Annotated in this window: 43 protein-coding genes and 1 CRISPR repeat array (1 of these 44 running past the window's edge); of the genes, 22 read left to right on the top strand and 21 right to left on the bottom strand. The window is 53.0% G+C overall.

The genetic code is table 11. The features are described 5' to 3' along the window. The 3 genes from HMPREF9141_RS06430 to miaB all read right to left on the bottom strand — a co-directional run. Positions 1-1,633, bottom strand: the 5' portion of a protein-coding gene (locus HMPREF9141_RS06430) for an LTA synthase family protein (RefSeq protein ID WP_007367801.1). It extends 377 nt beyond the left edge of the window; the window shows 1,633 of its 2,010 coding nt (coding positions 1-1,633); the start codon lies at positions 1,631-1,633; the stop codon falls past the left edge of the window. Positions 1,634-1,656: 23 nt separating this feature from the next. Further along, a complete protein-coding gene (locus tag HMPREF9141_RS06425) occupies positions 1,657-3,516 on the bottom strand; it encodes an ABC transporter ATP-binding protein (RefSeq protein WP_007367800.1) in 1,860 nt (619 codons plus the stop codon). 89 nt (positions 3,517-3,605) lie between these two features. Beyond that, positions 3,606-4,934, bottom strand: coding sequence for a tRNA (N6-isopentenyl adenosine(37)-C2)-methylthiotransferase MiaB (gene miaB / locus HMPREF9141_RS06420; protein WP_007367798.1), 1,329 nt, complete (start codon positions 4,932-4,934; stop codon positions 3,606-3,608). Positions 4,935-5,261: 327 nt separating this feature from the next. Between miaB and HMPREF9141_RS06410 the strand changes: the two genes are divergently transcribed. The 3 genes from HMPREF9141_RS06410 (at position 5,262) to HMPREF9141_RS06400 (ending at position 7,768) form a co-directional block, all read left to right on the top strand. Then, positions 5,262-6,506, top strand: a complete 1,245-nt coding sequence (locus HMPREF9141_RS06410; protein ID WP_007367797.1) for a peptidase U32 family protein — start codon at positions 5,262-5,264, stop codon at positions 6,504-6,506. Between the two features lie 123 nt (positions 6,507-6,629). After that, on the top strand, positions 6,630-7,046 hold the full coding sequence (locus HMPREF9141_RS06405) for a SufE family protein (protein WP_007367796.1): 417 nt from the start codon (positions 6,630-6,632) through the stop codon (positions 7,044-7,046). A 146-nt stretch (positions 7,047-7,192) separates the two neighbouring features. After that, complete coding sequence (locus HMPREF9141_RS06400; RefSeq protein WP_007367795.1) at positions 7,193-7,768, top strand: RNA methyltransferase; 576 nt, start codon at positions 7,193-7,195, stop codon at positions 7,766-7,768. Between the two features lie 415 nt (positions 7,769-8,183). Here the strand turns inward: HMPREF9141_RS06400 and HMPREF9141_RS06395 are convergent, their stop codons facing one another. The 4 genes from HMPREF9141_RS06395 to HMPREF9141_RS06380 all read right to left on the bottom strand — a co-directional run bounded on the left by HMPREF9141_RS06395 (position 8,184) and on the right by HMPREF9141_RS06380 (position 14,660). Further along, entirely contained in the window at positions 8,184-9,191 is a 1,008-nt protein-coding gene (locus HMPREF9141_RS06395; protein ID WP_007367793.1) for a C1 family peptidase, read from the bottom strand. A gap of 119 nt (positions 9,192-9,310) precedes the next feature. Beyond that, positions 9,311-10,126, bottom strand: a complete 816-nt coding sequence (locus HMPREF9141_RS06390; protein WP_007367792.1) for a hypothetical protein — start codon at positions 10,124-10,126, stop codon at positions 9,311-9,313. 127 nt (positions 10,127-10,253) lie between these two features. Continuing rightward, positions 10,254-12,725, bottom strand: coding sequence for a glycoside hydrolase family 2 TIM barrel-domain containing protein (locus tag HMPREF9141_RS06385; RefSeq protein ID WP_007367791.1), 2,472 nt, complete (start codon positions 12,723-12,725; stop codon positions 10,254-10,256). A 267-nt stretch (positions 12,726-12,992) separates the two neighbouring features. Further along, positions 12,993-14,660, bottom strand: a complete 1,668-nt coding sequence (locus tag HMPREF9141_RS06380; RefSeq protein ID WP_174256065.1) for a nucleoside kinase — start codon at positions 14,658-14,660, stop codon at positions 12,993-12,995. A 112-nt stretch (positions 14,661-14,772) separates the two neighbouring features. On the opposite strand from HMPREF9141_RS06380, the gene HMPREF9141_RS06375 reads away from it, so the two are divergent. The 13 genes from HMPREF9141_RS06375 (at position 14,773) to HMPREF9141_RS06315 (ending at position 27,761) form a co-directional block, all read left to right on the top strand. Further along, positions 14,773-16,482, top strand: coding sequence for a Na/Pi cotransporter family protein (locus tag HMPREF9141_RS06375; protein ID WP_007367787.1), 1,710 nt, complete (start codon positions 14,773-14,775; stop codon positions 16,480-16,482). Between the two features lie 308 nt (positions 16,483-16,790). Then, positions 16,791-18,152, top strand: coding sequence for a DUF6242 domain-containing protein (locus HMPREF9141_RS06370; protein WP_007367785.1), 1,362 nt, complete (start codon positions 16,791-16,793; stop codon positions 18,150-18,152). Positions 18,153-18,163: 11 nt separating this feature from the next. Next, positions 18,164-18,856 carry a type IX secretion system protein PorG gene (porG, locus tag HMPREF9141_RS06365; protein ID WP_040554930.1) on the top strand — a complete coding sequence of 231 codons (693 nt, stop codon included), beginning with the start codon at positions 18,164-18,166 and terminating at the stop codon, positions 18,854-18,856. Between the two features lie 6 nt (positions 18,857-18,862). Next, entirely contained in the window at positions 18,863-19,615 is a 753-nt protein-coding gene (locus HMPREF9141_RS06360) for an isoprenyl transferase (protein ID WP_007367783.1), read from the top strand. Positions 19,616-19,627: 12 nt separating this feature from the next. Next, positions 19,628-22,243 (top strand): BamA/OMP85 family outer membrane protein, encoded by a 2,616-nt coding sequence (locus tag HMPREF9141_RS06355; protein WP_007367782.1) that lies wholly within the window; start codon positions 19,628-19,630, stop codon positions 22,241-22,243. Between the two features lie 93 nt (positions 22,244-22,336). Continuing rightward, positions 22,337-22,885: an OmpH/Skp family outer membrane protein gene (locus HMPREF9141_RS06350; RefSeq protein WP_007367781.1), complete on the top strand. Its 549-nt coding sequence runs from the start codon at positions 22,337-22,339 to the stop codon at positions 22,883-22,885. Between the two features lie 126 nt (positions 22,886-23,011). Further along, positions 23,012-23,515, top strand: coding sequence for an OmpH/Skp family outer membrane protein (locus HMPREF9141_RS06345; RefSeq protein WP_004353940.1), 504 nt, complete (start codon positions 23,012-23,014; stop codon positions 23,513-23,515). A 217-nt stretch (positions 23,516-23,732) separates the two neighbouring features. Further along, positions 23,733-24,248: an OmpH family outer membrane protein gene (locus HMPREF9141_RS06340; protein ID WP_040554929.1), complete on the top strand. Its 516-nt coding sequence runs from the start codon at positions 23,733-23,735 to the stop codon at positions 24,246-24,248. A gap of 14 nt (positions 24,249-24,262) precedes the next feature. Continuing rightward, the gene (gene murI, locus HMPREF9141_RS06335) at positions 24,263-25,102 is read left to right on the top strand and encodes a glutamate racemase (protein ID WP_007367779.1); all 840 of its coding nucleotides are present in this window, start codon (positions 24,263-24,265) and stop codon (positions 25,100-25,102) included. A 60-nt stretch (positions 25,103-25,162) separates the two neighbouring features. Next, entirely contained in the window at positions 25,163-26,629 is a 1,467-nt protein-coding gene (locus HMPREF9141_RS06330; protein WP_007367778.1) for a hypothetical protein, read from the top strand. Positions 26,630-26,689: 60 nt separating this feature from the next. Continuing rightward, positions 26,690-27,169, top strand: coding sequence for a cytidine deaminase (gene cdd / locus HMPREF9141_RS06325; RefSeq protein WP_007367777.1), 480 nt, complete (start codon positions 26,690-26,692; stop codon positions 27,167-27,169). A gap of 45 nt (positions 27,170-27,214) precedes the next feature. Continuing rightward, positions 27,215-27,448 (top strand): hypothetical protein, encoded by a 234-nt coding sequence (locus tag HMPREF9141_RS13690; protein ID WP_007367776.1) that lies wholly within the window; start codon positions 27,215-27,217, stop codon positions 27,446-27,448. A 106-nt stretch (positions 27,449-27,554) separates the two neighbouring features. Further along, complete coding sequence (locus tag HMPREF9141_RS06315; RefSeq protein WP_040554616.1) at positions 27,555-27,761, top strand: DUF4250 domain-containing protein; 207 nt, start codon at positions 27,555-27,557, stop codon at positions 27,759-27,761. A 151-nt stretch (positions 27,762-27,912) separates the two neighbouring features. Here the strand turns inward: HMPREF9141_RS06315 and HMPREF9141_RS06310 are convergent, their stop codons facing one another. Continuing rightward, a complete protein-coding gene (locus tag HMPREF9141_RS06310; protein WP_257009579.1) occupies positions 27,913-28,365 on the bottom strand; it encodes a hypothetical protein in 453 nt (150 codons plus the stop codon). A 501-nt stretch (positions 28,366-28,866) separates the two neighbouring features. Between HMPREF9141_RS06310 and HMPREF9141_RS06305 the strand changes: the two genes are divergently transcribed. From HMPREF9141_RS06305 to HMPREF9141_RS06285, 6 genes are all read left to right on the top strand, one after another. Then, a complete protein-coding gene (locus tag HMPREF9141_RS06305) occupies positions 28,867-31,389 on the top strand; it encodes a ribonucleoside-diphosphate reductase subunit alpha (RefSeq protein ID WP_007367773.1) in 2,523 nt (840 codons plus the stop codon). Further along, complete coding sequence (locus HMPREF9141_RS13855) at positions 31,368-31,496, top strand: hypothetical protein (protein WP_257009578.1); 129 nt, start codon at positions 31,368-31,370, stop codon at positions 31,494-31,496. Before HMPREF9141_RS06305 ends, HMPREF9141_RS13855 begins: the two co-directional genes overlap by 22 nt. Before the next feature lie 12 nt (positions 31,497-31,508). Beyond that, the gene (locus HMPREF9141_RS06300; RefSeq protein ID WP_007367772.1) at positions 31,509-32,555 is read left to right on the top strand and encodes a ribonucleotide-diphosphate reductase subunit beta; all 1,047 of its coding nucleotides are present in this window, start codon (positions 31,509-31,511) and stop codon (positions 32,553-32,555) included. 458 nt (positions 32,556-33,013) lie between these two features. Continuing rightward, positions 33,014-33,823, top strand: coding sequence for a DUF3108 domain-containing protein (locus HMPREF9141_RS06295; protein ID WP_007367771.1), 810 nt, complete (start codon positions 33,014-33,016; stop codon positions 33,821-33,823). Between the two features lie 612 nt (positions 33,824-34,435). Next, a complete protein-coding gene (locus tag HMPREF9141_RS06290) occupies positions 34,436-36,916 on the top strand; it encodes an outer membrane beta-barrel family protein (RefSeq protein WP_007367770.1) in 2,481 nt (826 codons plus the stop codon). Positions 36,917-37,066: 150 nt separating this feature from the next. Beyond that, entirely contained in the window at positions 37,067-38,203 is a 1,137-nt protein-coding gene (locus HMPREF9141_RS06285; protein ID WP_007367769.1) for an AAA family ATPase, read from the top strand. Between the two features lie 148 nt (positions 38,204-38,351). Then, a CRISPR array of direct repeats spans positions 38,352-40,625; the repeat unit is 47 nt; unit sequence GTTGTGATTTGCTTGAAAATTCCTACCTTTGTGGTAGCAACAACAAC. A gap of 684 nt (positions 40,626-41,309) precedes the next feature. Here HMPREF9141_RS06285 and cas2 read toward each other — a convergent pair. The 13 genes from cas2 to HMPREF9141_RS06230 form a co-directional block, all read right to left on the bottom strand. Then, positions 41,310-41,651: a CRISPR-associated endonuclease Cas2 gene (gene cas2 / locus HMPREF9141_RS06280; RefSeq protein ID WP_007367767.1), complete on the bottom strand. Its 342-nt coding sequence runs from the start codon at positions 41,649-41,651 to the stop codon at positions 41,310-41,312. Positions 41,652-41,657: 6 nt separating this feature from the next. After that, a complete protein-coding gene (gene cas1 / locus HMPREF9141_RS06275; RefSeq protein WP_007367766.1) occupies positions 41,658-42,590 on the bottom strand; it encodes a type II CRISPR-associated endonuclease Cas1 in 933 nt (310 codons plus the stop codon). A gap of 15 nt (positions 42,591-42,605) precedes the next feature. Further along, positions 42,606-44,213, bottom strand: a complete 1,608-nt coding sequence (locus HMPREF9141_RS06270) for a hypothetical protein (protein ID WP_007367765.1) — start codon at positions 44,211-44,213, stop codon at positions 42,606-42,608. Then, on the bottom strand, positions 44,207-44,545 hold the full coding sequence (locus HMPREF9141_RS13575) for a hypothetical protein (RefSeq protein WP_169309944.1): 339 nt from the start codon (positions 44,543-44,545) through the stop codon (positions 44,207-44,209). Before HMPREF9141_RS13575 ends, HMPREF9141_RS06270 begins: the two co-directional genes overlap by 7 nt. A gap of 657 nt (positions 44,546-45,202) precedes the next feature. Beyond that, complete coding sequence (gene pnp / locus HMPREF9141_RS06260) at positions 45,203-47,458, bottom strand: polyribonucleotide nucleotidyltransferase (RefSeq protein ID WP_007367761.1); 2,256 nt, start codon at positions 47,456-47,458, stop codon at positions 45,203-45,205. Positions 47,459-47,828: 370 nt separating this feature from the next. Further along, the gene (locus HMPREF9141_RS06255) at positions 47,829-49,412 is read right to left on the bottom strand and encodes a S41 family peptidase (protein WP_007367760.1); all 1,584 of its coding nucleotides are present in this window, start codon (positions 49,410-49,412) and stop codon (positions 47,829-47,831) included. Positions 49,413-49,580: 168 nt separating this feature from the next. Continuing rightward, entirely contained in the window at positions 49,581-49,754 is a 174-nt protein-coding gene (locus HMPREF9141_RS14005; protein WP_370991954.1) for a GxxExxY protein, read from the bottom strand. 37 nt (positions 49,755-49,791) lie between these two features. After that, positions 49,792-49,968 (bottom strand): GxxExxY protein, encoded by a 177-nt coding sequence (locus HMPREF9141_RS14000; protein ID WP_007367759.1) that lies wholly within the window; start codon positions 49,966-49,968, stop codon positions 49,792-49,794. Between the two features lie 216 nt (positions 49,969-50,184). After that, a complete protein-coding gene (locus HMPREF9141_RS06245) occupies positions 50,185-52,146 on the bottom strand; it encodes a DNA topoisomerase IV subunit B (protein ID WP_007367758.1) in 1,962 nt (653 codons plus the stop codon). A 284-nt stretch (positions 52,147-52,430) separates the two neighbouring features. Beyond that, on the bottom strand, positions 52,431-53,582 hold the full coding sequence (locus HMPREF9141_RS06240) for a hypothetical protein (RefSeq protein WP_007367756.1): 1,152 nt from the start codon (positions 53,580-53,582) through the stop codon (positions 52,431-52,433). 445 nt (positions 53,583-54,027) lie between these two features. Next, positions 54,028-54,294: a hypothetical protein gene (locus HMPREF9141_RS12920; protein ID WP_007367754.1), complete on the bottom strand. Its 267-nt coding sequence runs from the start codon at positions 54,292-54,294 to the stop codon at positions 54,028-54,030. A 177-nt stretch (positions 54,295-54,471) separates the two neighbouring features. After that, entirely contained in the window at positions 54,472-56,007 is a 1,536-nt protein-coding gene (locus tag HMPREF9141_RS06235; protein WP_007367753.1) for an endonuclease, read from the bottom strand. A 176-nt stretch (positions 56,008-56,183) separates the two neighbouring features. Beyond that, positions 56,184-57,626 (bottom strand): THUMP-like domain-containing protein, encoded by a 1,443-nt coding sequence (locus HMPREF9141_RS06230; RefSeq protein WP_040554926.1) that lies wholly within the window; start codon positions 57,624-57,626, stop codon positions 56,184-56,186. Positions 57,627-57,671: the final 45 nt, after the last annotated feature.

Genomic DNA, 57,671 nt, shown 5'->3' with positions numbered 1-57,671 from the left:
TTTCTCCGGATGGATCATATATAATAATAGGTGAGCAGAAACCGCCGATGTCGGTCATATACTGCTCATGGTCGCTCTGGTTGGTGTGGTCGCTCGTGAGTACGAAGATGGTGTTCTTGAACCAGGGCTGCTTGCTGGCAGAGGCAAAGAACCTGCCGATCGCCATGTCTGTATAGCGGATGCACTTCTGGATAGGGAGGTGTTCCTCCTTGAAGACATCTTTGTATTTCTCCGGTACGACAAAGGGGTCGTGGCTGGAGACGGTGAAGAGAGCGGTCATGAACGGCTGCTTCATCTCGCCCATTTTCGTACAGTAGTATTGCAGGAACGGCTCGTCCCAGATGCCCCAGTTGCCGTCGAAGTCCTTGTCGCCGCCGAAGCGGGGGTCTTCGTCATAGTCCTGCCGGCCGTAATACTTCTGGAAGCCGATTTTGTTGGCAAAGGCGAGGAACCCCATCGAACCGCGGTTGGCACCATGAAAGAAGGCCGTCTCGTAGCCCCACCTGCTGAGCAGACCCGGCAGACCGGTATAGTCGTTCATCGAAGCCGGCGTGAGGATGAAGGGCTCGCCGAAGCGTGGTATGCTGCAGAGGATGGACGGCATGCCGTCAATGCTTTTCCGTCCGTTGCAGTACGAGAAGCGATAGACGAGGCTTTTGTCGATGAGCCGGTCTACATTCGGTGTGTATCCCTTGTATTTGCCGCCGAAGAAGTCACGGTTGAAGCCGCCGATGTATTCTCGTCCGAAGCTCTCGACAATCAGGATCACGATGTTCTTCTTGTTCGGAAGGCGTACTCCGGAAGCAGGGTTCGGAGCCTTGTACTGCATCCAGTGGACAGGATCGTAGACTTCACGTGCGGCCGCCAGAGAGGGGAAGTAATCGGGAACGGAAAAGTCCGACTTGCCTATCGTGCGGATAAGGGCAAAGGGGGTGTTGAGCACCAGGGCGCAGTCTGTCGGCCGTTCCACGTACTGGTTGGCGTTGCTGATGGTGATCGGGCGTACTCCCGACTGCAGGCCGCCCCGGCAACCGGCTACGGTGGCGACAGCGGCAATGGCAAGGCACACAAACAACTGAACCGCATAGGCCGACCGCTGGCGCAGGCTTTTATAGCTGCTGTGGTCAGTATGCGGCATGACATATAACTTACTGGCAAGCCATAGAACGAAGATGAAAATCAGGATGAGGTACCAGTGGGTGACAGCATTGTGAAACAGGATGCCAACGATGTTGTTTTCGTTGTCGAACTCACGGAACACGCTGGTCGTGGTGCGGCGCAGTGTGAAAGGGAAATACACCGAATCGGCAAGGTTGATGGCGAGTGACAGGCCATTGACAACCATGAACACCCATTTGCAGACCCTGTGATAGACCGGGTTTTCCTTTCTCCAAAGCGGGAAAAGCATCAGGACGATGTAGAGAATGTGGGTGTAGAAGATGGCTGTCGTATCGAAAAGAAGGCTTCCGCGCACCCACATCCAGAGCGAAGAAGCCGACAGTCCGTCAACGAAGTAACTGTAGTTGACAACGAAATAAACCAGTCGTGCCACAAAGAAGATACAGTAAGCCAGCAGCAGGTTAAGCACCAATGCTATCGGCGAGCCGTATGTGGACTTCAATAAACGTTTCATTTGCAATCTTCCTGTTCCTTGTCTTATATTTCCTGCATATCGTGCAGTTTCTTGTAATAGCCGTCCAGTGCCATCAGTTCGTCGTGTGTCCCGCGCTCCACGATCTCGCCTTCCTGCATCACGCATATCTCGTCTGCATTCTTGATGGTGGACAGGCGGTGAGCCACGGCGATGGTGGTCCGGGTCTTCATGAGCTTGTAGAGTGCATCCTGCACAAGCCGTTCGCTCTCGGTATCGAGGGCCGACGTGGCTTCGTCCAGGATGAGAATAGGCGGATTCTTGAGAATGGCACGGGCGATGCTGACACGCTGGCGCTGTCCGCCGGAGAGGCGTCCGCCACGGTCGCCGATGTTGGTGTCGTATCCTTTCTCGCTGTGAAGGATAAATTCGTGGGCGTTGGCAATCTTCGCCGCTTCGACGATGGCCTCGTCTGTGGCATTGACACCGAAGGAGATGTTGTTCTTGAAGCTGTCGTTGAAGAGGATGGCCTCCTGGTTCACGTTGCCGATGAGCTGGCGCAGGTCGTGTACACCCAGGTCCTTGATGTTGATGCCGTCGATGAGTATTTCGCCTTTCTGCACATCATAGTAACGCGGGATAAGGTCGACCAGCGTCGACTTCCCGCTGCCGCTCTGCCCGACCAGGGCGACCGTCTTGCCCTTTGGAATGACGAGGTTGATGTCCTTCAGTACCCATTGAAGCACCGGATTGCCGTCACTGTCCTTTCCGTCGGCATAGGCGAAGCTGACGTGGCGGAACTCGATCTCATGCTGGAACGACTTGATGTGTATGGGGTTTTCGGGATCCTGTATCGCCACTTCCGCCTTGAGTATCTTGTCCACACGCTCCATGGAAGCGAGTCCCTTGGGGATGTTGTAGCCCGCACGGGAGAACTCCTTGAGCGGATTGAGGATGCTGTACAGGATGACAAGATAGTAGATGAAGGTCGGCCCGCTGATGATCGGATACTCTCCCAGGACGAGCGTACCGCCGAACCAGAGCACGACGACGATCATCACCGTTCCGAGGAACTCGCTCATCGGATGTGCCAGCTGCTGGCGGATGTTCACCCGCATGATGTCGTTGCGGTACTGCGAGTTGACCTTGTCAAAACGTTCGTTCATCAGTTCTTCCGCACAGAACGCCTTGATGACCCTCAGTCCTCCCAGGGTCTCTTCCACCTGGCTCATCGTGTCGCTCCACAGTGCCTGCGCCGTGATGCTGTTCTGCTTCAGCTTCCTGCCGACGAATCCCATGAACCAGCCGAAGACGGGTACGAAGATGAGGGTGAAGAGCGTCAGCTGCCAGGAGATGATCAGCAGGGTGGTGAAGTAAATGACGATGAGGACGGGGTTCTTGAAGAGCATGTCGATGGAAGACATGATGGAACCGTCGATCTCCTGTACGTCACCGCTCATGCGGGCGATGATGTCTCCCTTTCTCTCCTCGCTGAAGAATCCCAGTGAAAGGGACGTGATCTTCTCGTAGAGCTGGTTGCGGATGTCGCGGACCACGCCGGTCCGGATGGGGATGATGGAGGCCGATGACAGGAAGTAGGCTCCTGTCTTCAGGAATGTCATGAAGGCAAGCAGCAGTCCGATGCCCAGCAGCACCGTTGTCGGCCCCCAGCTTGTAATGTATATCTGCGTGTAATAGTCGGCATTGTTCGACAGCACCTCTTTGAAGGACCCCTCGCTCCATGCCATGACGCGTGTCGCACCGGTTCCGGCATCCACCTTGAAGAGAATCTGCAGAAGCGGTATGAGCGTTGCAAAGGAGAAGATGTTGAGCAATGCCGACAATATATTGAAGACGATTGACAGTGCAAGGTACTTCTTGTAAGGCGGTACGAACCTACGCAATACGTGTAAAAATTCCCTCATAGGTACTTGAATTAGCCTGTGCAAAAGTAGTTATTAAAAGTAAAACCGCAAAATAGTTCCGTGCTTTTATCCTTATATATAAGCAATGTTTACACTTCTTCACCAAAAAGCGTGGCACTGGTAGACCCTGTGATGCGTACCCGGACCGTCTCGCCGATGTGATGGCTGCCGCGGGCAATGACCACCGCCTTGTTCTGCGGCGTACGTCCCATGAGCTGTTCACGGCTCCGTTTGCCGAAGCGTTCGATGAGAATGTCAAACTCCCTGCCCTCGTCCTTCCTGTTCTGCTCGGCCGAGATCTCCGTCTGGAGGCGTATCAGCTCGTTCAGACGGCGTATCTTCTCTTCCTCGGGCACATTGTCGGGCAGGTGCCTGGCAGCGTATGTCCCCGGCCGCTCGGAGTATTTGAACATGAAGGCAGAGTCGAATCCCACCTCACGCATCAGCGAGAGTGTCTGCTGGAAGTCTTCTTCCGTCTCGTTGTGATAGCCGATGAAGATGTCGGTCGTCAGGCCACAGTCCGGGACAAGGCGGCGGATGGCGGCCACCTTCGCCAGATAATCTTCGCGGGTGTACTTGCGGTTCATCAGCTTCAGAACGTTGTTGCTGCCGCTCTGCGCCGGGAAATGGATATGGTGGCAGAGGTTCGGCTCGGCAGCGACGGCCTCGACGATGTCCTCCGTCATGTCTTCCGGATTCGACGTAGTGAACCGCACACGCATATCGGGCACGCTCTGCGCCACCTTGCGGAGCAGTTCGGCGAACGACGTCCCATTCTCCGGCCGTCTGCCGTTCGGCAGCAGACCGTAGGAGTTGACATTCTGTCCCAGCAGCGTAACCTCCTTGAAGCCCTTGTCGTGCAGGTCGTGTACCTCCTTCAGGATGCTTTCCACATCGCGCGAACGTTCACGGCCACGGGTGAAGGGCACAATGCAATAATGGCAGAAGTTGTTGCAGCCGCGCATGATGCTCACGAAGCCGGACACCCTGTTGCCGCCGATGCGCTGCGGTACGACATCACGGTAGGTCTCGGTGGTCGACAGCTCGATGTCCATCGCATTCATGCCGTTCTCGCACTGTGCGATCATGTCGGGCAGGTTGAGGTAGGAGTCAGGGCCGCATACCAGGTTGGCATGGTGGTTCTGGATAAGGTCGTCCCGCACACGCTCTGCCATGCACCCCAGCACGCCCAGGATCAGCCCGCGCCCTTTCTTCTGCTCGGCATGCAGGGCTTCCAGCCGGTGGTAGATCTTGTTCTCCGCATTCTCGCGTACAGAACAGGTATTGAGGAAGATGGCATCAGCCTCCTCCTCATTTTCGCATACGTCGTAGCCGGCCATCTTCATGACGGAGGCCACGACCTCGGAGTCTGCCACGTTCATCTGGCAGCCGTAGGTCTCAATATATAGTTTCTTCATTCTTGTGTTATCTTGCAAATGACCGGCGCAAAGGTACGGAAAATATTGCAGACCGCCGAAGAACCGCCTGACTATTCGACCGTTGGCACGAGGACCGCACACGCCGGAGGGATCTGCATGGGCACCGGCACACCGGCGGAGGCGGCAGGACAGGGACACGCCCTGCCGCCATCATCCCTACTTCAAGAGCCCCTTGGAGGACTTGTATGCAGCCCTCTTCCCGACAGCCGCCCGATCAAAAAGAAGCCGCCGGGCAGGACATTCATCCCCACTGCCTGCGTGCTTTGTCGGATATTTTAAGTAACTTTGCAGCCTTATAACAAGACAATGAACAAGAACAGAAACGAATTCGAGATAATGGCACCCGTCGGCTCCCGCGAGTCGCTGGCAGCCGCCATCCATGCCGGAGCCGACTCCGTGTACTTCGGCATCGGGAAGCTGAATATGCGTTCCCACTCTGCCAACCACTTCACCGTCGACGACCTCAAGGAGATTGCCGGGACGTGCAAGGCACAGGGCATCAAGACCTATCTGACGGTGAATACCGTCATCTACGGCGAAGATATCGAGACGATGCACGGCATCATCGATGCCGCCAAGGCCGCCGGCATCACCGCCGTCATCGCCAGCGACGTGGCGGTGATGATGTATTGCCGGCAGGCGGGCGTAGAGGTACACCTCTCCACGCAGCTGAACATCTCGAACATCGATGCCCTGAAGTTCTATGCACAGTTTGCAGACGTCGCCGTCCTGGCGCGCGAACTGAACATGGAGCAGGTAAAGGAGATACACGGACAGATCCTGGCACGGAACATCTGCGGGCCGATGGGGCAGCCCGTCCGCATCGAGATGTTCTGCCACGGCGCACTCTGCATGGCCATATCGGGCAAGTGTTACATGAGCCTGCACGATGCCAACCGCTCTGCCAACCGGGGCGAATGCGTGCAGATCTGCCGCCGCAGCTACACCGTGACCGACAACGAGACCGGCAACCAGCTGGAGATTGACAACAAGTACATCATGAGCCCGAAAGACCTGAAGACCGTCCGGTTCATCGACCGGATGATGGATGCCGGCGTACGGGTATTCAAGATCGAAGGACGGGCCCGCGGACCGGAATACGTCCATACCGTCGTCACCTGCTACCGTGAAGCCATCGAGAGCGTGCTCGACGGAACGTTCACAGAAGCGAAGAAAGACCAGTGGGACGAACGGCTCTCCACCGTCTTCAACCGCGGTTTCTGGGACGGATACTATCAAGGAAAGAAGATGGGCGAATGGACCCGGGAATACGGCAACAAAGCCACGGAGAAGAAGGTGCTCATCGGTAAAGTGATGAAGTATTTCTCCCGTCTGGGCGTTGCCGAGATCGCCGTAGAGGCCAACACCTTCGCCAAGGGCGACAAACTCCTCGTCACCGGCAACACCACGGGAGCCATGTTCCTCCATGCCGACGAAATCCGTTACGATCTCAAGCCGGTCGAGGTGGCCGAACAGGGATGGCGGGTGTCGATTCCCGTACCTGACAAAGTGCGGCCGAACGACAAACTGTTCAAGCTGATCAGAAACTGAGAAGGGGAGAGACCCGAGGGAAACGGAGTGAAGACAAACGCATCCCTGGGAACCATCCAGGGGTATCCCGCCATGGGGTCTGGCTTCTCCCTCCTCCCCGGCTCCTTATAAAATAGAAGAACAATGACAATAAACGAAGCACAAGACGCGGTAATCGAAGAGTTTGAAGACTTCACCGACTGGATGGACAAATACCAGATGCTCATCGACTTGGGAAACGAACTGCAACCGCTGGACGAAAAGTACAAGAACGAGCAGAACCTCATTGACGGATGTCAGAGCCGTGTATGGCTGCAATGCGACAACATAGACGGAAAGCTTGCCTTTACAGCCGACTCCGACGCACTGATCACCAAGGGCATCATCGCCCTGCTGATCCGTGTCCTGAACCATCACACACCGCAGGAGATTCTCGATACCGACCTGTATTTCATCGACAGGATCGGACTGCGCCAGCATCTATCACCGACACGCAGCAACGGCCTGCTCTCCATGGTGAAGAGAATCAAGGCATATGCACTGGTCTTCAACATGAAGTAAGCAGAGACAGTCCCTGTCTTCCGCCGCACCCTGTCCCTCTCCTGCACGGGAGAGGAAGGCGGGTCTGCACTTGTCAGATACTACCCTTTTCAACTCATCCCTCCTGTATCCTCTCCTTTCCCGGAGTGCCGGAGGCAACTTCTTTTATGCGGAAACTACGTACCATTGAGATGAACAGGCTCTCCATTGAGGAATTCAAGGAAGCCGACAAGCTGCCACTCACCGTCGTCCTCGACGATGTGCGGTCATTGTATAACGTGGGAAGCGTCTTCCGGTCGGCGGATGCTTTCCGTGTAGAGGCGATCTATCTGTGCGGCATCACCGCCACGCCGCCCAATGCCGAGATACACAAGACGGCACTCGGCGGCGAGGATTCCGTCGCCTGGCGGTATTTCGCACATACGGAGGAGGCCGTCGAAGAGCTGCACCGCCGGGGGGTGTTTGTCTATAGCGTAGAACAGGTGGAAGGTTCTACGAAGCTACAGGACCTCACCCCCCGCCTCCCGGCTGTCTCCCGAGAAGAGGGAGAGAACAGCCCCGCCGGCGACCGTCACTATGCGCTCATCCTGGGCAACGAGGTGAAAGGAGTGAAGCAGACCGTCGTGGACATGAGCGACGGCTGTCTGGAGATACCGCAGTTCGGCACTAAACATTCGCTCAATGTCAGTGTCACGGCAGGCATCGTCATCTGGGAGTTCGCACGCCGGCTGCTGCTGAGGTGAGCATCTGCCGGTCCGACCGGCTCCGCTTGCCGGCTGTCTTGCCGGTTCTTCTGCATACGGCCGCACAGCCGGCTGAGAGAAATCCTTTCAAAGCCATTGCCGGACATGACGGAGGAGGAACCGACAAAAGTGCTGCCTTCAAACTTCAAAACAACAGATGAGGGTGTGTCAAAATGCAGATGAATAACTTGACGACTTTCAAACTATAAGCAGGTTTTTCCTACAACAAAGAAAAGACCATTTCTTTACTCAAAATCGAGTACAGAAATGGTCATTTTCAATGAATTGTTTCAAACTGTAAGATTATCAAAATGGTAATTGCATTTTGACACACCCTCATTTTTCAATGTGAAAGACGGCAAATACCGGGATGCTTTCCGTACGGCCTGTTTACTGAAAGGACAAAGGGCGGTCTTCAGAAACTGCCGTTTTTCAGCACTACGGCAATGGTCTTCATCCGCACGTAAGGTTCGCTCAGGAACATGAATCCCCGGTAACGGCCGCCGGTTCCCCAGCTGTTCTTGCAGAGGAAGAAACGCCGTCCATGCCGGTCGTGCGCCAGCCCGACGATCTCCATGCAGTGGTCATCCGTCGTCCGGTGTGCCTCGAAGTCAGCCTGCCGGCGCGTCGCCGTCACCTTCCTGTCTTCGTCCTGCAACACGGCGAACCCCTGTTCAGACCGGAACCCCGGCTCCGACACGTCTCCTTCCCAGCAGACAGGATGGCCGGAACGGAGGCTTCGCACGATACAGTGCATCAGCGTGTCGAGCGGAACATTGAGGAAAGTGTCATGGAAATGGTTGTCGGGGACTTCCAAGGGGAACCGCCGGCCGTATGGATGATGCGTGAAGCTGGTCAGTGCCGTGTACTCGTCGTCGGTGCAGACACTGTGGGCAAACTCCAGCGGGGTGTAGACCGCACCCAGCCAGAAGACCTGCCGGGGCAATGTCCCCATGCTCTCATCCAGCAGCCTGTCAGCATCTCCGCCCCGGACGATCTTCCGGCAGAGGACATCATAGTCCACGTCCGGCCTACGGTGATAGGCATCGTAATGCTGCAGGCCGTAGGTCTGGATAAGGTCGATAAGCATCGTACTCATGCCGCACAGGCTGACAGGCGGCTCGTTCCGCACCATCCTCCCGGGCAGCAGCCGCCGGCGTTCCGCCTGTTCGCGCAGATACATCCGGGCGACATAGTCGGGGCTGAGGTTCACGGAATCGCCCTGCATGATATGTTCGGTCTCTATTGTCGCAAGCATGGCATAGACCCAGCAGAGCGGACTTGTCCCCTGATCCTTCACAGGCGTTACGGGAAGGCGAAGGTCAACGGTGAACCTCTCTTCCGGGACGTCCCCTTGTCCATGCCGTCTTCCGCAGCCTGCCAACAGCAGAAGAAACAAGAATAATACAATGTCTTTCTTCATCTATCCATCTCGTTCGGACATTTCTCTGTTCCATGTCCCTGTTCAACTTCACTCACGATGCCCCCCTCGACTCCTGACCGCACCTTCCGGCGCATCCGGCACACCTCCCGGCAGCTCCCTCAATACTCCACCATCTTCGCCCATCCCGCAGCCACCTCCTTGTCCAGCGGCGGTACAGAAGCCGGGACGGAGAAGGTCCATACGCGGTTCTTCTCCTTCCTGATGCGCTTGAGTTCTGTCTCGGTTATCGTCATGCTGTCCGACACATAGAACTCACTCCACACGTCGATGCGGTCGTCATCGTCCTCGCCCCGGTAGTGGGCGAAGAACGTCTGCCGTTTCAGAGCGGAAAGGAGCACGTTGCCGGAAACATAGCTCTCGCTCTCACAGGCCTGTGTCATACGTGCCACGATACCATACATCCGCAGCTGTCCCATGTCGATTTCGTGCCCGGGCTGCCCTGTAAGGTTGTCTATCTCGACGGTCGTCACGGTCTCGGTCTTCCCGTTCAGTTTCCGTTTCCCGCGGGTTATCTTCCCGCACTTGTCCGCCCACCGGTACACATCCCCGTTGTTGCGGGTGGAGTACTCCTCACCGCTGATGCTTTCGAGGAGGGTCTGCCGTTCCAGACCTGGCAGCGAGATCCGGATGAAGGTATCGTCACCGTTCGCCTCCGGAGCTTTCCGCCGCCGTTCACCGAGGATCTTCCTGTCCACGAAGACCGCCCCTCTCTTCTCGCCCGCATCCTCCGCCGTAGAGTCGGGTACAGGGACATAGAACTCCATCATCCCGTCCACAAAGTAGCTGAGCAGGGAGTTCGTAGCCTGATATACCCGGTAATAGCCTTTCAGCCGGGTATAACGCCGTTCCTGTGCATGCAGCGGAAGGACAAGAACAGCCGACAGAAGCAATGAAAAAAGTCTTGTTTGTCGCATAATACCTCCTGATTTCTCCGGGCAAGCGCCCCGCTCCGTCCGGCATCATGATGGCCGGCACGGAAGCGTGCCGCCCCGTAGATCCGTCTCCGGCATTCCACCGTCATAGGCGGATCCATTCTTTTCCCTACGGCCGGTCACCGGCATCGCCGACGGTTATCTGCCTGCTGACCGTACGGGCTCCGTTCTGCACGGTCAGTGTGATGCCGCCTGTCCCGGCCGTCCTTTCCACGATGACAACGAGCTTCCCGTGAAAGAGTCTCATGTGCGGTTCCGTGAACGGTTCCAGCGAGGTCGGGTCGCCATTGCAGGCAGCCTTGAACCGGCCGGCGCCGGACACGGTGAAGAAGAGCTCGTCATCAGCATCCGGTACGGGGATTCCCTTCCCGTCGAGCATCGTCACCGTAATGTAGGCGAGGTCGCCTCCGGGGAAGCCCTCCGCCGCATTGTCACAGGTGAGGAGCAGCTGCTCCGCCTTCCCGGCGGTATAGACCGCCGTCGAACCGACCTTGTGACCCTGTCCGTCGTATGCCACGACCTTCAGTTCGCCCGGCTCATAGACCACGTCGTCCCACATCAGCCGGTAGCGGCCGGCACGCTGCCGGGCCTCGTCCGGTGTGGTGGCGTGTCCGGCAGCGGCGGCACCCTGCACAGCCTTCCCCGCCTTGCGGCGGCGTCCCTGCGACCTGCCGTTGACGAACAGCTCGGCTTCAGGGTAGCTGGTATAGCAGAAGACAGGCACCGTCTGCCCCTCACGTCCGTTCCACGTCCAGTGCGGCAGGAGGTGCAGCGTCGGTTCCTTCGTGTTCCATACCGACCGGTAGAGGTAATAACGGTCCTTGGGCAGGCCGGCCAGATCGCAGGCACCGAAGTAACTGCTGCGGCTGGGCCAGTACTCATCATACGGCGTCGGTTCGCCGAGATAGTCCTCTCCCGTCCATACGAACTGCCCGATGGTATAGGGCAGGTCCTCCATGGCGATGAAGTCCTCCTCCGGCAGGTTGCTCCACGGACACCATTGCGTGTCGTAGCTTGACACCTGCCCGTCGCTGTCGGCCTCGGCCACTCCCCATCGGACCGGCAGCTTGTACACCCCGCGGCTCGATACCGTCGAGGCCGTCTCCGAACCCAGGAGGAATCCCCCGGGCAGCTGTGCGATGTTCGGGTTGTATTTGTAAACGTGGTAGTTGAAGCCCGGCACATCCATCACCTGGGCAAAACCCGACTTCAAGGCATCCTCCGCCCTGTCCATCCCCTGGGTGACGGGGCGCGACGGATCCAGGCGGTGGCAGATGTCCTGCAGCCGACCGGCGATCCGCCGGCCTTCCTCGCTCCACTGCTCGGGAATCTCGTTGCCGATGCTCCACATGACGATGCAGGGGTGGTTGCGGTGGTGCCTCACGAGGTTCTCGATGTCCTTGTCGGCCCATTCTTTGAAGAAGCGCGCATAGCCGTTCCTGCACTTGGGATAGATCCACATGTCGAAGCTCTCCGCCATGACCATCATCCCCAGCGAGTCGCAGAGCTGCATCAGGAGTTCCGAAGGCATATTGTGTGCCGTGCGGATGGCATCAGCCCCCATGTTCTTCATGCGCTTTATCCGGCGTATCAGGGCCGTCTTGTTTTCTGCCGCACCGAGCGGTCCGAGGTCGTGATGGAGGCAGACCCCCTTGATCTTCCGCGTCACGCCATTCAGCTGGAAGCCCTTTTCACGGGAGACGGAAACCGTGCGGACTGCCGTCTTCGTCGTATAAAGAGCCGTCAGCACATCGCCGTCAACAGCGTAGATCGTGAACGGAATGAGGACGGGATGCTCCGGTGTCCATGCAGTGTACCTTCCCTTCTTCCAGTTCAGCTCGCCATGCGCCATGCCTGTCTGGGGATTCACGGTAAGAGGAATCTTTTCAAAACGTCCAGAGACAGTGCTGACAGCGACCGCCACCAGCTTCTGTCTCCCGTCCCATCCGTCGACCTTTGCATCAACGGAAAGCGTGGCACCGCCGGCATCCAGCTGGGTCGTACGCAGATAGACATTCCACGGGTCAATACGCAGCTCGGAGGTAAGGACGAGTTTCACCGGGCGGTAAAGTCCTGCCCCGGGATACCAGCGTGAACTTTCCTCACGGTTGTTGAGGTGGACGACGATGTTGTTTTCACCCTTCCGCAGATATTTCGTCGCATCAACGCGGAAGGCGTTATAGCCATACGCCCAGCGTCCTGCCTCCTTTCCGTTGATATAGACGACAGGTTCCGACATAGCACCGTCAAAACAGAGATAGGCATGGGAGAAGTCCTTACGGTCGCCGAACGTCAGCCGGAAGCTGTACCATCCCTCGCCGATCCAGGGCAGCGCACCGCTGCGTCCCGACTTCTCCGTAGCCTGCTTCTCGCCGTTCTGGGCTATGGCTACACGCTGCAGATCCCATTTCTTGTCGAAAGGGCCGCTGATGGCCCAGTCGTGGGGGATGTCCACGGCCTGCCAGTGGAGACTGTCACGTGAGAAGTTCCAGGTCTTCAGATTGATGACACGCACCTGTGCGAGACCGGATACGACATGGAAGACGATGAAAGATAAGGTAAAGAGTATTCTTGTTTTCATTGTAAGATAATGTGATGCTTTGCTGTTTTCTTTTTTACCGGCCGTCTGTCCCGGTACTCGCAGCCGCCGGACATTCTCTCCCCGGCCGGTGGGAATCCTGTTCCCAACCGGTTGGGAATCGTATTCCCAACGCTTGGGAATCCTGTTCCCGACGGCCGGGAACCGTGTTCCCGTACGGTTTCATGTTCCGGGTCGTGCGGTTCCATGCCGGGGGTCGGCTGCCTTCCGTCTTGTCTTCAAACCCGGGCGGCGGCAGAAAACGTGTCTCTAATACTTGAACGAGCTGCCTCCGAGGAACTCTCTCAGCAGCGAGGTAGGCGGAAGGGCACGGAAGGGAAGGGGAGAGAAATACCGGAGGAACTTGCGCAGCCGGTAGGCTTCGGCATACTCCTCGCAGTTTTCGGGCACCTGTTCCAGCACCTCCTCGGCCTGCGGCTTGATGACGGCCAGCTCGAAGAGCATGGCGGTATTGAACATTACATCGGCCTGTTCCTGATAGGGGAATATCCATTTGTTCTCGCCGGCACGCACACTGGGCCACCTGTGGATGGTCTCCTGTGCCGAACAGCCACGGTATTTGTAGTCGCGTACGATGCGCCGCAGGAGGCGGTTGTCGGTTGTCGGGATATAATTATGGTCGTCCAGGAGGATGGTGGTGAGGGCGGAGGCATAGATCTTGAACTTCTTTTCGTCGGGAATCTGTGCTGTCAGCAGGGGATTGAGGCCGTGGATGCCCTCCACGACGAGCACGTTGTTCTCATCCAGATGCAGCTTCTTCCCGCTCTTCTCGCTCATTCCTGTCTGGAAGTTATACTTCGGCAGTTCCACCTCCTCGCCCCGGAAAAGGGCGTTGAACTGCTCGTTGATGAGCGGGATGTTCAGTGCATGGATACTCTCGTAGTCGAGTTCTCCGTTCTCGTCCTTCGGTGTGTCTTCCCGGTGTACGAAGTAGTCGTCCAGCGAAATCTGCACGGGCTTCACGCCGCTGGCGAGCAGCTGCACGGAAAGCCGCTTGCAGAAGGTCGTCTTGCCGCTGGAGGAAGGTCCGGCGATGAGGACGACCCTGATCTCTTTCCTGGAGGCAATCGTGTCGGCGATCTGCGATATTTTCTTCTCCTGCAACGCCTCGCTGACGTTGATGAGATCGGTGGAAAATCCCTTCTTCACGGCTTCGTTGAAGTCGCCCACGGTCTTGATGCCGAGGATGCCCTGCCAGCGGTGATGTTCCTTGAACACCTCGAACATCTTGTCCTGGCGTATCAGTTCGCCCAGCCGGGAGGGATCCTGTGCGGAAGGGATGCGCAGGAGGACACCGTCGAAGTAGGGTTCCAGCCCGAAGAGGTGGATCTGTCCGGTGTCAGTGAGCATCGAACCGTAGTAATAGTCCTTGTAGTCGTCGAGCACGTAATAGACCGAATAGAGCGTGCCGCTGCTGCGCAGGAGCTTTGCCTTCTGCCCGTCGCCGAGACGGTTGAACATTTCGACGGCTTCTTCCGTCGTGGTCTCAAAACGCTGTATGGGCAGGCGGGCATCGATGATTTCCTGCATACGGGTGCGGATGCGGCGTACGTCGTCGGGCGTAACGGCGTGTCCGAGCTTCAGATTGCAGTAGTAGCCGTTCGAGACAGGGATGTCGATCACCACGCTGCTGCCCGGATAGAGGTCGTGTACGGCCTTGCACAGCACGAGAAACAGCGAACGGGTGTAAGTGCGGATGCCCGAGGGCGCGTGCAGGTCGAGGTATTCCACATCCTTGTTGTGATAGACACGGTAGTGCAGTCCCTCCACCTTGTTATTTACCTTGGCGCTCACGGGACCGAAAGTCATCTGGAGATTATTTTCCCTGTAAATGTCAGAAAGTGTACTCCCGATTGGGACTTTCAGACTTTTTTTGTTATTTTTGCAGCGGATTTGCAGTACTTGTTTCATAATCATGACATGATGGTTCGATTGTCGGTGGACAAAGGCCCGTTTCCTAAACGGAGGGTAAAATTAGCCAAAGTTTTGCAGATTTCCAAGGAACAGACGTCACAAATTAAAAAATTATATGTCGATTTGGATTTTCTTTAAGCTCATTGGTGCCTTGGCACTGCTGATGTTCGGTATGAAAGCCATGAGCGAAAGCCTGCAGAAAATGGCAGGTCCGCAGCTGCGCCACGTCCTGGGTGCAATGACCACTAACCGCTTTACAGGTATCCTTACGGGAACATTCATCACGGCTGCCGTGCAGTCGTCGACGGCGACGACGGTGATGACCGTCAGCTTCGTGAATGCCGGCCTGCTGACACTGGTGCAGGCCATCTCGGTCATCATGGGTGCCAACATCGGTACGACCCTCACGGCATGGATCATGTCGGCCGGCTTCTCGTTCAACATCACCGACTTCGTGTGGCCGGCCTTCTTCATCGGCATTGTCCTGATCTACTCCAAGAAGCGCAAGCTCATCGGCGACTTCCTCTTCGGCGTGTCGTTCATGTTCCTCGGACTGGGAACACTGCGCCAGGCGGGCATCGACATGGACCTGGCCCACAACCAGGCCGTGCTCGACTTCTTCAGCCAGTTCGACCCAAGGAGCTTCTTCACGACCATCGTGTTCCTGCTCATCGGCAGCGTACTGACGATGTGCGTGCAGAGTTCCGCCGCCATCATGGCCATCACGATGATCCTCTGTTCCACCGGCGTACTGCCGATTTACCAGGGCATCGCACTGGTGCTGGGCGAGAACATCGGTACGACCGTCACATCGAACCTCGCCGCACTGACCGCCAACACGCAGGCGCGGCGGGCGGCAATGGCGCACATGGTGTTCAACGTCTTCGGCGTCATCTGGGTGCTGTGCGTCTTCCATCCTTTCATCAACATGGTCTGCAGCTGGGTAGGCTACGATGTCGATATGCCGAAGACCGCCGCCGGCTTTGCCGCCAACGCCGCCAAGCTGAGCTTCGTGCTGGCTGCCTTCCATACGACGTTCAATGTCACGAACACGCTCGTCCTCGCCGGGCCGATCAAGTACCTGGAGAAGCTCGTCTGCAAGATCATCAAGCCGAAGGCCAACAAAGACGAGGACGAATTCCGTCTGCACTTCATACAGGCGGGCATCATGAAGACTCCGGAGCTGTCTGTGCTGGAGGCTTCCAAGGAGATCAAGTCCTTCGCAGAACGCATCCAGCGTATGTTCGGCATGGTGCGCGAGCTGCTCGGCGAGGCCGACACGGACAAGTTCAACAAGATCTTCACCCGCATAGAGAAGTACGAGGGCATCTCGGACAACATGGAGATTGAGATCGCGAAGTACCTCGACCAGGTCTCCAATGCCCATCTGAGCGACGAGACGAAGGACAAGGTACGCTCCATGCTCCGTGAGATCTCCGAACTGGAGAGCATCGGCGACGCCTGCTACAACATTGCCCGGACCGAGAGCCGGCGCATCCGCGGCAAGGAAGACTTCACCGAGGAGCAGTATGACCACATGCACCAGATGTTCGAACTGACGGACGATGCCCTGACGCAGATGAACCGGATCCTTGTCGGACACCGGCAGGACAACGACGTGAACCGCTCGTTCAACATCGAGAACGAAATCAACAACTACCGCAACCAGCTGCGCTCGCAGAACATCAACGACGTCAACGACCACAAGTACACATACGCCATCGGCACGATGTACATGGACATCATCCAGGAGTGTGAGAAGCTGGGCGACTACGTCGTCAACGTCGTCGAAGCCCGTATGGGAGTACGCCAGCAGGAAGCATGAGCAGGCGACCGCGATTCATCTAATGACACATCATGCAAGACAGAAGCCCTCGTCTTCCTTCAGGAGGACGGGGGCTTTCCGTATGTTCACGGACGGAACGGATGACACGATGGGTCCTTCAGGTCAGAAACACAATCCACATGGAATCAGACACGCAGGGAACGGACGGGGGACAGCCTTGCCCTCATTGGTAAACAAACCTAAAAAACACGGATAATTTCCATATTTTACATAATTAACCTCTTAAAAGACGCTGATTCTGAAGATTTCTGATTAAATTTGCAGCTAAATTCAATTGTTAGTATCTGATGCGTAATAAGATATATACCCTCGCAGCCCTGCTTACGGCTACGTTCGCAATGACTTCCTGCCTGAATGACAACGACGGGAACGAGCGTGCAAGTTACAAGGACACCGCCATTACCGGCTTCTCCCTCGGACAGCTGAAGCAGGTGCGCGACACGGTTACGAAAGCCGGGAAAGACAGTACGTACAAGGCGAAATACGATGCGGGAAAGGTGAAGTTCTACATCGACCAGATGCAGGGACTGATCTACAACCCCGACTCGCTGCCCTACGGGACGGATGCCGCTCACGTGCTGGCGAAGATCACGGCGAAGAACGCCGGAACGGTTGCCATCCAGTCTGTCAAGGACGCATCGCTCTCTTATTACAGAAGCAACGACTCCATCGATTTCACACAGCCGCGTACCTTCCGTGTCTATGCGAACGGCGGCTATGCGTACCGTGAATACAAGATCTCAGTCAATGTACATAAGCAGAGGGGCAACGTCTTCAGCTGGAAGACAATGCAGGACAACAGCGGCTTCGCCTCCTTCACGGCTATGAAGGCCGTCAGCACCGGCGACAGGATATTTGTGTTCGGTACGGACGGCACGCAGACCACGGGCTACGTCACGTCGAAAGCTGACGGAAACAGCTGGACAGGGCTGGGACGTTCCTTCACGGCCAGTGCCTACAAGAGCATCGCCGTACAGAACGGCAGCCTCTTCGTCATCGACAACGGAACGGTATACAGCTCGGCTGACGGCAACACATGGACAGCCGTTGCGACAGACAGCAGTCTGAAGCAGCTGGTGGCAGCATCGCCGGCAGAGCTGTTCGCACTGACAGCTGACGGCAGTCTTGCCGCTTCAAGGGACAAGGGCGTTACATGGAATGCCGAGACACTGGACAGCGACGCTTCGCTCCTCCCGGCCGGCAACGTCAGCTATACGGTATCGGACGCTTCCAACGGCGTGAACCGGGTGCTGCTTGTAGGCACGACCGCAGACGGGAAGAAGAACGTTTCCTGGACGAAACTGTCGTACCGGCAGGGGGCGAAATGGTCCTATGTCGAAAGCAATGCAGACAAATACCTGCTGCCGCTCTACGGCAACCTTACCGTCGTAGGCTACGACGATGCCGCTCTCGCCCTGGGCACAAAAACCGGCGGGAGCTTCGGACCAATGCTGCTCTCACGCGACGGAGGCATCACCTGGAAAAGTGACGAGAGCTTTTCCTATCCCAAGGAAGCGCAGCCGGCGGCGACCTTTACCGCCGCAGCCGACAATGACGGATACATCTGGATTGTCAGCAGTACGAAAGTATGGCGCGGAAGACTCAACAGGGTAGGCTGGAAGCTGAACCTGGACCGCATGACAGAATAAAGAAGAATATGATGAAACGTACTGTCACCGGTCTGCTCTTTCTCCTCGCTGCTGCGCCCATGTGGGCGCAGTCGGATCCGGAATACAGGATGGAGGCGGGTGCCGGCGTGGGCATGATGGGCTATCTGGGCGATTTCAACAGCTCGCTGACAAAGGACCTGCAGCCCATGGGGACTGTACTTGCCCGATACAACCTCAGTCCGTACATGGGACTGAAGATGAACGTTTCGTTCGGAAAGATGAAAGGGTCGTCGGCTGACGTAAAGACCTATTACCCCCGCTTTGCCTCTGCTCCTTATTCATTCAGCAATTCACTGGTCGATGTAGGCATCGCATACGAGTATAATTTCCTGCCCTACGGTACCGGCCGCGACTACCGGGGGGCACAGCGGCTGTCGCCCTATGCGACGATAGGACTGGGAGCCACCTATGTCAGCATAAAGAACGGCGACCGCAAGTCTGCCTTATCCGCCAGCCTCCCCATAGGCATAGGCGTGAAATACAAGATAGGCGACCGGACGAATGTCGGGCTGGAATGGGCCATGCACTTCTCGCTCAGCGACGAACTCGACGGGCAGAAAGACCCCTATGGAATCAAGAGCAGCGGACTGTTCAAGAACACCGACTGCTACTCAACGCTCCAGCTGACGCTCTCCTACAGCTTCATGGCAAAGTGCAGGACCTGTCATAACGAGGACGAGTAATAGAATATGGTAGAAGAATTGGACATGACACGAATACCCCGGCACATCGCCATCATCATGGACGGCAACGGCCGGTGGGCAACAGAACGCAACAAACCGCGCTCCTACGGACACCAGGCAGGAGTGGAGACCGTGCGCCGCATCACATCGGAATGCGTACGGCTGGGCGTGAAGTACCTCACACTCTACACCTTCTCCACGGAGAACTGGAACCGTCCGACGGATGAAATCGCCGCACTGATGGGCCTCGTGCTGACCTCCCTGGAAGACGAGATCTTCATGAAGAACAACGTACGCTTCCGTGTCATCGGCGACCGGGAAAGGCTACCGGAAGAAGTGCAGGAGAAACTTCGTGAGACCGAACAGCACACGGAGAAGAACGCCGCCATGACGATGGTCGTAGCCCTGAGCTACAGCGCACGATGGGAGATAACACAGGCGATGAAGGAGATTGTCACGGAACATCAGCAGGAGAATACCGTCCCGCTTCGTCCCGAAATGATAACCGAAGAGCTGCTGGACAGACATATGCAGACGAACTTCATGCCCGATCCCGACCTCCTGATCAGGACAGGCGGAGAGCTGCGTATCTCCAATTACCTGCTCTGGCAGATAGCCTATTCAGAACTTTACTTCTGTGATACTTACTGGCCCGACTTCAGCGAACACGACCTGCAGAAAGCCATCACGAGCTTCCAGAGCAGGCAGCGACGGTTCGGAAAGACAGAGAAACAAGTAGAAGAAAACGAAAACAAATAAGTTACGCGACAGATGACGAATATAAATAAGGTGTTGCTGCTCCTTGCCCTCTCCGGAATAACACTTGCGGCAGGCGCACAGGAGAAAATCGTAAACCCAGACATCACTTATTCCGGTACGCCTAAGACCTACAAACTCGCAGGACTGGCCGTTACCGGCATCGAGGGCTATGAGGATTATGTCCTCACAGGCATATCCGGGCTCAGCATCGGACAGGAGCTGGAGGTACCGGGGACGGCTGTCACGGATGCCGTGAAACGCTACTGGAAGCATGGACTCTTCTCCGACGTTTCCATCACGGCAGACTCCATCGTGGGCGACAACATCTATCTGAAGATACATCTTGCACCACGGCCACGCATCTCCACCATCAACTACAACGGACTGAAGAAGACGGAACGAGAGGACATGGAGAAGAAGCTTGGACTCCTGAAGGGCGGACAGATCACGCCTAACATGATCGACCGGGCCAGGGTTCTCGCCAAGAAGTACTTTGATGAGAAAGGCTACAAGAACGCCGAAATCAATATCCGTCAGCGTGACGATGTCGCTGCCAAGAACCAGGTAATCCTGGATATTGACGTAGACAAGAAGGAGAAACTGAAGGTTCGCAAGATAACCATTGACGGAGACAACCAGCTGGGCGACAAGAAAATCAAGGGTTCGCTGTTCACAAAGGGGGCATTCAGCAAGACGCATGAAGCCGGAAAGCTGTCCAGCTTTCTGAAGTCGAAGAAGTTCACTCCCGAACGCTGGGCGGAAGACAAGAAGAAGCTCATCACGAAATACAACGAATATGGTTTCCGTGATGCGACCATCCTGAAGGACAGCGTATGGAACGTTGACCCGAAGCATGTCGACATCTATATCAAAGTGGATGAGGGCAAGAAGTATTACATCCGAAACATCACCTGGGTGGGCAATACGGTCTATTCGACCGATTACCTGTCCCGCCTGCTCGACATGAAGAAAGGGGACGTGTACAACCAGACCTACATGAACAAACGCCTTTCGCAAGATGAGGACGCTGTGGGCAACGCCTACTGGAACAACGGTTACCTCTTCTATAATCTCCAGCCGACGGAGGTCAACATTGTCGGCGACTCCATCGACCTTGAGATGCGCATCTATGAAGGTCAGCAGGCACACATCAACCGTGTGAAAATCAACGGCAACGACCGTCTCTATGAGAATGTCGTCCGCCGTGAGCTGCGTACAAAGCCGGGCGATCTCTTCTCAAAGGAGGCCCTCCAGCGTTCGGCACGTGAGCTGGCTTCCATGGGGCACTTCGACCCAGAGGCAATCAATCCGGTACCGGAACCGAACTATGAGGACGGTACTGTTGACATCAACTATAACCTCAAGCAGAAGTCGAACGACCAGGTGGAGCTATCACTGGGCTGGGGTCAGACAGGTGTCATCGGCCGTGTCGGTCTGAAACTGACCAACTTCTCGATGGCCAACCTCTTCCGCAAGAACCGTGAGCACCGGGGTATAATGCCTATCGGAGACGGCGAGACCCTCTCGCTGGGCGCACAGACGAATGGTACTTACTATCAGTCGTACAATGCACAGTACTCCACCAACTGGCTCGGAGGCAAGCGTCCTATCCAGTTCAATGTGGGTGTGTCTTTCTCAAAGCAGACGGATGTGTCGAGCAACTATTACAACAGTGGTTACCTGAACAACTACAACAACTACCGTTATGGTTACGGTAACTATAATTACAACAGCTACGAGAATTATTATGACCCCGGCAAGTATGTGAAACTCCTGGGATTCTACGTGGGCTGGGGAAAGCGTCTGAACTGGCCTGACGACTACTTCACCTTGTCACTCCAGCTACAGTACCAGCGTTATATGCTGCGCAACTGGCGTTACTTCATTATGTCGAACGGTTCGGCGAACAACTTGAACCTCAACATCTCGCTCAACCGTACGTCAACCGACAACCAGCTCTTCCCGCGCCGCGGTTCGGACTTCACGGTATCGCTGACCATCACTCCGCCCTGGTCGAAATGGGACGGAAAGGACTATGCTCACCTGGCAACCGACCGCAACTCGCCTACTTACTCACAGGAGCAACAGGAGAAATACCGCTGGGTGGAGTACCACAAGTGGAAGTTCAAGGCACGTACCTTCACAGCGCTCACCAGCGGACAGAAGTGCTTTGTCCTCATGACGCGTGTCGAGCTAGGTCTGCTGGGCAGTTACAACAAGAACAAGAAGAGTCCGTTCGAGACCTATTATATGGGTGGAGACGGCATGAGCGGATACTCTACTGGTTACGCTGAGGAGACCATCGGTCTTCGTGGTTACGAGAACGGATCGCTCACTCCCTACGGTGCCGAGGGCTATGCCTACGACCGCCTCTCACTCGAACTCCGTTATCCGTTCCTTCTCGGCAACACCACCATCTATGGGCTTGGGTTTGTCGAGGCCGGAAATGCGTGGACAGAGACAAGCAAGTTCAATCCGTTCGACATGAAACGTTCAGCCGGGCTGGGTGTCCGCATCTTCCTGCCGATGGTGGGTCTGATGGGCATCGACTGGGCTTACGGCTTCGACAAGGTGTTCGGAACAAAGGGCGGCAGCCAGTTCCACTTTATCCTCGGACAGGAGTTCTGATTGGTTTGAGGTTTGAGGTTTGAGATTTGGACTTTGAAGGAGGAATGACAATAATTATGAACTTTGGATTTTAAAGTAAACATAAAAAGAAAAATGAACAAGAAGAAGATATTGAAGACCGTATTGAGGTTTGTTCTGCCTCTTTACCTTTTCACGCTTTTGCCTTTAACCGCTTCTGCACAGAAGTTTGCACTCATCGACATGGAGTATATCCTCAAGAATGTACCGGCTTACGAGCGCGCGAATGAACAGCTGAACCAGGTCAGCAAGAAATGGCAGGCGGAGGTTGAAGCACTCAACACAGAGGCATCCACAATGTACAAGAACTATCAGAACGAGGTTGTCTTCCTATCCCAGGACCAGAAGAAGAAACGGCAGGAAGCCATCATGGCCAAGGAAAAGCAGGCATCCGACCTCAAACGCAAGTACTTCGGTCCGGAAGGCGAGCTTTTCAAGAAGCGTACAAGCCTGATCACTCCCATCCAGGACGAGATTTACAATGCCGTCAAAGACATATCCGACCAGCGCGGCTACAGTCTTGTCATCGACCGTTCGAGCAATGCCACAGGAATCATCTACGGTTCGCCGAAAGTAGATATCAGCAATGAGGTGCTGCAGAAACTGGGCTATTCCTACCAGTAAAGGATGGGGAAGACAGCAAGACCGACAAAGACTAGAAAGATTAGCGAAAACTAGGAAAGCCAGAAAGGCCAGCCCTTTCAGATAACCAAGCAAAAGAACAACAAACAACTAAACAATAAAGAAGAAATGAAAAAGTTATTTTTGATGTTGATGCTCTGTGCGCCGATGACATTGTTCGCACAGAAGTTCGGTCACCTTGACTCACAGGCACTCCTCCAGTCGCTTCCGGAGGCTACAGCCGTCCAGAGCAAACTGGAAGCCAAAGGCAAGGAATACCAGAAGCAGTTGGAAGACATGCAGGCTGAACTGCAGCGTCAGGCACAGGCCTACGACAAGACAAAGAGCACGATGAATGCCACCAAACAGGCTGAGACAGAGAAGAACCTGCAGGATATGTACAACAAGATCCAGCAGACAGCACAGGACAACCAGAAGGCTTTCAACGAGGAGCAGCAGAAGCAGCTCGGTCCGGTTCTTGAGAAAGTACGCAATGCCATCGCAGCAGTTGCCAAGGCCGGAAACTATGTCTACATCATGGAGAAGGCCGCCGGCCAGCCTCTGTACATCAACGAGGCACTCAGCAAGGACGTTACCGCAGAGGTAAAGGCCCAGCTTGCCAAGATGAAGTAAAAACAGGTACGGGAGCCTTTGCCCCGTTGTCGCTCCTCGCGCGGACAGGCACTGTCCACGAGGAAAAGGGTGAGGTCACCGCACGGATTTCTATTCTTGCGATGACCTCATTTTTCGTATTCACATATTTTATGAATGGCAGAGACAGTAACCGTTCTGCTCGTGCCACGACTTCATTCCCCGTATTCAAACAACAGAAAAGACAATCGCACACATGATGAAAAAGCTGTTCTTCTCCATCGCCATGCTGCTGCTGCCGTTACTGGCAGCTGCCCAGCAGAGCACACCCGTCTTCAAGTTCGCTTACTTCAGCTACGAAAAGGTGCTCCATGCCATGGCCGACTATGCCGCGGCGACCCGCAGCCTGAATGAGCTGAAAGCGAAATATGATGCCGAGACCAAGCGTTCCGTAGACGATTTCAACAGCCGCTACGAGGACTTCCTCGACGTGCAGCGCAAGCTGGAACCGTCCATCCTCCGCAAACGGCAGGCCGAACTGGAAGAACTGATGGACCGCAACATCACGTTCCGGAAAGATTCAGAACGGCTGCTGAAAAAGGCTGAAGAAGACCTCTATGCACCTGTCCGCGGGAAACTCGACGCAACAGTCCGGGAAATGGGAAAGGAGAGCGGATATGCCTTCATCCTCAACGCAGATGACAACAGACTCCCCTTCGCCAGTCCTTCGATGGGAGAAGACATTACCGATGCACTGATCGCAGTACTGAAATAACACAAGACAGAAACATGACGAAGTATTCCCAACAGCCGGGACCCATCGGCGTGTTCGACTCGGGTTACGGCGGTCTTACCATCCTGCACGGCATCCGCCAGCTCCTCCCGGAGTACGACTACATCTATTTAGGCGACAATGCGCGTGCCCCCTACGGCTCCCGTTCGTTCGACATCGTCTACCAGTTCACACGGCAGGCGGTGATGAAACTCTTCGGACTGGGCTGCCAGCTGGTCATCCTGGGCTGTAACACGGCCTCGGCCAAGGCACTCCGTACCATACAGCAGAACGACCTCCCCGCCCTCGACCCGGACCGCAGAGTGTTGGGGGTGATCCGTCCGACGGCTGAAATCATCGGCAGGCTCACCCGTTCCCGGCATGTGGGACTGCTCGCAACAGAAGGCACCGTCAGGAGCAACAGCTACAATCTGGAAATCCGGAAGCTGTGGCCGGACATCAAGGTGACAGGCGTGCCGTGCCCGCTGTGGGTGCCCATCATCGAGAACAACGAGGCCGACAGTCCCGGCGCCGACTATTTCGTGAAGAAACGCATCGACCATATCATGCGCATCGACCCGCAGATAGACAGTCTGATCCTCGGCTGTACGCATTATCCCATCCTCATGCCGAAGATCCTGAAGCATGCGCCACATGGCGTGCGCATCATCCCACAGGGCGAATATGTCGCCGAAAGCCTGCGGGACTATCTACGCCGCCACCCTGACATGGATGCCCGCTGCACGAAACATTCGACGGCGAAATACCTCACGACCGAGAATCCGGAGAAGTTCAAGGAGACCGCACGCATCTTCCTGCACGAGGCAGTCGATGTGGGACACATCGACCTGGAGTAAGGCTGCAGAAAGCAATAAAAAAGGTGTCAGTCCGTTAGATAAGAACAAAAAAAATAAAGAATGAAGAAGTTTTCTATAGCATTGTTCCTTTCAGCCATGGCGTTGCTGGCAGCCTGCTCCGATGACGATACATTCACGACATCGAGGAGTAACCTGCTCTCATTCCAGACCGATACACTGCGGCTCGACACCACCTTCTCGAACGTCCCCACATCGACAAAGACCTTCTGGGCATACAACCGCTCGGGAGACGGACTGCGCCTGAACAGCGTCCGGCTCGAACAAGGCAACCAGACAGGCTTCCGGGTGAACGTGGACGGCGTAGAGCTGTCTGCTGCCAACGGTTATCAGGCCAGCGGACTGGAGGTGCGCGACAAAGACAGCATCCGTGTCTTCGTAGAGATGACGTCGCCCAGAAACAACGCTGCCACGCCGCAGCTGCTGACAGACAACCTTGCATTCACGCTCGAGAGCGGCGTACAGCAGAAAGTAAATCTCAGGATCTACAGCTGGGATGCAGAACTCGTAAAGGGACGGAAAATCACGTCGAACACCACGCTGACCGGTACCAGACCCATTGTCTTCCAGGACACATTGAAAGTGGAGGCAGGGGCTACGCTGACCATTCCGGCAGGCATGACGGTCTATTTCTCCAACAAGGCTGCAATCGATGTGTACGGTACACTGCACTGCGAAGGGACGGCCGACAAACCCGTGACACTCCGTGGCGACCGTCTGGACAAGCTGTTTCCCTATCTGCCGTACGACCGTGTGAGCGGTCAGTGGCACGGCATCCGCTTCCACAAGGACAGCTACGACAACAGCCTCACACATACGGACATCCATTCGGCCTACGACGGCATTCTCTGCGATACGGCGACGACGGAACGGACGAAGCTGACGCTTGCCAATTCCACCGTCCACAACTGTCAGGGCTACGGTCTGCAGGCGATAAACTGCAAGATCGAGGCTTACAACACGCAGTTCTCCAACACACTGAAAGACTGTGCGGCCTTCATCGGCGGCGATGTGACGCTGACACACTGCACGTTCGCCCAGTTCTATCCGTTCGACGGCAACCGCGGTGCGGCATTGAGCTTCGGCAATCACAGCAGCGGGAAAGACTATCCCCTGCAGGCCTTCAACGTCAGGAACTCCCTTGTAACGGGCTATTCAGACGATGTTCTCATGGGTGGCAACAAGGAGAAGGTGACGGCCAATTATCAGTTCGACCACTGTATCCTCCGCACTCCGAAGCCGGACAAGCCCGCACTGCTTGCCCATTTCACGGATGTACTATGGGAGAACAGCAAGGATCATCCTGACGGCGGAGACAGACAGTTCGTGCTGGCAGACGGCAACAAACAGCATTACGATTTCCACTTGAAGAAACCCGAAAAAGGAGAGAAATTCCCGGCAATCAACGCCGCTGCTCCCCTCCCCGACTCCCGTTTCACAACAGACCATGACGGCAGGCCACGCGACAACAAGCCCGACATCGGCTGCTACGAGCTGCTTGTCAATTAAGCTCATCACCGCCTACCCCCCGCCTATCACCGCCTACCCCCCACCCAAAAACAATCAAATATGAAGACAATAGACATCAGCATCAAGATCGGCTTCTGCCAGCCGGAAGAACTGCCGGCAGCCGACCAGCACCTTATCCAGACAGCCATCCATGCCACGGCCAACAGCTATTCTCCCTACAGCCGGTTCCGTGTGGGAGCTGCACTGCTCCTTGCCGATGGGACAGAAGTCATGGGTGCCAACCAGGAGAATGCCGCCTTCCCGTCAGGTCTCTGCGCCGAGCGTTCGGCCATCTTTGCAGCACAGTCCACCCGTCCCGACCAGCCCATCAACACGCTGGCCATTGCCGCCGCCAACGAATACGGACTGATGCGGGATCCGATCGTACCCTGCGGTGCCTGCCGGCAGGTCATTCTGGAGATTGAAGACCGATACAGACAGCCGGTCCGCATACTCCTCTACGGTACAGCAGGCGTATATGTCATCAGCACTGTCAAGGATCTTCTTCCGCTCCAGTTTGTCGGAGAATCGATGAAATAGCAGGTGCAGGACACAGGCAGACAGCCGGAAGTCTCAGGCTACGGAATGAAGACCGACAGCGGGAAGTTCCAAGCGAAAGACCGGGAACGGACAGCCGGAAGTTACAAGCTGCAGGAATCGATCCGATGGATGGAATGCAGGAATGTGTCTTTCCTATCTGCCGGGATTTCCGTTCCCAACCGGTTGGGATTCCTGTTCCCAACGGCCGGGATTCCTGTTCCCAACCGGTTGGGAATCCTGTTCCCGACGGCTGGGAATGTCTGTACCGACGACCGATGACAACGGAACAGATCACCCGACCCTCCCATCAAGGTACGCCAGCTGTAAAGACATCAGTTCATAACTCCATTAACTCCCTATAACTCTTTTAACTCCTAACAAAGATATGGACCATTTACCCAAAGACCCCGCAATCCTGCTGAGCAGCGTGAATATGCTGCTGCGCGACAGAGAATTCGATTCGTTGAAATCACTCTGCTACAATTTCAATGAAGATCCCGAACGCCTCAAGGATTATATGCTCAAGGCCGGATATGTGTACAGCGAAGAACAGCATCAGTTCCGACCTGTCGGCTTCGACAGGAAGCAATGAATTCCCATTGTCCTTGCCCGACCTCCCTTGAACGGCCTCGCAAAGACGCTGTCGGTCAGGCTGTACAAAGCCGTCCGAAACGAAAAGGAGAGCCTCCTTACAGTCCATGCGGCTGTCGGGAGGCTCTCCTTTTTACTATGTTTCACAAGCGTTATTTGCGCTTGTAAACGATGTTCTCGTCTGTAATCTTTTCTGTTCCGTTATGCGTATGCGTAATCGTCCCGCCCTTCAGGTCTACTCGGAAAGTCAGCGTGGTTGCAGGCTGCTGCTCTCCGTTGGCCGGAATATACATCATCAGCTTCGTACCGTCAAGGGCGTACTTGTAAGTGTTGGTTTCACTGTGCGTTTCGTCCTTACGACGGTGTCCGTCTGGCGTTACCTTCTTGAACGTGATTTTATATCCGCTTTCATTGACTACTTCTGTGTCTGAAACGAATTTCAACGATCCCCAGTGGGTGGTCGTGTTCGCATTTCCTTCCTGTATCCTCTCAAAAGACCACTCTGTATTCTTCAGCGGGTTGTCCTGAATTACCTGATCGTCATTATCCTTGCTGCAAGAAGAAAAACTTAACACCGTTGCCACGATGGCAACAAACAATTTCATACTTTTCATCATGTTCTGTACTATTGAGTTTGTAAATTCGGCTGCAAAAGTACATAAAAAGAACAATATTGGACTAATATAGAACATAAAATTTCTTTTTAATCATTAAATCAGTCGTTTTAGTCATATTCTTCATCGGTCGATAAAGTGATGAAAAAAACAGGATTGAATAATGATATTACCGCATTTGGACAATAAGAAAGACGGCATGGAAGTGGGCAATGTTTCCTATAGGAGCTTTCGTAAAAACAGTCTGTCAACGTGTCCGTTCATACGATGATTTCTCATCGATTATCCTCTTATATGGACAATAATTAAAAGTTGGAAACATATCAAAATATTCTATTATGGATAACTTTCTTCTCATATATTTTTCTTAACTTTGCTGAAAATTAATCCGTTAATTTTATTAAACAGCTTATAATGAGTTATTTATATCATAATATAAAAAGTGTGTAATCTCAGAAAATTGAATAAAAAGAAAACTATCATATTGGACAAATGGAAATAATCAAGCGCAATGGTGAAAAGGAAGCCTACAATAATAATAAGATTTCAATAGCCATTAAAAAGAGTTTCATCAGTACCGGAAAGGAGATTGCAGACAACGAGATAGCCGGAATGGTCGGTGAAGTAGAGCAGTTCATTACAGACAACCCTGGGCTGCGCACCGTCGAGGACATACAGAACCGTGTGGAGAAATGTCTCATGGAGCACGGGCATTACGATGAAGCGAAGAATTACATCCTCTTCCGCTATCAGCGCAACGAACAGCGGCAGGCCATCAACTACATTGCCTGGGCGGCAGACGACCGCCAGCTGGCTGATGTCCTGCACCGTGTGGCACGCGAATACCGTGAAAGGTCTTACAGCATGGTGACACTTCAGGAGAAGTTCGCCAGCTTCAGCAAGCCGGGGATGTCGCACAGAGACGCCATCGACGCGCTCATCAAGGCGGCGGTGGAACTGACGACACCCGAGGCTCCGGCATGGGAAATGATTTCCGCACGCATCCTTTCGTACCGATCGGAACAGAAAATCAGTCGGCTGGAAGAGGAACTGGGGCTCAAGACCTTCTATCAGAAAGTAAGATACATGACGGAAGAAGGGCTCTACGGCGATTACATCCTTCAGAACTACGGCGAAGAGGAAATCAACGAGGCGGCCGACTTCATGCAGCCTGACCGTAATGAACTCCTGAACTTCTCCGGGCTCGACCTGCTGCTGAAACGCTATGTCATCAAGAGCTATGCAGGCAAGGTGCTCGAACGTGTACAGGAGATGTTCCTCGGTATCGCACTGCATCTCGCCCTGCCGGAGAAGAAGGAAGACCGGCTTCTATGGGTACGGCGCATCTACGACCTGCTCAGCCGGCTGGAAGTGACCATGGCGACACCGACGCTCTCGAATGCCAGAAAACCGAACCATCAGCTCTCAAGCTGCTTCATAGACACTGTCCCCGACAGTCTGGACGGCATCTACCGTTCGCTGGACAACTTCTCGCAGGTGAGCAAGTTCGGCGGCGGCATGGGGATGTACTTCGGCAAGGTACGTGCCACGGGTGGCAATATCCGTGGTTTCAAAGGAGTAGCCGGCGGTGTCATCCGATGGATGAAACTCGTCAACGACACCGCTGTAGCGGTAGACCAGCTGGGAATGCGACAGGGTGCCGTGGCAGTTTACCTGGATGTATGGCACAAGGATCTGCCCGAGTTTCTGCAGCTCCGCACCAACAACGGCGACGACCGCATGAAGGCACACGACATTTTCCCGGCGATCTGCTATCCGGACCTGTTCTGGAAGATGGCCGAAGAAGACCTGAATCAGAACTGGACGCTCTTCTGTCCGAACGAAATCATGCGCATCAAGGGCTATTGCCTGGAGGACTGCTACGGCGAGGAGTGGGAACGCAGGTATCTTGACTGTGTCAACGACCAGCGAATCTCGCGCCGTGTCATCAGCATCAAGGACATCGTCCGCCTTGTCCTCCGCTCTGCCGTAGAGACTGGAACACCGTTCACATTCAACCGGGATACAGTGAACAGAGCCAACCCTAATGGTCATAAGGGAATGATCTACTGCTCCAATCTCTGCACGGAGATAGCCCAGAACATGGCTCCCATCGAAACAATATCCAAGGAGATAGAGACGGAAGACGGTGATACCGTTGTCGTCACGAAGACCCGTCCGGGCGAGTTCGTAGTCTGCAACCTGGCAAGTCTGTCGCTTGGCAGACTGCCATTGGAGGACGAGGAGCAGATGAAAGAGAAGGTGGCGACGGTTGTCCGTGCCCTTGACAACGTCATCAGCCTCAATTTCTATCCTGTTCCCTACGCCCGGATCACCAACCAGCGGTACCGCTCCATAGGCCTGGGCGTGAGCGGTTACCACCATGCACTGGCCAAACGGCGCATCAAGTGGGAGAGTGAGGAGCACCTGCAGTTCATGGACAAGGTCTTCGAGACCATCAACCGGGCGGCTATCCTCGCCAGTTCTGACCTTGCCAGAGAGAAAGGAAGCTATCAGTTCTTTGAAGGAAGCGAATGGCAGACGGGTGCTTACTTCGACAAGCGAGGCTATGGCAGTGCCGAATGGCAGGAGGTCCGCCGCACGGTCGCCCGGCAGGGAATGCGCAATGCCTATCTGCTTGCCGTCGCTCCGACCAGCAGTACGAGCATCATCGCAGGGACGACAGCCGGACTGGATCCCATTATGAAGCGTTTCTTCTTGGAAGAAAAGAAGGGTAGTATGCTCCCGCGGGTTGCTCCGGAACTGTCGGATGAAACCTACTGGATGTACAAGAGTGCCTATCTCATCAACCAGAAGTGGAGCGTCCGCGCCTCCGGCATACGCCAGCGCCACATCGACCAGGCGCAGAGTATGAACTTATACATTACCAACGACTTCACCATGCGTCAGGTACTCGATCTCTACCTCCTCGCCTGGAAGAGCGGTGTCAAGACCCTCTACTATGTCCGCAGCAAGTCACTGGAAGTGGAAGAGTGCGAAAGCTGTGCATCGTAAGCAAGGAGTCAAGGGAGTTAAAATCATCGCTTATCATCGCCCATCACCACCTATCATCGCCCATCACCGCTTATCATCGCCCATCACCGCTTATCATCGCCTACTAAAATATTCACACAATGGACAATAAACTGAAACGTAACACATTATTCAATCCCTCAGGCGATACCGACCTGCGCCTGAGAAGAATGATCGGTGGCAACACCACCAACCTCAACGACTTCAACAACATGAAGTATTCATGGGTCAGCGACTGGTACAGACAGGCCATGAACAACTTCTGGATTCCGGAGGAAATCAACCTGTCACAGGACTTCAAAGACTATCCACGGCTCGACAAGGCAGAACGTACGGCTTACGATAAGATACTGAGCTTCCTCGTCTTCCTCGATTCCCTGCAGAGCAACAACCTGCCGACCGTCAGCGAATACATCACTGCCAACGAGGTGAACCTCTGTCTGCATATCCAGGCCTTTCAGGAATGTATCCACAGCCAGAGTTACAGTTACATGCTCGATACCATCTGCAGTCCGGAGGAACGGAACGACATTCTCTACCAGTGGAAGACGGACGAACACCTGCTGAACCGCAACAAGTTCATCGGCGACTGCTACAACGAGTTCCATGAAAAGCGTGACAAGTTCAGCCTGATGAAAACGCTCATTGCCAACTTCATCCTCGAAGGCATTTACTTCTACAGCGGCTTCATGTTCTTCTACAACCTCAGCCGGAACGGAAAGATGTCCGGCTCAGCACAGGAAATCCGATACATCAACCGGGATGAGAACACCCATCTCTGGCTTTTCCGAAGCATCATCCTCGAACTCAAGAAAGAGGAACCGGATATGTTCACACCCGATAGAATAAAGGTTTATGAAGACATGATGCGTGAGGGGGTACGGCAGGAAATAGCATGGGGACAATACGTCATCGGCAATGATGTACAGGGACTGAACGAACAGATGGTGTCCGATTACATCCGTTATCTCGGCAACCTCCGCTGGTCAGGCCTCGGTTTCGGCTTCCTCTATGACGACAACCGGAAAGAGCCGGAGAACATGAAATGGGTAGGGCAGTACTCCAATGCCAACATGGTAAAGACAGACTTCTTTGAAGCCAAGAGCACGGCATACGCCAAGAGCACGGCACTGGCGGATGACCTGTAGGGAAGTACATGGCTGGCTTCTCTGGCAGCAGCCAGTACCACTAGAACCCATATCATTCTGTGGATAACCCTGTGGAAAAACCTGTGGATAACTCCTTCATAACCCTGTGGATATCCACACAGCTACGGAAGCAGACAGCGCATCGTGGATATCCACAGAGTTATTCACGCCGTTTTAGGGAAGTTTTACACAACTTACACGCTAAAAAAGATATAAACTTATTATCTTTGCACCGATTGTGGAAAATGTGGATAAACGGGTATAGCAGCTGAATACCAGACAGAAAATATAAACACAACCTGTCGACAAGCTGCTACCACGGGTTGATAACCATCCTGCCAAGAAAACGGCAGAAAAGTTCTGCACAAATCCACAGCCTATCATACTAAAACATTCTTTTTCTTTCAAAAGAGAGAAATAAAGAATAATATATAAGTTGAACGGATTAAACTGAGAATATGAAAAAGCTGAAGAATTATATAGTCTGTCTCCTGGCAATGACGGCTGTCAGTGCGTCGGCACAGTGTACATTCCGCAACACGGCTTTCAGCAGCGGCGAATACCTGACGTACAACCTCTATTACAACTGGAAGTTCATCTGGGTCAAAGCGGGTACGGCATCATGGTACACGGTCTCGTCCACCTACAAAGGTATTCCGGCTTACCGTGCTTCGCTCACCACACGTGGGAACGGTCGGCTGGACGATTATTTCGTGCTGCGCGACACCCTCCTCACTTATAACTCGAAACAGATGGAACCGCTCTACTTCCGTAAGGGAGCCAGGGAAGGGAAGCGTTACACGGTGGATGAGGTGTTTTATTCCTATCCGAACGGCAGGAGCAGGCTGCGCCAGCACAGAATTAACAATGAAGGCAAGCATCAGTGGATGGAGCGCACCTACGATGACTGTTCTTTCGACATGATGAGCATCTTTCTTCGGGCACGCAGCTTCAATCCTGAAAGCTGGAAGAAAGGCGAGGTGGTGAAGTTCCCTATCGTAGATGGGAACAGCCGGCATGCCGCCCGCATCGTCTATTTAGGAAAGGAGAACATAAAGGCTGACAATGGTCACAAGTACCGCTGTCTGCGTCTTACCTATTATGAATATGAAGACGAGAAGTGGCGCGACATTGCCAGTTTTTACGTCACTGATGACAAGAACCACATCCCCGTCCGCCTTGATATGCGCCTGAAGTTCGGTTCTGCCAAGGCCTTCCTGGTAGCGATGAAAGGCATCAACAGTCCGGTCACCTCACAGGTGAGATAGGGTGAAAATACATTCTTCTTGCTTTTATCTTAGGTAAGAAAGGCTTTCTCTTGTATCCTTTTTGTGTTACGGGAGAAAGCCTTTTTGATGTCTGCACACCCTTTACAGGCTTTTGGAAATAGCCTTATGGCAGGCCGTTTGCGTAGTATTTTGTGACGGGAATGCAACCGGTTCCGCATCCTGTCGTTGCACTGATGTCCGACACTCATCGTGTCGTCGGTCAACGCCAGCCGTGTTAAGGGTCAACACCGGTCGTTTCGATGGCGCACAACCTTACTGTTTATTGCCGGGAGGGAGCAGAGTGCAGTAAAAGAATGCAGTGCAGTGCCGAAATCCGATCCGGCTTCTATATAATTAAGGTGGCATGAAGGGTTGAGCACATTATTTTCTATGAGTACCTTATTTTTTAGGAAAAACATTTGCAGGGACAGAATATTTATCCTACTTTTGCAGTGTGTTATATAAGTGGTACACTTGATTAGGATGAATTTGCAGACAGGCAGTCTTGTCGACCTCCTTACAAAGTATGCTTAAAATATTAATTTTAAATGATTCTATTATTTAGGCGAAAAGTTATAATACCGTAACTTGAGATCCATAAAACATACTATTATGAAAATTGGAAAATTGTTGTTCACCTATGTATTGCTGTTGGTTTCCATGGCCGCACAAGGTCAGACATCTGTTATTTCAGGCGAGCTGCTCGATTCTCTGACCCATGAGGGAGAGCCGTTCGCTACAGTCAGAGTCTACAAAGGCAGAAAAAGCGAGAAGCCGGTAGCCATGTCGGTCACGGGACAGGACGGGAAGTTCGCCCAGAAAGTGACCGGACAGGGCAGTTACCTCATCTCTTTCAGCTCGATGGGGCGCAAGGAAATCGTACGCAAGGTACAGCTGACGGCGGCAGGAGGCACGATCAGCCTCGGACAGCTTCTTGTACAGGACGATGCCAAGCAGCTGAAAGGCGTTGAGGTGGTGGCACAGAAGCCGCTGGTGAAGATGGAGACCGACAAGATGTCGTATGATGTACAGGCCGACAACGATGCCAAGACGAACACGGTACTCGATATGCTTCGCAAAGTCCCGATGGTGACGGTCGACGGACAGGACAATATCACCGTCAACGGCCAGAGTTCCTTCAAGGTCTATGTGGACGGAAAACCCAACGTGATGTTCTCGGCCAGCCCGTCACAGATATTCAAGTCGATGCCGGCATCGGCCGTGAAGTCGATAGAAGTGGTTACGAACCCGGGAGCAAAATACGATGCGGAAGGTGTCGGCGGTGTGCTGAACATCGTCATGAACCATGCCGACGGACAGGGAAAGGTGAAGATGAACGGCTACAACGGCAATGTAAGCCTAATAGCAAGCAGCAGGGGATGGCGCACCTCAGGCTTCCTGAGCGGACAGCAGGGAAAACTTACCTACAGTGCCAACGTCATGTACAGCAAGGCCCTGATCAACGGGACTGTAACGGAAATCAACCGTACCTCGGCCGACGGGTCACGCATGGACTACTGGCAGGAAGGGCACACACGCATCCCGTTCACGATGAACAGCATCAGCCTGGGATATGAACTTGACTCGATGAGCAACATCGGTGCCTCCGTAGGGCTTACTTCTTTCTCTATGAAGAACGACGGGCATCCTTTGACACGTTTCTCAGGCGGTCCATACGGAGCTGCGGGCTTCTCCTACGGCAACGAGATGACGATGGAGAACACCAACATGAGCTTCAACGGAAGCGTGGACTACCAGCGTTTCTTCAACAAAGAGCGTACAAGCAGCCTGATGCTGAGCTATCTTTTCACAACCTCTCCGGCAGAGAACGACAACCGCCGTGTCTACGACCCGATACCGGGCAATGTGACCATTCCGTTGCACGACCTCTACTCCGAGGCGAAGACACAGGGTACGGAACATACGGTACAGGCGGACTTCACCACGCCGCTGGGCAAGGGACAGACGCTGAATGCCGGCCTGAAATTCATCTCCCGTCGTAACTCGTCCGATTCAAAGTACTATGACATCACGGGCGGGAACGAGGTCTACAATGCAGCCAACAGCGTCAATTACAAGAACACCCAGAACATTCTTGCCGAGTATGCCGAATACAGTGCGACGCTGGGCAAGTTCGGAGCAAAGGCCGGTCTGCGCTATGAACATACATGGGAGAACGTGGAGTTCATCATCGGTCCGGGCAGCGACTTCAAGAAGAACTACGGTAATCTGGTGCCGTCGGCCAGTCTTACTTATAATATCTCGGCAGGATTCAACATCGGTGTGAACTACGGAATGCGCATCACCCGCCCCGGAATCAGCTATCTCAACCCGTATGTCGACCGTTCCAACCCGACGGTGCTGAGCTATGGCAACCCGGATCTGGCCGTTGAGAAAAGCCATAATATAAGTTTTGTCTTCAACTACTTCACACCGAAGTTCATGGTCAACATGACGTTGGGAGAATCGTTTGCCAACAACCAGATCGAGCAGTATTCCTTCATGGACGGGACGGTTCTGAACACTACCTACGGCAATATCGTACGCAGCCGCTGGACGAATTTCACTACTTTCATGAACTATGCCCTCACGCCGAAGACCCGTATCATGTTCAACGGAGGAGTCGATTACGGTGACATCCGTTCCAACCAGCTGGGCGAACACAGCCATGGATGGCAGGCCACGGGATTCCTGGGACTGCAGCAGACCTTGCCGTGGAAACTGAAATGGAGTATGTTCGTGGGTGGACTGACGAAGAAATATTCCCTGCAGGGGTATAACGGCGGCTTCAATATGTTCAACACGTCGCTTTCGAAGAGTCTTGTCAAGGACAAGCTCGACATCAGTCTGATGTATTTCGTACCGCTGACGGGCAAGATCAAGATCAGCCAGTACAGCCGTGGAGCCGGCTTCGAGAACCGTATGAACATCCGGATTCCAGCCCAGCAGGTTGCATTGACCGTCACCTGGAACTTCGGAAACACCAAGAAGCAGTTCCAGACACACAAGAGCAACATTTCTAACGACTTCCAGGAGAAGAAGAACAACCAGCAGATGAACGGCATGGGAATGGGTGCCGGCGGCGGTATGTAAAGTCATGGAAGAATATATGTAACTATCTTGTAGAAAGCATATTGGCAATCACACAAGCAGGTGTCACACAATTTTGTGTGACACCTGCTTGTGTGATTGCCGTTTTATTACTATATTTGCATTCGTAAAACAAACTGAAAACGTAACGTCATGTGCAGGAAATTTGTTTATGGTGTGGCGGTCTCCGACTACAACTTCATTGGAAGGTCGCAGGAAACGAAACGGCTCCTGAATGATTTCAGGGGCGGCATCAACGTCATACTGATGTCCCCGCGACGGTTGGGAAAAACTTCCCTGGTGAAACACGTGTGTGGCAGACTCGACCCGGACGACAACATCCTTACGGTTTATCTGGACATCTTCGGCTGTAAAAGTGAGTACGACTTTTACAATAGGCTGGCATCGGAAGTGTTGAAGCAGACCGCTTCGCAGCGGAGCATGTGGCTCGAAGAGGCTCGGGACTTCCTGTACAGACTTACACCGCGGATTTCCTTCAGCCCTGAACCGAACAGCGATTTTGCCATTTCTTTAGGGATAACGCCGAAGACGCATACGCCTGAAGAGGTTCTCGGAATGGTCGAGAAGATTGCCGTGAGGAAAGGAAAACGTATCATCGTCTGCATAGATGAATTCCAGCAGATAGGCGAAATGGCCGACAGCAAACAGGTACAGGCACGGCTGAGGAGTGTCTGGCAGCACCAGCAGCACGTGTCCTACTGTCTTTTCGGTAGTAAGCATCACTTGATGGGCAGCATCTTCCTGCACCACAGTATGCCTTTCTATCAGTTCGGCGACCTGATAGCATTGGACAAGATTCCGACGGCCGAATGGGTGGAATATATTGTCAGCCACTTTGCAGACGGCAAAAGGACCATCAGCACAGCTCTGGCAGAGGAAATCTGCAGGTTCACGGACAATTATTCGGCTTATGTACAGCAGTTGTCCTGGCTTGTTTACACACAGAAAGAGGAAGGGGAGCGTGTGGACGAGGCGGACATAAAACAGGCTTCGGAGGATCTTCTTGCTACGAATGAAGTGCTTTTCATGCAGATGGTGGAGCCGCTATCAGGATATCAGCTTAACTTCCTGCGTGCGATCTGCACCGGCGTCACGAAGAATTTTACACTGTCGGAAGTCCGGGAGAAGTACCATTTAGGCAGCTATTCCAATGTGAACCGGCTGAAGACAGCCCTTCTGGAACGTGACCTGATAGAAAAGGAAGGAGAAGAACTGAAAATAACCGACCCTGTTTTTCACAAGTGGTTCCAAAGAAGAATGATGGTATAATTCTGAGTTTCCTATTCATCTAAGTGTTCATGACGATGATATCGCCTCAAACTTCATATTCAGCATGTTCAAGACGATTATATAACTTCAAACTTCATATTCATTAAGTAGGGAATTTCAGTTAATTCCCTACTTACACTTACAACATGTTGTGATTTGCTTGAAAATTCCTACCTTTGTGGTAGCAACAACAACCATGACCAGCAACGCCATTCTTGACACCAAGTTGTGATTTGCTTGAAAATTCCTACCTTTGTGGTAGCAACAACAACCTGGAATGCGCAAGTTGCTGGCATTACGCTGTTGTGATTTGCTTGAAAATTCCTACCTTTGTGGTAGCAACAACAACCAGCGTTCAGGCAAACGAATTCACGAATGAGTTGTGATTTGCTTGAAAATTCCTACCTTTGTGGTAGCAACAACAACCTTACTTTAACACAATTAACGATGCGAGTAGTTGTGATTTGCTTGAAAATTCCTACCTTTGTGGTAGCAACAACAACGCATATAAATTCACGAATCACATCAAAATCGTTGTGATTTGCTTGAAAATTCCTACCTTTGTGGTAGCAACAACAACAAAACGGCACGTTGCAAAGCTTTCGGTCATGTTGTGATTTGCTTGAAAATTCCTACCTTTGTGGTAGCAACAACAACAACTTAATTTTATCACCCTCGAAATAAGTTGTTGTGATTTGCTTGAAAATTCCTACCTTTGTGGTAGCAACAACAACACGATAGTGCTTCTGCCAATCCATGGCACGTTGTGATTTGCTTGAAAATTCCTACCTTTGTGGTAGCAACAACAACACGAAACAGAATTGTTATCCAAAGGGTCAGTTGTGATTTGCTTGAAAATTCCTACCTTTGTGGTAGCAACAACAACTGTTAAGAATTGGGTAATCAAAGCGATTTGTTGTGATTTGCTTGAAAATTCCTACCTTTGTGGTAGCAACAACAACTAGAAAGCGGAGTATAAGAAGAAAAGAGTTGTTGTGATTTGCTTGAAAATTCCTACCTTTGTGGTAGCAACAACAACAATGGATTCATAAACTAAAGATTAAACCCCGTTGTGATTTGCTTGAAAATTCCTACCTTTGTGGTAGCAACAACAACCCTACGACCGATTGCGTTCAAGCGAATACCGTTGTGATTTGCTTGAAAATTCCTACCTTTGTGGTAGCAACAACAACCAAACCAAGACTTATAAAAGGCAAAGATAGGTTGTGATTTGCTTGAAAATTCCTACCTTTGTGGTAGCAACAACAACTGAGGATTTTCGCAAGGAGATTCTTTCTCAGTTGTGATTTGCTTGAAAATTCCTACCTTTGTGGTAGCAACAACAACAGCAACACGCTCATACTTATCCATCAACCAGTTGTGATTTGCTTGAAAATTCCTACCTTTGTGGTAGCAACAACAACCGGGATAGGTTAGGGTAGGGTAGAGAGCAGTTGTGATTTGCTTGAAAATTCCTACCTTTGTGGTAGCAACAACAACCGTCTAAGACCGATGCCTTGCCGTAAGCCTGTTGTGATTTGCTTGAAAATTCCTACCTTTGTGGTAGCAACAACAACCTGCAATAGACGGTTCTTCCCCCTACACGGTTGTGATTTGCTTGAAAATTCCTACCTTTGTGGTAGCAACAACAACTAGGTAAATCTATAGTGTCTATATTAACCAGTTGTGATTTGCTTGAAAATTCCTACCTTTGTGGTAGCAACAACAACCTCTTCGCTATGTTTCATATGTTCTTTATAGTTGTGATTTGCTTGAAAATTCCTACCTTTGTGGTAGCAACAACAACTGCATACCGTACAAGTGATTATACACGCTGGTTGTGATTTGCTTGAAAATTCCTACCTTTGTGGTAGCAACAACAACCCTTAATGTCTGTATCATTCCATTTGAATATGTTGTGATTTGCTTGAAAATTCCTACCTTTGTGGTAGCAACAACAACTCATACATATAGTTATTTTGTTTGTCTTTCAGTTGTGATTTGCTTGAAAATTCCTACCTTTGTGGTAGCAACAACAACTTAACAGAAGCATAGGAAACAACGAGTTTGGTTGTGATTTGCTTGAAAATTCCTACCTTTGTGGTAGCAACAACAACTGGAAAAGTATTACCTCCGTGGCTTTATTGTTGTGATTTGCTTGAAAATTCCTACCTTTGTGGTAGCAACAACAACTCATTTCATTTTAAAAATTTGAAAAATTTGTTGTGATTTGCTTGAAAATTCCTACCTTTGTGGTAGCAACAACAACTTGGTATTTGACTGGACTGACCAAGAGACGTTGTGATTTGCTTGAAAATTCCTACCTTTGTGGTAGCAACAACAACCTCCAGCAGAACACGGTGCAGTTCGAAGTTGTTGTGATTTGCTTGAAAATTCCTACCTTTGTGGTAGCAACAACAACTCATTGAAGACAAATGGTTGACTATCAGATGGATGGGTTGTCGTTTGGAAAATAAAAAATACCACAAGGCAAAAGTCCTACACTTTAAAGTGTGGGACTTTTTGCTTGCTATGACATAAGGAATAAGAAAAATATGGGTACTTCTTGTCTGTTTTACCATTACTTCTACGAAACTCTTATTGAAGGTGCATTTTAAACTATTGTTGTTCGGAAAATAATGCTTGAAATTCCTATAGCCTTTGTTTACCGGAAATACAGGCACATTTATCCAGTTTTATTTTGTTTCAAGTAGTAACCGTTACAGGAAACTATAATCTGAATGACTTTTATCCAAACATTCAGAGAAAGATACTCCAACTGATACTTTTATCATTAATTCCGTAACTAAACACGTAATTTATTAATAATATGTATTATAAGTATCTGAGGAACAATAAGTTCCTAAATTTTTGCTATCTGTATGATTTTCACTGACTTTATGGTGCAGAACAAATAGTACGATTGCTGACACTATGGGAAGATCTGTGTTTGTCTTCCAAAACGTCACGAACTTATTTCCCAACCAACTGTAAATCAATGTTGCATATAACTTGATACGTGATACAGATCCTTTGACATCCCATAAATATCAAAGAGCTTCATCTACGCATTTAACGGAAGAGCCCACTTTTCATAGGTCTTAGTCTAAAAGAGTTCCAATTGCTGTCCGGGAGCATTGGGAGGTTTCGGCTTTTCCCCGTAGAAAAGCTGTATATTGGCGAATTGTTTATCCGTAATACACAGTATGCCAACTTTCCCGATCTTAGGGAGCATTGCCCGAACCCGTCTCATGTGGACTTCGGCATTCTCCATACTCGCACAATGGCGTACGTAAATAGAGAACTGGAACATAGTGAATCCATCTTTCATCAAGGACTTACGGAAGTCAGCATAGGCTTTCTTCTCCTTCTTGGTTTCCGTAGGCAGGTCGAAGAACACGAGAATCCACATAATCCGATATTCATTGAAACGATCAAGCCGCATCATGATAACCTACATTTCCGGATAGCTGACACGTCGGATTTCTCCCGAGAAACATTTGACAAGAGAGGCCGTCGTCTGCTGTGCGGCAATCATCAACGGACTTCGTTTTCCATTGACGACAACATCCAGCATGGGGATGATCAAAAGCTGCATCTTCAGTTCTTTCGTCAGAACCGATATATCCTCATTACGACGGATGATGTCGATGACCAGCTGGTCGACATACGGGCGGTATGGTTCCATCACATCATCGGCCAGACAATAAGCATTATAACGGTTATGATGATGAATACCCAGTGTGGGCAACAGTCCGCTTCCCACCAATGACCGGGCTATGACAGCCCTCAGGATGGCATAACCGTAATTGAGCAGATGGTTGGGTGGTGCCCCGTCCCTGTCACGGACGAAGCCGGGATGACCTGCAAAAAGGTTCTTCCAATAATATGCGGCGGCTCTCCCTTCGAGATTGTCGGCGTCGCCGCTGCGTACGTCATTCGCCCACGCACGCATACAGCCGGTGTTCTTGTCCGTGTTTGCATGCAATACACGCTCCTGGTTGAGAATCTTCTGCTTTACCGTCTGCTGCCAGAGCTGTTTGCGCAAAGGAAGAGAGGCATCTAGCTGTAAGCGGAACCGCTCGTTCTGTGTCGTGTTCCCGCACAAAGGGAGGAGCAGCCCGACCGGCATCCCCTTCTGGTCGCAGGTGATGACGGCACAGTTGTTTTCCAGCAGTGCTTCCAGGACTCCTGACGTAACCGTGATGCGCCGGTTGTCGAGCATCACCACCCCAATATCTTCTATCGGGATGGTGCGCTCGGCTTCTTTTTTCATCCTCTGCGGCAGCGTCTCATTGTTCTCCACTTCAGGCAGCCGGATCACCAGCTGCGCATTGCCCAGGCTCAGATAGGCAGGGCTGCTGAAACAAAGGGTCTTCTTTATCATGGTTCTGTGCGGTCTTTACTTTATGATTCTAAGAATGTTCCCCAACCGGTCTACCTCCAGTTTCCAGCAGACGGCCTTGACCATTTCCCCTGTCAGTGCCTTCTGATTTTTGGATTGCTGACTTCCTACGCCATATTCATTCTGAATGATGCTGCCATTACACAATGCCTCGGCCAGTTTCTTGTCCACATTGTAAATAAGTCCGGCTGTCCTGTGAGGGATGAAGTTCGCTGTCGTACCGCTGGAATCAACAAACTTGTAGATCCGTTCTCTGTCTATTTCATTCTCCTCGTCTCCCGCCGGTACATACACAAGATCATTCGGTGAGAGATAAAACTTCAGACGGTCTCCTTTCTCTCTCGTTTCGGGAACCGGTGGAAGTCCCTGTTTCAGACATTCTACCGCCTCATTTAAAGGAATCGTATCGTAGCTCCGGTTGCCTTCCCCATCTTCATAGACTGCAAAGTAGAGGTTGGTCCCGGCTTCTGCAACCACAAACTGCCCGGCTTTGCAGCCTGTCTGTCCTACGGGGTATTTCTTTCCGAGCTTTGTAGAGACTCTCACCTTCAATATCGGCTTGTGCTGCTTCCCGTTGTTATAAGCCGTTATATGCTGGTTCATGTCGGCTATTCCCTCCGGTGTGAAGGCTATCTTAGGATCTCCTCCCTTTGCTTCCAGGTAGTTTGAGAGAATCCTTTGGATTCCCGTGTCGGTGACAGCTTCGATGCGTTTGGCATCAAACGAGGTGTCAAGCGGTTTCCTTGTTGCTACCATTTCTTCCTTTCCGTCGCTGAACCGCCAGACATCCACCTTGTCGATATGCTGTTTGTTCCATCGGTTGCCGACGCTCCTGAATTGAGCCAGCACCTGTTCCTTGTTGAAATGCTTTTCCACCAATCCGTTAATATAGTCGCGCAGATCCCTGTTGCAGATGGAAGGAATATCCTCCAAAGCCGCCTTCAGGCTGACCCGTTCCTTCCTTCTTAAATTGACCTTTCCATAATAGGTCGCTTCGTGCATCGGCTTTCGGACTGCCCACATCTCCCCTCCTTTCTGTTCTGCCTTTGTCTTCCTGCCGTCGGCATCGTACCGCTCATAGTAGTTCGTGGCTTTATTGATGATGCGGACATAGTTCTTGAAGCTGACGACTATGTCTTCCAGCGCTGCACGGGCATCCTGTGTGAAGCTTTCCCATGGCTTCCGGATGATGTGGTTTTTGTCGCACAGTTTCCGGCGCAGGTCTTCCCGCTTCTCCGGACTTTCGGCAGACTCGTTGTTAAGATAACCGATGATGTTTCGGGAGGCACACGCAATCACCAGTGCGTCCATTGCATGGTGTCGGTGGTCTATCCGCTTCTTGCTGAACCCGCGCTGCAGTTCCAGGGGGACGGAAGTCTGGAACACCCGTCTGTCTTTGTCCTGCCAATGCCCGAAGGCTTCTGTCTCCGTCAGTTCGTTGAGCCGTTTGAAACGGGTATATACAAGGCTGTTCCAGACATCATTCAGTCCCCAGTCCTGTTTCAGCCTGTCGGTAATCCTGCCGGTACAGGATATGACGAACTTTGATGTCTCCTCTCTCTCCTCTGCCGTCCGTACGATGTTGGAAAGCAGGCCTTTCACCACCTTGCTGATGTACCGCTGTCGTCAAGCCAGCCGTGCTCCATGCCGGCTCTGTCGAGTGCGGCCAGCAGCTCATGCCTCGTCTCGTTGCAGGGGTATTTCTTTTCTTTGTCTTCAATGTAATTCCACCGGATGGCGAACTCCTTCTCATTGCCGCATTTCACTTTCTTCAGTCTGAAATAGTCCTTCAGCAATGTATCCTGGTTGATCTCTTTCCGGTCGTTCAGATAAACGAACAGCCTGACATAGTCTTCTTTTGTCGGCAGATACCCGGCAGTTACCTCTCTGTCGTCCGTCCTGTCATACAGCCGGAGGTTGAGGACATTAACTTCCACATTCCCAACGGTCTGCCTGTTTATTTTGCATCCTGTCCCTCCTTTCTGCACCGGGCGGCAGCAAGGAAGTCTGCCCCAATGGGGGAGGTCCGCCACTGATTGCAGAAAGGAATCTATCCTTTCCGCTGCTTCCTGATGCAGGCCATGGACTGTTTTTGTTCAGATAATTTACTCATGGATGCGATGCCGGAACCGGTATCGTCCTATTTCCCATGGATTTAAGCGATGTACGTGAAGACGACCGATATAAACCGGGTCGGGGGGATTGCAAGAACCTTATTATCAGATACATAGCAGACCCATTGGAAAAGATGCCCGATTCCCTTGCAAAAGGGCGTTACTTGGACTTCAAGAAAGCACCACTTGACGTGCAATCGGGCATCGGTTGGAATGCAGGTGACGGATGATTGGAATCCGGGCAGTCGGTCCTCCCTGTTTACAGGGCCGGAAAGTCGCAGAAAAAGGGGAAGACACTGGTTCTATCTGTAAAACTAATTCAAAACCGGCGGAGGGTGTGTCACAAGTTGATGTGACAGCTGGACAGAGGCACGTTTTCAGGTGTGTAAAGCAAATCCCCCCGCAGGTTGAAAGCCGCCTGCGGGGGGATTTAAAAAGCCTCTCATGACTTTAAAAGTCTATTATAGGGAGAACGGACGATCAATCGTTGTTCTCGCCGTCGCTGAACTCGCGGCGCGGCCGGCGGTCGTCATGGCGGCGTTCACCGTCACGGCGTGGGCGACGGTCTCCGCGCGGCCGGCGCTGCGGCTCGACATAGCCTTCCGGCTTCTCGAGCAGTACACGGCGTGAGAGCTTGTACTTGCCGGTCTTCGGGTCGATGTCGAGAAGCTTGACCTTGATCTTGTCGCCCTCCTTGATGCCTGCGTCCTCTACTGTCTCGAGACGCTTCCAGTCGATCTCGGAGATATGGAGCAGACCGTCCTTGCCCGGCAGGATCTCCACGAAGCAGCCGTAAGGCATGATGGAGCGTACCGTTCCCTCGTAGATTTCGCCGATTTCCGGTACGGCGACAATCGCCTTGATCTTGCCGAGAGCGGCATCAATCGACTCCTTGTTGGGAGCGGAAACCTGCACCTTGCCGACACCGTCGGTCTCGTCGATGGTGATGACGGCGCCTGTATCTTCCTGCATCTGCTGGATGATCTTGCCGCCGGGGCCGATGACGGCACCGATGAACTCCTTGGGGATTTCCAGCTGCACGATGCGTGGAACCTGCGGCTTCATCTCTGCACGCGGCTCTGCGATCGTGTCGGTCAGGAGGTTGAGGATGTGCTCGCGGCCGGCCTTTGCCTGCATGAGCGCCTTCTCAAGAATCTCGAATGACAGACCGTCGCACTTGATGTCCATCTGTGTGGCGGTCAGACCGTCACGGGTACCGGTCGTCTTGAAGTCCATGTCGCCCAGGTGATCCTCATCGCCGAGGATGTCGCTCAGTACGGCGTACTTGTCCTCGCCCGGGTTCTTGATCAGACCCATTGCGATGCCTGATACCGGCTTCTTCATCGGGACACCTGCATCCATCAGCGCCAGCGTGCCGGCGCATACGGTCGCCATGGAAGACGAGCCGTTGGACTCCAGGATCTGGCTTACCAGACGGACGGTGTAGGGGAAGTCGGCCGGAATCTGGCCCTTCAGCGCACGCCATGCCAGATGGCCGTGGCCGATCTCACGGCGGCCTACGCCGCGCTGTGCCTTGGCCTCACCGGTGCAGAACGGCGGGAAGTTATAGTGGAGGAGGAAACGCTGGTAGCTCTTCTCCAGTACGTTGTCGATCATCTTCTCGTCCATCTTCGTGCCGAGGGTGCAGGTAGAGAGCGACATGGTTTCGCCCCGCTGGAAGAGCGCACTTCCGTGGGGCATCGGCAGCGTGTCTACCTCGCACCAGATAGGACGTATCTCGTCTGTTGCACGGCCGTCCATGCGCTTGCCGGTGTCGAGGACACTGCGGCGCATGGAGTCGCGCTGCACGTCTGCAAAGTAACGGTCGATTTCTGCGTGTTTTTCTTCGAGGTCGTCTTCTGAAAGGTCTGTGTGGGCCGCATCGTATGCCTCGGTGAAGTCTGCCTTGATCTTCTCGTAGGTCTCCTCGCGGTGCTTCTTGTCGTTGTCGCCGCTCTGTGCCTCGGCATAGCAGGCGTCGTAGGTCTCTTTGCGTACCTGTTCGCGCAGCTCTTCGTCGTTGATCTCATCGTCGTACTCGCGCTTCACGTCCGTACCGCAGGCCTTCGAAAGTTCTTCCTGCATCTCGCACATAGGCTTGATGGCCTCGTGCGCAGCCTTCAGAGCACCGATGAGGTCCTGCTCGGAAACCTCGTCCATCTCGCCCTCGACCATCATGATGTTGTCCTTGGTGGCACCGACCATGAGGTCCATGTCTGCCTCCTTCATCTGCTCGAAGGTAGGATCGATGACGTATTCGCCGTTGATGCGGGCTACGCGGACTTCTGAGGTGGGGTGTTCGATGGGGATGTCTGATGCAGCCAGTGCTGCGGATGCTGCAAACCCTGCAAGGGCGTCGGGCTGGTCAACGCTGTCGGCCGACAGCAGCATGACCTGTACATAGACCTCGCAGTGGTAATCTGATGGGAAAAGTGGACGGAGAACACGGTCCACAAGGCGTGATGTAAGGATTTCATCGTCATTGGCTTTGCCTTCGCGTTTGGTGAAACCGCCTGGGTAACGGCCTGCGGCAGAATACTGCTCGCGATAATCAACTTGCAAAGGCATGAAGTCTGTGCCCGGAACTGCCTCTTTGGCTGCACAAACAGTGGCGAGAAGTACGGTGTTTCCCATGCGGAGTACCGCTGCGCCGTCAGCCTGCTTTGCAACCTTTCCGGTTTCAATTGAGATGGTTCTTCCATCTGGCAACTGAACTGTTTTCGTAATTACGTTCATCTAAAATTTTAAAATACTTATTGTTTTGACCAACATCTTAGGGAACCAAAAGGGGGTAACCTCTGGCGAAGCTCCGCTGCCATGACGCTTACCTTCTCACGCGTTCCACAAAATTTAATCCGTGCAAATTTACCTATTATATATGTAACACACAAATAAATACGGAGATATTTTGGCTCTTCCGTCGAATCCGGGAGGTTGCGGAAACACTCCTGTCGACATGTGCGTTCCATGAAACCTGCCCTCTCGGTGTGGCTGTCCGGGAGGCTGGAGACCGGCGGGAATGCGCTGGATCTGCCGTATATTCTCCTTCACTTCCTTCTGGCGGCCTGCTGAAATCCGTCTGAAGCGGTTGCCGTACGCTGTCCCTCTACTTGCCGGCTGCCAGCTGCACGGCCTTGTTGACGATATCGCTCTGCTCGTTCCATACCCGGAAGTACTCGTTCATGTCCCAGAGGTCACGAGCCACGAGTGCCTTCAGCTGGTGGCTGAGGTAAGGAAGCGTCGTCTTGAGCTCGGCGGCATCTTTCGGTTCTATCTTCTCTTTCTTTCCCTCTGACACGATTGCATCGAGCAGCGACTGCGGTATGCCATACGTCTTGTTGAATGCGTCGAACGACCTGTACTGGGTCTTCAGTGCCTGCCGGTTTGCATCCACATACTTCAGATAGGCGTTGATGATGATGTTCTTGGCGGCCAGGAGGCGGTGGAAACGGGTGAAACGGGTCGTATCGAGCGGGACGAAACAGTCGGGCATGATGCCGCCGCCGCCGTACACGACACGATGCCGCCGGAGGGTGTAATACTTCAGTGAATCGGAGAAATGGATGCTGTCCGGATGGATCAGTTCGCCGTGTCTGAGCCGGTTCTCGAGATCCATCTCGTAGTCTTTCAGGTCGCCTTTCTTGTACGGCTTCTGGATGCAGCGGCCGCTGGGCGTGTAGTAATGGGCGATGGTCAGCCGGATCATGCTGCCGTCGGGGAGGTCGAGCGGCCGCTGTACAAGCCCTTTCCCGAAAGTCCTTCGACCGACGACCGTCCCCCGGTCATTGTCCTGGATGGCTCCGGTGACAATCTCTGCGGCCGATGCCGACAGTTCGTTGACCAGCACATAGACCTTGATATCCTGCAGGCGGCCGTTGCCCATTGCCCGGAAGTCCTGCCGGCGGGACCGGCGTCCTTCGGTATAGACGATCATGTCATTGTTCCTCAGGAACTCATTGGCGATCTGCACGGCAGACTGGAGATAGCCGCCGCCGTTGTCCTGGAGGTCGAGGAGCAGCGTCTTCATGCCTTTTTTCTTCAGTGAGTCTACTGCCGACATGAACTCTCCGTGCGTCTTCATGCCGAAACTTTCCAGGCGGACATAGCCCACGCCCGGCCGGATCATATAGGCGGCATTGAGGGTATGTACGGGAATCCTGGCGCGTGTGACGACAAAGGTCAGCGTGCCTTTCACGCCCCGGCGGACGATGCCCAGCTTCACCTTCGTCCCTTTCCTGCCACGCAGCCGCTTCATGATGTCGATGCGTGCCATCTTGACGCCGGCTATGGAAGAGTCGTTGACGTTCACGATCCGGTCGCCGGCAAGGATTCCCACCTTCTCGGAAGGGCCGTTGACGACAGGCTGGATCACGACGAGCGTATCGTTGATCATATTGAACTGTACGCCGATTCCCTCGAAGTCGCCCTGCAGCGGTTCGTTCATCGCCTTGGTTTCCTTGGCGTCGGTATAGGTGGAATGCGGGTCGAGCTTCTCGAGCATGCCTCTGATGGCATCCTCCGCCAGCTTCTGTTCGTCCACGGAGTCCACGTAGAAGTTCGTTATCGCCATCTCCGCCAGCTGGAGCTTCCGCAATGGAGAAGCGTTTCCAATGTTACCTCTAATCTGTGCCTTACCAATAACAGGCAACAGAGACATCATTAATAATATAATAATAGCTTTTTTCATCATTTGAACTTTATAAAATCACGTTCTTTCATCTTATATCCATTATTCTTCCAAATGCGGTCTCACACAGAGACATGGAGAGCACAGAGGGAGAAAAAGACAGATTCTTGTAGAAAACGGTCAAGAGTCTAAAGAGGTGCTAAAGCACCAAGAGAGTTTAAGGAGTAATCACTAAAAACCATTCAGGACCCTGTGAATACCATCCTTAAGCATATTGGCATCAAAGTTTATCAAATATCCATATCTAAGTTCCCGCAGCTTCAGATAAGTCAGCAATTGCTTAAAATGTACTGGCAGCAACTCTACCACCGACTTAATTTCAATGATGACTTTTTCGTCAATCAACAAATCCAAACGATAGCTTTCACCAAGTTCTATTCCTTTATATATATAGCACTGCGACAGGCACCTGCCTTTCTACTTTAAATCCATTCTGTGTCAGTTCATACGTCAACGCCTTCTCATAAACACTCTCTAATAGTCCAGGGCCTAATAAAGAGTGGACAGTGTAAGCACATGCTAAAAGCCGATACGTGTAATCATCTGATATTTCTTCCATGCCCCTCTTTATGTCATAATCCAAATTGTTTATAAACAGATTGACGTTTGAAAGTATGATGCTATTTGTTGTCTCTGCATCTTTATCCTCCCATCAATCCCCCATCTTCCACTATGCTAAAGTCATTTCCTCTTCTCCGTGTTCTCCTTGACTCTGTGTGAGCCTTGTTACACACATAAAAGATCACCTCTAATGCGTTTTTTCAAAGAAAAGCATTTACTCCCCTTCCTCCTCCGGCAGATCCTCCTCAATGACGAGGTTGTCGATGATGAAGTTCTGACGCTCCATCGTGTTCTTGCCCATGTAGTATTCCAGGAGCTTGGAAACCTGGTCGTTCTTGTGCAAGGTAACCTGTTCGAGGCGCATGTCAGGACCGATGAAATGGGCGAATTCATCAGGTGAAATCTCACCGAGACCCTTGAATCGGGTTATTTCAGGCTCGGGACCGAGGTCGGAGATGGCCGCCAGACGCTCCTCCTCTGAGTAGCAGTAACGTGTGATAAAATCGTTCTTCTTTTCGTTCTTGGCACGGTGGGCATCCGCATCGGCAATGACCTGCTTGTCTTTTATCTTCGTCCGGCGGTTACGGACACGGAAGAGGGGGGTCTGAAGTACATAGACGTGGCCTTTCTTGATGAGTTCGGGGAAGAACTGCAGGAAGAAGGTGATGATGAGCAGACGGATGTGCATGCCGTCCACATCAGCATCCGTCGCCACGATCACCTTGTTATAACGCAGCGAGTCGAGGCCGTCTTCGATGTCAAGGGCAGCCTGAAGGAGGTTGAACTCCTCGTTCTCATACACCACCTTCTTCGTCAGTCCGAAGGAGTTGAGGGGCTTGCCGCGCAGCGAGAACACCGCCTGTGTGTTTACATCCCGGCTCTTGGTGATGCTTCCGCTGGCCGAATCCCCCTCGGTAATGAAGATGGAACTTTCCTCTTTCCGGTTGTTCTTCACATCGCAGTAATGCACACGGCAGTCGCGCAGCTTGCGGTTGTGCAGGTTGGCTTTCTTGGCACGTTCACGCGCCAGTTTCGTCACGCCCGCCATCGCCTTGCGTTCCCGTTCGGTCTCCTTGATCTTGTTTTCAAGTATGTCCGTGAAGTCTTCCTTGTGTATATGGAGATAATTGTCGACGTTTGTCTTGATGAAATCACCCACGTACTTGTTGATGGATTCGCCGTCGGGTGCCATCTGGGTGGAACCGAGCTTGATCTTCGTCTGCGACTCGAAGACCGGTTCCTCGACGTTCACGGCGATAGCCGCCACCAGTCCGTTGCGGATGTCACCGTATTCGTATTTGCCGAAGAACTCCTTGATCGTCCTCGCGATATGCTCTTTGAAGGCCGTCTGGTGCGTGCCGCCCTGCGTGGTATGCTGCCCGTTCACGAAAGAATAGTATTCCTCTCCGTACTGGTTGGTATGTGTGAAGGCTATTTCAATGTCCTCTCCTTTCATGTGGACGATGGGATACAGCGGGTCTACGGTCATGTTGTCCGTCAGGAGGTCCTTCAGTCCATGCCGGCTGAGGATACGCCGTCCGTTGTACATGATGGTCAGGCCCGTATTCAGGTAAGTGTAGTTGCGGAGCATCTCCTCCACGATGTCATCATGGAAACTGTAGTTCTTGAAGAGCGTATTGTCCGGTTCAAAGTAGATGTATGTCCCGCTTTCATCCGAAGACTTCGCTGTTCTGTCGTTTTGGATGTTGCCTTTCCCGAACGTGAGTTCACGTACCCTGCCGTCCCGGTAGCTCTTCACCTCGAAATGGGAACTGAGCGCATTGACGGCTTTCACACCTACACCGTTCAGTCCGACGCTCTTCTTGAAAGCCTTGGAATCGTATTTTCCGCCGGTGTTCAGCACCGAGACGGCCTCGACGAGCTTGCCCTGCGGAATCCCGCGGCCGTAGTCGCGGACACTGACACGCAGGTTGTCTTCCACGTCGATTTCGATCCGGTCGCCGGCATTCATCTTGAACTCATCGATCGAGTTGTCGATTACTTCCTTCAGGAGCACATAGATTCCGTCTTCCGGCAGCTTGCCGTCGCCCAGCCGGCCGATGTACATCCCCGGCCGGGTACGTACATGCTCCATGTCCGACAGGTGCCGGATGTTGTCGTCGGTATATTCTACCGGTGATGCGTCGGGGGTGATGGTTGATGATGATGGGTTCATATAGCGGATAATGGATAATGAATGGTGAGTGGTAGGGGGCTGTCTGTCTTTCGGGGGAACAGGAGGGATGAATGGCGGGGGCATCGTGCATGAACAGGGTGTGCCGCCGGTGCCGGACAAGCAGACCGTAACCGGGCTTCCCCTCGTCCGGCAAGTCGTATCAGGATGCAGAGAACCTGATGGTCAAAAGTCTCCCGCTGTGCGGCAGGGAGTCAGCTGTCTTCCGCCTGCCTCCGACGCTTCACGGCCGATATGCAGGCGGATCGTCAGCCTCCGGTCCTCTATCAGTCCGTCAGGCTCTTCCTGTAACACCTGCGTTTCTTGTGGTTGATGGGATCCAGCGGTCCCCACTGGCTCTGCACGCCCTCGTTGGTCTCCATCTCCACCTGCGTCTCGCCCCATTTGAATCCATACTCCACATAGCGCGGGATGAGGTCGGCGAAGACAAGGGCGTTGGCACCCTTTGCCCGGTATTCAGGCAGCACGCCTATCAGAAGCAGGTCTACGGCCTCGGTCTTGTGCCACTTGATGGCGCGCAGCAGATGCCACCATCCGAAGGGGAGAAGCCGTCCGCGGCGGCATTTCTGCAGTGCCCGGCTCAGTGAGGGAATGGTGATGGCGATGCCCACCAGCTGGTTGTCCTTGTTGCCGTCCTCGACAGCCGTGACGAGGCTGAGGTCGGCCAGGGGGAAGTACATCCTGATGTACTGGTCTATCTGCCGGTCGCTCAGTTCCGAGAAGCCGTACAGGTCCGCATACGTCAGGTTGATCAGGTCGAAGAGTTTCTTGCCGTAGCCTCCCTCGAAGATGTCCCGCTTCGTCAGCTTTCGCACATGGAGGTTGTAGCGTTTCTCCACCATCTCGGCAATCTTCGTGTACTTCTCCGGAGCTTTTTCGGGCACTTCAAGGTAATATTCCACATAGTCATTGTCTTTCACCCAGCCGCCCAGCTGCTCCATGTGCCGCGGATAATACGCGTAGTTGTAACTGGTCGCCATCGTGCCGAGCCGGTCAAAGCCCCACGTCAGTATTCCCTCCGGATCCATGTCGGTAAAGCCCAGCGGTCCCACGGCGGCTTCCATGCCCTTCTGTCTGCCGTAGTCTTCGACGGCCTGGAACAGGGCACGTGACACCTCCATGTCATCGATGAAGTCGATCCAGCCGAACCGCACGTCCTTCTTCTTCCACTTCTCATTGGCCTTGTGGTTGATGATGGCAGCCACGCGCCCCGCTACTCTGCCGTCCTTCAGGGCAAGGTAATACTCAGCTTCGCAGAAGTCGAAGGCCGCATTCCTGTCTTTCGACAGCGTGTTCAACTCGTCACTGTAGAGATTGGGCACATCGTAGGGATTGCCCTCGTAGAGATCATAATGGAACTCGATGAAATCCTTGAGGTCTTTCTTCGTCTCTACTCTCTTTATCTGAACTGATGACATTCCGTTATTCTAAATTCGTTATTTTCCTTGTCTTAAACGTGCAAAAGTACTAATAAAAAGGCAGATTGGCAAATCTTGAACGGCATTTTATCGCTTCTTTCGTTCAATGTGCGGATGCTTTTCGCATAGCTTTAACGGAAGAACCGAGATGATTCATGAAACAAATACATGGCTGAGACGGTCAACTTCCTGTCCTGTTATCATCCTCCGATACAAAAGCCTTTTCATTTTAATACGTTGAAATACAGACAAGATTTTGAAAAGTCATTACATAATTTCAAACAGATCATCTGCAGATATAAAAGGACACGTGCAAAAAGCAAGTCTGTAACCAGCAGTCAATCAATTGGTTGTCAAGCCGTCCCCCAAAGGTGCCTGATTGGACTTCAAAAGGGCGTTAGTAACACGCTAATAGAGCACCTGTTGCAGGTCAATCAGGCATCTTTTAGAAGCCAGAAGGGCATGTGTCAGTTTGGGTTGCATGAAAACAGTTTACAAATACCGATGACATGGGAATAAGGTTGTCTGTGGAAGACGGAAAGACAGGCTGATGGTCAGGCATCGTATCTATTGGCCTTTCCTGCATTTCATCTTTCAGTTCATCCTCCTTTTTAAGGCCATCTGTTTTTGGACGGTCATATCCTGCCAGTGCATAAGCCTTTATTCTCCAATCTACGCATTTAACGGAAGAACCCATTTTATCAGGTATCATTCCAACCGCCTCCTGCCGGCAGCCTGCCCTGGGCCATTGGGCGACAGCCTGCCTGTATGCGCAAACCGGTTTTCCAGAAAGAGGAAGCTGCGGATCATGTGGACACATGAAAAAACAAGTCAGGACAGACACATCCGCCTGTCCTGACTCCAATACCGTCTCCTGTCAGACGACGGGTTATCTGACGACAAACTTCCTGCCGCCGCGGATATAGATGCCCGGAGCCAGCCGTGCATCAGCCGGTATGCGTACACCCTGCAGGCTGTAAACCGCATCGTCACTGGCGGAAGCAGTCCGCAATGCAGCGATTCCCGCTGTCTTATCCTCCACATAGAGCATCGGGTAAGGTTTGCTGCCATCCTCGGTCTTATAGGCTCCGAAGGATTGATGCGATTTAGAGTACTGGATGATATGGTTCGCAGAAGTGGTAATCCTGAACGCCCCGTCCCCCTTCGGGGCCACCGTCCATTCTGCGGCCTTGCTCTTGTCGTCAAGGAACCGGATGGTCTGGAATTCCTCCTCCTGTCCATAATACTTGTCGTTGCCATCCTTGATGTAGAAACCGGTTGTTCCCTGCTCGAAGGTGAGAATCATCTTTGCATCGGAAGCAGCCATTTTCCCGTTGTCGTCTGCCATCTTTGTACCTTTCGGATAGCCGTATTTCCGGTCCAGACTCGTGCAGACATAGCACTGCCCGTCAGCCTCTGCCACCATCAGATAACGCTTGCCCGACTCCGGCATCGCCGTTGTCTTCACGAAGGTAATACTCTGCGGCGTGTCCGGCGTATCGGGTGTGTCAGGTGTGTCCGGTGTGTCCGGTGTGTCTGGAACGACTGCACCTGTGTAACGGTCATCATCCGAAGCGGTCGTGACAGACCGGTAAGGGTCGAAGGCCACGTCCATGCTGTCGCCCCATACGTATTCGCAGAGATTCGGATAGTCCACGTAAAGGTTGCGGTTGTGCTGGATCTTGGCTGCCGCATTGTTGCGGGCAATCTCCATGCTGTCCACACGGTCCTTGCGGCTCCACTTGAGATAAAGCGTGTAAGCCCACGGCTTCAGTGTCGGCCAGTCATTCCGTTCCAGGCTCTGGGTACCGGCCTTGACCCACACGTAATCCTGGTAGGTGGTGGCCATGTACATATAACTGCGGGAGAACTCACCCTTGAAACGGTCGCCGGGTTCCCACAGCATCAGTTTTTCGCCGCCGGCATTGCCTCTTCCGATCTTGGTGTAGCCCTTTGCCGCGGCCTTCTTCACGTCAGTCACGATTCCCATCGGGTAGTTGCTCTTGTCGCGGTTCGTTACAGCTTCACAGGGATAAAGGTTGTAGAGGTCGCAGTAAGCCGGGGTCACCGTTCCTCCCCACCAGCTTTTTGGGAAGGAATGTTCTATGTTCATGCCTTTGATAGACCTGCCCTCATTGCTTGTCGGGAACGTGAATGAGTGCTCGCTGTACCGGTTGATGCACGCATTGGTCTTGTAATCACGGTCGGTGTACCAGAAGCCGTACCAGGTTTTTCTCTTTCCACTTCCATACTCCAGCACGGTTTTCTCGTTCATCAGTTCGTGCAGTTTCTGTTTCAGCTGTTCCTTCTTCAGTCCTTTCAGTGAGGAAGCATACTGTGCCAATGCGTTGCGGTCGATGGCATTGGCAGACGTTGAGACACCGATCAGCGCGGCGGCGATGATCATCCTAAAATACCTGTTCATTGTTTGTAGGTTTTTAATCGTAAATATTTATCATAGAAATCTATTGTCCAATTAGCTGATAAACAGATACATACCTGTCCATACACCGCTATGAAAGGCCCGGGAGTTTCTCACAGAGGTCAACAACGGTGCGGATGCAAAGATAAGGAAATCTATTGACAATGGCAAACAAGCTGCTAAGTTTTCCTGCAGACAAACAGCAGATGAGTGCCATGGGCATCAGTCGCCGCAAAAAGATACGTCTCACCGCCCTCTTTCATCTTCATCCGACGGCGCAGGTCGGCGACGCTCATGGGGAAGTTGCGCACGGAAAGATTGGCTCTGTCGATTCCCGACAAGGTACGGCGCAGCTCCTTCTTGTTGAACGACGAAACCGCCGTAATGACAAACTTCCTCCCGGGGAAGGCGGCTATGTCTTCATCTGAGACGAAAAGATGCGTGTTCTGCCCCAGTGCGGAAAGGGGATAGCGGACGGTGAGCAGAGCAAAGCAGCCGGCCTTCATCAGCGACGCATTCGGCTCATAAAGATACTGCCCGGCCGCAGGAGCAGCCGGTAGGATGTGTTGCGACAGACCGGAAATCTCCCCCAGCCCATACGACACGATGCTGTCATCGTTTACGCAGAACACACGCAGACCGTCCGCAGGAGCGTTCGCTGCCGGGCCATTTCCTTTCCGCAGGACGAGCAGCAGTTCCTTGCATTCATTGCGCACTGAGACGATGTGAACCTCACGGACGACCTCCCCCATACGGTTCAGCTCGTCCACGGCACGGTGCCAGTCGAGCATCGGCGAGAGCTTTATCACGACCGCACCGGCCTTTTCCAGCAGTTCTTCTTCCAGTGCCAGGACATCTGGCGTGCAGTCGCTGATGAGCACCGTCCTGCCTCCCTGTTCGTTTCGACGTGCCGGATCGAGGAAGATCACCGACGCATGGGCAAGCTGATGGAGGTATTCCGTACCGTCGGCATTGACGATCTCGACGTGTTCCAGGCCGAGGGCATGGAAGTTATGACGTGCTGTCTTACAGAGTGCAGCCTGCCGTTCTACATAGACGGCCCGTTCAAAGGCACGTGCCATAAAAGAGAAGTCGACCCCGAAGCCGCCTGTGAGGTCGCAGAGAAACCTCCCCAAGTCCCTCCGGGGGAGGGAATGTGGCTGTACGGACCTGGACGAATCATGGGGTGACAGGCGGTTGTCAGCCGGGGAAAAGGTGGAGGAGGAAGAAGATAGGTGCGGGGAAACGGTATCGACAGATTTGGCTGAATTGACCGAATCGGCAGAATTGACCGAATCGGCAAGGCGGACGGCGAGGCGTGCTTTGTACTTTGCTGTCTGTTCGCTTGAGCACTGTTCCATCGACAGATGCGGCGGATAGAGGATGTCCTCGTTCGCCGCCCACGACGGCAGTTTCGTGCGTGCCGTCTGCCATCCGGTTATCTGGTCGATCAGGAAGGGCATATCGATGTCGGGGTAGCGGGGGGCTTGGAGGGAAAGAAGCCTCACCCCCAGCCCCTCTCCGAATGGAGAGGGGAGTGAAATGTCATGTCTGCTCAGAACATCCCGGACATATCGTGGCAGTGGCTGTTCTGAAGGCCTTTTCTCATCTTTTCGCCTCATCTTGTTTTCCTTGACTCTTGTTTTCGTCTTATCTCCTCTCCTTTT

This window comes from Prevotella multiformis DSM 16608 (genome assembly GCF_000191065.1).
GTDB classification, from domain to species: Bacteria; Bacteroidota; Bacteroidia; order Bacteroidales; family Bacteroidaceae; genus Prevotella; species Prevotella multiformis.
The sequence above is the reverse complement of the archived record's forward strand: the minus strand, read 5'-3'. Positions and strand labels throughout refer to the sequence as shown.

Bases quoted from the DNA above. Each gene is read 5' to 3' on its own strand.
- HMPREF9141_RS06425 (WP_007367800.1), bottom strand. From the start codon at position 3,516: ATGAGGGAATTTTTACACGTATTGCGTAGGTTCGTACCGCCTTACAAG.
- miaB (WP_007367798.1), bottom strand. From the start codon at position 4,934: ATGAAGAAACTATATATTGAGACCTACGGCTGCCAGATGAACGTGGCA.
- HMPREF9141_RS06410 (WP_007367797.1), top strand. From the start codon at position 5,262: ATGAACAAGAACAGAAACGAATTCGAGATAATGGCACCCGTCGGCTCC.
- HMPREF9141_RS06405 (WP_007367796.1), top strand. From the start codon at position 6,630: ATGACAATAAACGAAGCACAAGACGCGGTAATCGAAGAGTTTGAAGAC.
- HMPREF9141_RS06400 (WP_007367795.1), top strand. From the start codon at position 7,193: ATGCGGAAACTACGTACCATTGAGATGAACAGGCTCTCCATTGAGGAA.
- HMPREF9141_RS06395 (WP_007367793.1), bottom strand. From the start codon at position 9,191: ATGAAGAAAGACATTGTATTATTCTTGTTTCTTCTGCTGTTGGCAGGC.
- HMPREF9141_RS06390 (WP_007367792.1), bottom strand. From the start codon at position 10,126: ATGCGACAAACAAGACTTTTTTCATTGCTTCTGTCGGCTGTTCTTGTC.
- HMPREF9141_RS06385 (WP_007367791.1), bottom strand. From the start codon at position 12,725: ATGAAAACAAGAATACTCTTTACCTTATCTTTCATCGTCTTCCATGTC.
- HMPREF9141_RS06380 (WP_174256065.1), bottom strand. From the start codon at position 14,660: ATGATTATGAAACAAGTACTGCAAATCCGCTGCAAAAATAACAAAAAA.
- HMPREF9141_RS06375 (WP_007367787.1), top strand. From the start codon at position 14,773: ATGTCGATTTGGATTTTCTTTAAGCTCATTGGTGCCTTGGCACTGCTG.
- HMPREF9141_RS06370 (WP_007367785.1), top strand. From the start codon at position 16,791: ATGCGTAATAAGATATATACCCTCGCAGCCCTGCTTACGGCTACGTTC.
- porG (WP_040554930.1), top strand. From the start codon at position 18,164: ATGAAACGTACTGTCACCGGTCTGCTCTTTCTCCTCGCTGCTGCGCCC.
- HMPREF9141_RS06360 (WP_007367783.1), top strand. From the start codon at position 18,863: ATGGTAGAAGAATTGGACATGACACGAATACCCCGGCACATCGCCATC.
- HMPREF9141_RS06355 (WP_007367782.1), top strand. From the start codon at position 19,628: ATGACGAATATAAATAAGGTGTTGCTGCTCCTTGCCCTCTCCGGAATA.
- HMPREF9141_RS06350 (WP_007367781.1), top strand. From the start codon at position 22,337: ATGAACAAGAAGAAGATATTGAAGACCGTATTGAGGTTTGTTCTGCCT.
- HMPREF9141_RS06345 (WP_004353940.1), top strand. From the start codon at position 23,012: ATGAAAAAGTTATTTTTGATGTTGATGCTCTGTGCGCCGATGACATTG.
- HMPREF9141_RS06340 (WP_040554929.1), top strand. From the start codon at position 23,733: ATGAAAAAGCTGTTCTTCTCCATCGCCATGCTGCTGCTGCCGTTACTG.
- murI (WP_007367779.1), top strand. From the start codon at position 24,263: ATGACGAAGTATTCCCAACAGCCGGGACCCATCGGCGTGTTCGACTCG.
- HMPREF9141_RS06330 (WP_007367778.1), top strand. From the start codon at position 25,163: ATGAAGAAGTTTTCTATAGCATTGTTCCTTTCAGCCATGGCGTTGCTG.
- cdd (WP_007367777.1), top strand. From the start codon at position 26,690: ATGAAGACAATAGACATCAGCATCAAGATCGGCTTCTGCCAGCCGGAA.
- HMPREF9141_RS13690 (WP_007367776.1), top strand. From the start codon at position 27,215: ATGAAGACCGACAGCGGGAAGTTCCAAGCGAAAGACCGGGAACGGACA.
- HMPREF9141_RS06315 (WP_040554616.1), top strand. From the start codon at position 27,555: ATGGACCATTTACCCAAAGACCCCGCAATCCTGCTGAGCAGCGTGAAT.
- HMPREF9141_RS06310 (WP_257009579.1), bottom strand. From the start codon at position 28,365: ATGAAATTGTTTGTTGCCATCGTGGCAACGGTGTTAAGTTTTTCTTCT.
- HMPREF9141_RS06305 (WP_007367773.1), top strand. From the start codon at position 28,867: ATGGAAATAATCAAGCGCAATGGTGAAAAGGAAGCCTACAATAATAAT.
- HMPREF9141_RS06300 (WP_007367772.1), top strand. From the start codon at position 31,509: ATGGACAATAAACTGAAACGTAACACATTATTCAATCCCTCAGGCGAT.
- HMPREF9141_RS06295 (WP_007367771.1), top strand. From the start codon at position 33,014: ATGAAAAAGCTGAAGAATTATATAGTCTGTCTCCTGGCAATGACGGCT.
- HMPREF9141_RS06290 (WP_007367770.1), top strand. From the start codon at position 34,436: ATGAAAATTGGAAAATTGTTGTTCACCTATGTATTGCTGTTGGTTTCC.
- HMPREF9141_RS06285 (WP_007367769.1), top strand. From the start codon at position 37,067: ATGTGCAGGAAATTTGTTTATGGTGTGGCGGTCTCCGACTACAACTTC.
- cas2 (WP_007367767.1), bottom strand. From the start codon at position 41,651: ATGATGCGGCTTGATCGTTTCAATGAATATCGGATTATGTGGATTCTC.
- cas1 (WP_007367766.1), bottom strand. From the start codon at position 42,590: ATGATAAAGAAGACCCTTTGTTTCAGCAGCCCTGCCTATCTGAGCCTG.
- pnp (WP_007367761.1), bottom strand. From the start codon at position 47,458: ATGAACGTAATTACGAAAACAGTTCAGTTGCCAGATGGAAGAACCATC.
- HMPREF9141_RS06255 (WP_007367760.1), bottom strand. From the start codon at position 49,412: ATGATGAAAAAAGCTATTATTATATTATTAATGATGTCTCTGTTGCCT.
- HMPREF9141_RS14000 (WP_007367759.1), bottom strand. From the start codon at position 49,968: ATGGAAGAAATATCAGATGATTACACGTATCGGCTTTTAGCATGTGCT.
- HMPREF9141_RS06245 (WP_007367758.1), bottom strand. From the start codon at position 52,146: ATGAACCCATCATCATCAACCATCACCCCCGACGCATCACCGGTAGAA.
- HMPREF9141_RS06240 (WP_007367756.1), bottom strand. From the start codon at position 53,582: ATGTCATCAGTTCAGATAAAGAGAGTAGAGACGAAGAAAGACCTCAAG.
- HMPREF9141_RS12920 (WP_007367754.1), bottom strand. From the start codon at position 54,294: ATGATACCTGATAAAATGGGTTCTTCCGTTAAATGCGTAGATTGGAGA.
- HMPREF9141_RS06235 (WP_007367753.1), bottom strand. From the start codon at position 56,007: ATGAACAGGTATTTTAGGATGATCATCGCCGCCGCGCTGATCGGTGTC.
- HMPREF9141_RS06230 (WP_040554926.1), bottom strand. From the start codon at position 57,626: ATGAGGCGAAAAGATGAGAAAAGGCCTTCAGAACAGCCACTGCCACGA.